Annotated in this window: 54 protein-coding genes (2 of these 54 running past the window's edge); 31 read left to right on the top strand and 23 right to left on the bottom strand. The window is 65.3% G+C overall.

Annotated features, from left to right (window positions below; all coding sequences use genetic code 11):
- From J4E04_RS18735 to J4E04_RS18710, 6 genes are all read right to left on the bottom strand, one after another.
- Window positions 1-86, bottom strand: partial view of a hypothetical protein gene (locus J4E04_RS18735; RefSeq protein ID WP_490149298.1) — the 5' end (the start) only. The gene continues 181 nt to the left of window position 1, outside the view; only the first 86 of its 267 coding nucleotides appear in the window; it begins with the start codon at window positions 84-86; its stop codon lies off the left edge, out of view.
- On the bottom strand, window positions 83-613 hold the full coding sequence (locus tag J4E04_RS18730) for a hypothetical protein (RefSeq protein WP_490149297.1): 531 nt from the start codon (window positions 611-613) through the stop codon (window positions 83-85). The genes J4E04_RS18735 and J4E04_RS18730 overlap by 4 nt, the downstream gene beginning before the upstream one ends.
- Window positions 610-1,374 carry a hypothetical protein gene (locus tag J4E04_RS18725; protein ID WP_490149296.1) on the bottom strand — a complete coding sequence of 255 codons (765 nt, stop codon included), beginning with the start codon at window positions 1,372-1,374 and terminating at the stop codon, window positions 610-612. Before J4E04_RS18725 ends, J4E04_RS18730 begins: the two co-directional genes overlap by 4 nt.
- Window positions 1,371-2,417, bottom strand: a complete 1,047-nt coding sequence (locus J4E04_RS18720) for a DUF8176 domain-containing protein (protein WP_490149295.1) — start codon at window positions 2,415-2,417, stop codon at window positions 1,371-1,373. The genes J4E04_RS18725 and J4E04_RS18720 overlap by 4 nt, the downstream gene beginning before the upstream one ends.
- A 149-nt stretch (window positions 2,418-2,566) precedes the next feature.
- Complete coding sequence (locus tag J4E04_RS18715) at window positions 2,567-3,784, bottom strand: insoluble domain protein (RefSeq protein ID WP_490149294.1); 1,218 nt, start codon at window positions 3,782-3,784, stop codon at window positions 2,567-2,569.
- 69 nt (window positions 3,785-3,853) lie between these two features.
- On the bottom strand, window positions 3,854-5,434 hold the full coding sequence (locus tag J4E04_RS18710) for a cutinase family protein (RefSeq protein WP_490149293.1): 1,581 nt from the start codon (window positions 5,432-5,434) through the stop codon (window positions 3,854-3,856).
- 1,621 nt (window positions 5,435-7,055) lie between these two features.
- Here J4E04_RS18710 and J4E04_RS18705 point away from each other — a divergent pair.
- From J4E04_RS18705 to J4E04_RS18685, 5 genes are all read left to right on the top strand, one after another.
- Window positions 7,056-7,406 carry a hypothetical protein gene (locus J4E04_RS18705; protein WP_490149292.1) on the top strand — a complete coding sequence of 117 codons (351 nt, stop codon included), beginning with the start codon at window positions 7,056-7,058 and terminating at the stop codon, window positions 7,404-7,406.
- A 194-nt stretch (window positions 7,407-7,600) separates the two neighbouring features.
- The gene (locus tag J4E04_RS18700) at window positions 7,601-7,819 is read left to right on the top strand and encodes a hypothetical protein (RefSeq protein WP_156380630.1); all 219 of its coding nucleotides are present in this window, start codon (window positions 7,601-7,603) and stop codon (window positions 7,817-7,819) included.
- A gap of 31 nt (window positions 7,820-7,850) precedes the next feature.
- Window positions 7,851-8,333 carry a hypothetical protein gene (locus J4E04_RS18695; protein ID WP_490149291.1) on the top strand — a complete coding sequence of 161 codons (483 nt, stop codon included), beginning with the start codon at window positions 7,851-7,853 and terminating at the stop codon, window positions 8,331-8,333.
- Between the two features lie 14 nt (window positions 8,334-8,347).
- Complete coding sequence (locus tag J4E04_RS18690; protein ID WP_490150576.1) at window positions 8,348-9,466, top strand: DUF6545 domain-containing protein; 1,119 nt, start codon at window positions 8,348-8,350, stop codon at window positions 9,464-9,466.
- Complete coding sequence (locus J4E04_RS18685; RefSeq protein ID WP_490149290.1) at window positions 9,463-10,875, top strand: cytochrome P450; 1,413 nt, start codon at window positions 9,463-9,465, stop codon at window positions 10,873-10,875. The genes J4E04_RS18690 and J4E04_RS18685 overlap by 4 nt, the downstream gene beginning before the upstream one ends.
- A gap of 512 nt (window positions 10,876-11,387) precedes the next feature.
- Here J4E04_RS18685 and J4E04_RS18680 read toward each other — a convergent pair.
- The 3 genes from J4E04_RS18680 to J4E04_RS18670 all read right to left on the bottom strand — a co-directional run bounded on the left by J4E04_RS18680 (window position 11,388) and on the right by J4E04_RS18670 (window position 15,602).
- Entirely contained in the window at window positions 11,388-13,607 is a 2,220-nt protein-coding gene (locus J4E04_RS18680; RefSeq protein WP_490149289.1) for a putative bifunctional diguanylate cyclase/phosphodiesterase, read from the bottom strand.
- 154 nt (window positions 13,608-13,761) lie between these two features.
- A complete protein-coding gene (locus J4E04_RS18675) occupies window positions 13,762-14,952 on the bottom strand; it encodes a PrsW family intramembrane metalloprotease (RefSeq protein WP_490149288.1) in 1,191 nt (396 codons plus the stop codon).
- Window positions 14,949-15,602 (bottom strand): hypothetical protein, encoded by a 654-nt coding sequence (locus J4E04_RS18670; RefSeq protein WP_490149287.1) that lies wholly within the window; start codon window positions 15,600-15,602, stop codon window positions 14,949-14,951. Before J4E04_RS18670 ends, J4E04_RS18675 begins: the two co-directional genes overlap by 4 nt.
- Window positions 15,603-15,835: 233 nt before the next feature.
- Between J4E04_RS18670 and J4E04_RS18665 the strand changes: the two genes are divergently transcribed.
- Entirely contained in the window at window positions 15,836-16,054 is a 219-nt protein-coding gene (locus J4E04_RS18665) for an ACT domain-containing protein (RefSeq protein ID WP_490149286.1), read from the top strand.
- A gap of 50 nt (window positions 16,055-16,104) precedes the next feature.
- Here the strand turns inward: J4E04_RS18665 and J4E04_RS18660 are convergent, their stop codons facing one another.
- From J4E04_RS18660 to J4E04_RS18650, 3 genes are read right to left on the bottom strand one after another with little or no spacing between them, the layout of a single operon-like run.
- Window positions 16,105-17,316, bottom strand: a complete 1,212-nt coding sequence (locus J4E04_RS18660) for a PrsW family intramembrane metalloprotease (protein ID WP_490149285.1) — start codon at window positions 17,314-17,316, stop codon at window positions 16,105-16,107.
- Entirely contained in the window at window positions 17,313-17,945 is a 633-nt protein-coding gene (locus J4E04_RS18655; protein WP_490149284.1) for a hypothetical protein, read from the bottom strand. The genes J4E04_RS18660 and J4E04_RS18655 overlap by 4 nt, the downstream gene beginning before the upstream one ends.
- Window positions 17,942-18,085, bottom strand: coding sequence for a hypothetical protein (locus J4E04_RS18650; RefSeq protein WP_490149283.1), 144 nt, complete (start codon window positions 18,083-18,085; stop codon window positions 17,942-17,944). The genes J4E04_RS18655 and J4E04_RS18650 overlap by 4 nt, the downstream gene beginning before the upstream one ends.
- A gap of 315 nt (window positions 18,086-18,400) precedes the next feature.
- Here J4E04_RS18650 and J4E04_RS18645 point away from each other — a divergent pair, with 315 nt between their 5' ends.
- On the top strand, window positions 18,401-19,150 hold the full coding sequence (locus J4E04_RS18645) for a GntR family transcriptional regulator (protein WP_328813481.1): 750 nt from the start codon (window positions 18,401-18,403) through the stop codon (window positions 19,148-19,150).
- Between the two features lie 15 nt (window positions 19,151-19,165).
- Here J4E04_RS18645 and J4E04_RS18640 read toward each other — a convergent pair whose 3' ends face one another.
- From J4E04_RS18640 to J4E04_RS18625, 4 genes are all read right to left on the bottom strand, one after another.
- Window positions 19,166-20,479: an MFS transporter gene (locus tag J4E04_RS18640; protein ID WP_490149282.1), complete on the bottom strand. Its 1,314-nt coding sequence runs from the start codon at window positions 20,477-20,479 to the stop codon at window positions 19,166-19,168.
- 203 nt (window positions 20,480-20,682) lie between these two features.
- The gene (locus J4E04_RS18635; protein ID WP_490149281.1) at window positions 20,683-21,384 is read right to left on the bottom strand and encodes a phosphonatase-like hydrolase; all 702 of its coding nucleotides are present in this window, start codon (window positions 21,382-21,384) and stop codon (window positions 20,683-20,685) included.
- The gene (locus J4E04_RS18630) at window positions 21,381-22,535 is read right to left on the bottom strand and encodes a TIGR03364 family FAD-dependent oxidoreductase (protein ID WP_490149280.1); all 1,155 of its coding nucleotides are present in this window, start codon (window positions 22,533-22,535) and stop codon (window positions 21,381-21,383) included. Before J4E04_RS18630 ends, J4E04_RS18635 begins: the two co-directional genes overlap by 4 nt.
- Before the next feature lie 111 nt (window positions 22,536-22,646).
- Window positions 22,647-23,360, bottom strand: coding sequence for a GntR family transcriptional regulator (locus J4E04_RS18625; RefSeq protein WP_490149279.1), 714 nt, complete (start codon window positions 23,358-23,360; stop codon window positions 22,647-22,649).
- 108 nt (window positions 23,361-23,468) lie between these two features.
- Between J4E04_RS18625 and J4E04_RS18620 the strand changes: the two genes are divergently transcribed.
- From J4E04_RS18620 to J4E04_RS18595, 6 genes are all read left to right on the top strand, one after another.
- Window positions 23,469-24,173, top strand: coding sequence for a phosphonatase-like hydrolase (locus tag J4E04_RS18620; RefSeq protein WP_490149278.1), 705 nt, complete (start codon window positions 23,469-23,471; stop codon window positions 24,171-24,173).
- A 40-nt stretch (window positions 24,174-24,213) separates the two neighbouring features.
- Window positions 24,214-25,182 carry a phosphate/phosphite/phosphonate ABC transporter substrate-binding protein gene (locus tag J4E04_RS18615; RefSeq protein WP_490149277.1) on the top strand — a complete coding sequence of 323 codons (969 nt, stop codon included), beginning with the start codon at window positions 24,214-24,216 and terminating at the stop codon, window positions 25,180-25,182.
- 11 nt (window positions 25,183-25,193) lie between these two features.
- Complete coding sequence (phnC, locus tag J4E04_RS18610; protein ID WP_328810439.1) at window positions 25,194-25,988, top strand: phosphonate ABC transporter ATP-binding protein; 795 nt, start codon at window positions 25,194-25,196, stop codon at window positions 25,986-25,988.
- The gene (gene phnE, locus J4E04_RS18605; RefSeq protein ID WP_490149276.1) at window positions 25,985-27,568 is read left to right on the top strand and encodes a phosphonate ABC transporter, permease protein PhnE; all 1,584 of its coding nucleotides are present in this window, start codon (window positions 25,985-25,987) and stop codon (window positions 27,566-27,568) included. Before phnC ends, phnE begins: the two co-directional genes overlap by 4 nt.
- Entirely contained in the window at window positions 27,544-28,593 is a 1,050-nt protein-coding gene (locus tag J4E04_RS18600; protein WP_490149275.1) for a zinc-binding dehydrogenase, read from the top strand. The genes phnE and J4E04_RS18600 overlap by 25 nt, the downstream gene beginning before the upstream one ends.
- Before the next feature lie 939 nt (window positions 28,594-29,532).
- Window positions 29,533-30,234 carry a GAF and ANTAR domain-containing protein gene (locus J4E04_RS18595; RefSeq protein WP_490149274.1) on the top strand — a complete coding sequence of 234 codons (702 nt, stop codon included), beginning with the start codon at window positions 29,533-29,535 and terminating at the stop codon, window positions 30,232-30,234.
- Between the two features lie 259 nt (window positions 30,235-30,493).
- Here the strand turns inward: J4E04_RS18595 and J4E04_RS18590 are convergent, their stop codons facing one another.
- From J4E04_RS18590 to J4E04_RS18570, 5 genes are all read right to left on the bottom strand, one after another.
- A complete protein-coding gene (locus J4E04_RS18590) occupies window positions 30,494-31,741 on the bottom strand; it encodes an alpha-amylase family protein (RefSeq protein WP_490149273.1) in 1,248 nt (415 codons plus the stop codon).
- Between the two features lie 179 nt (window positions 31,742-31,920).
- Window positions 31,921-33,408, bottom strand: a complete 1,488-nt coding sequence (locus J4E04_RS18585; protein ID WP_490149272.1) for an MFS transporter — start codon at window positions 33,406-33,408, stop codon at window positions 31,921-31,923.
- Between the two features lie 111 nt (window positions 33,409-33,519).
- Window positions 33,520-34,473 (bottom strand): aldo/keto reductase, encoded by a 954-nt coding sequence (locus tag J4E04_RS18580; RefSeq protein WP_490150575.1) that lies wholly within the window; start codon window positions 34,471-34,473, stop codon window positions 33,520-33,522.
- Between the two features lie 2 nt (window positions 34,474-34,475).
- Complete coding sequence (locus tag J4E04_RS18575) at window positions 34,476-35,153, bottom strand: DedA family protein (RefSeq protein WP_490149271.1); 678 nt, start codon at window positions 35,151-35,153, stop codon at window positions 34,476-34,478.
- 22 nt (window positions 35,154-35,175) lie between these two features.
- Window positions 35,176-36,354, bottom strand: a complete 1,179-nt coding sequence (locus J4E04_RS18570) for an aldo/keto reductase (RefSeq protein WP_490149270.1) — start codon at window positions 36,352-36,354, stop codon at window positions 35,176-35,178.
- 269 nt (window positions 36,355-36,623) lie between these two features.
- Here J4E04_RS18570 and J4E04_RS18565 point away from each other — a divergent pair, with 269 nt between their 5' ends.
- From J4E04_RS18565 to J4E04_RS18555, 3 genes are read left to right on the top strand one after another with little or no spacing between them, the layout of a single operon-like run.
- Window positions 36,624-37,409: an SDR family oxidoreductase gene (locus tag J4E04_RS18565; RefSeq protein ID WP_490149269.1), complete on the top strand. Its 786-nt coding sequence runs from the start codon at window positions 36,624-36,626 to the stop codon at window positions 37,407-37,409.
- 30 nt (window positions 37,410-37,439) lie between these two features.
- A complete protein-coding gene (locus J4E04_RS18560; protein WP_490149268.1) occupies window positions 37,440-38,273 on the top strand; it encodes an oxidoreductase in 834 nt (277 codons plus the stop codon).
- On the top strand, window positions 38,270-39,088 hold the full coding sequence (locus J4E04_RS18555) for an oxidoreductase (RefSeq protein ID WP_490149267.1): 819 nt from the start codon (window positions 38,270-38,272) through the stop codon (window positions 39,086-39,088). Before J4E04_RS18560 ends, J4E04_RS18555 begins: the two co-directional genes overlap by 4 nt.
- Window positions 39,089-39,109: 21 nt before the next feature.
- On the opposite strand, the gene J4E04_RS18550 is transcribed toward J4E04_RS18555, so the two are convergent.
- Window positions 39,110-39,931, bottom strand: a complete 822-nt coding sequence (locus J4E04_RS18550) for an N-acyl homoserine lactonase family protein (RefSeq protein ID WP_490149266.1) — start codon at window positions 39,929-39,931, stop codon at window positions 39,110-39,112.
- A gap of 195 nt (window positions 39,932-40,126) precedes the next feature.
- On the opposite strand from J4E04_RS18550, the gene J4E04_RS18545 reads away from it, so the two are divergent.
- From J4E04_RS18545 to J4E04_RS18475, 15 genes are all read left to right on the top strand, one after another.
- On the top strand, window positions 40,127-41,164 hold the full coding sequence (locus J4E04_RS18545; RefSeq protein WP_490149265.1) for an ABC transporter substrate-binding protein: 1,038 nt from the start codon (window positions 40,127-40,129) through the stop codon (window positions 41,162-41,164).
- A gap of 49 nt (window positions 41,165-41,213) precedes the next feature.
- Complete coding sequence (locus J4E04_RS18540) at window positions 41,214-42,221, top strand: ABC transporter substrate-binding protein (RefSeq protein ID WP_490149264.1); 1,008 nt, start codon at window positions 41,214-41,216, stop codon at window positions 42,219-42,221.
- A complete protein-coding gene (locus tag J4E04_RS18535; protein ID WP_490149263.1) occupies window positions 42,202-43,023 on the top strand; it encodes an ABC transporter ATP-binding protein in 822 nt (273 codons plus the stop codon). The genes J4E04_RS18540 and J4E04_RS18535 overlap by 20 nt, the downstream gene beginning before the upstream one ends.
- Window positions 43,020-43,877, top strand: a complete 858-nt coding sequence (locus tag J4E04_RS18530) for an ABC transporter permease (RefSeq protein WP_490149262.1) — start codon at window positions 43,020-43,022, stop codon at window positions 43,875-43,877. Before J4E04_RS18535 ends, J4E04_RS18530 begins: the two co-directional genes overlap by 4 nt.
- Window positions 43,878-43,945: 68 nt before the next feature.
- A complete protein-coding gene (locus J4E04_RS18525) occupies window positions 43,946-44,983 on the top strand; it encodes an ABC transporter substrate-binding protein (RefSeq protein ID WP_490149261.1) in 1,038 nt (345 codons plus the stop codon).
- Between the two features lie 74 nt (window positions 44,984-45,057).
- A complete protein-coding gene (locus J4E04_RS18520) occupies window positions 45,058-45,822 on the top strand; it encodes an alpha/beta fold hydrolase (protein WP_490149260.1) in 765 nt (254 codons plus the stop codon).
- Window positions 45,819-47,210, top strand: coding sequence for an MmgE/PrpD family protein (locus J4E04_RS18515; protein WP_490149259.1), 1,392 nt, complete (start codon window positions 45,819-45,821; stop codon window positions 47,208-47,210). Before J4E04_RS18520 ends, J4E04_RS18515 begins: the two co-directional genes overlap by 4 nt.
- 306 nt (window positions 47,211-47,516) lie before the next feature.
- Window positions 47,517-48,812 carry an MFS transporter gene (locus J4E04_RS18510; protein WP_490150574.1) on the top strand — a complete coding sequence of 432 codons (1,296 nt, stop codon included), beginning with the start codon at window positions 47,517-47,519 and terminating at the stop codon, window positions 48,810-48,812.
- A gap of 67 nt (window positions 48,813-48,879) precedes the next feature.
- On the top strand, window positions 48,880-49,629 hold the full coding sequence (locus tag J4E04_RS18505) for an N-acyl homoserine lactonase family protein (RefSeq protein ID WP_490149258.1): 750 nt from the start codon (window positions 48,880-48,882) through the stop codon (window positions 49,627-49,629).
- A 28-nt stretch (window positions 49,630-49,657) separates the two neighbouring features.
- Window positions 49,658-50,410 (top strand): N-acyl homoserine lactonase family protein, encoded by a 753-nt coding sequence (locus J4E04_RS18500; RefSeq protein ID WP_490149257.1) that lies wholly within the window; start codon window positions 49,658-49,660, stop codon window positions 50,408-50,410.
- The gene (locus tag J4E04_RS18495) at window positions 50,407-51,771 is read left to right on the top strand and encodes an MFS transporter (protein WP_490149256.1); all 1,365 of its coding nucleotides are present in this window, start codon (window positions 50,407-50,409) and stop codon (window positions 51,769-51,771) included. The genes J4E04_RS18500 and J4E04_RS18495 overlap by 4 nt, the downstream gene beginning before the upstream one ends.
- A 70-nt stretch (window positions 51,772-51,841) precedes the next feature.
- A complete protein-coding gene (locus J4E04_RS18490; protein ID WP_490149255.1) occupies window positions 51,842-52,990 on the top strand; it encodes a zinc-binding dehydrogenase in 1,149 nt (382 codons plus the stop codon).
- A complete protein-coding gene (locus J4E04_RS18485; protein ID WP_490149254.1) occupies window positions 52,987-54,405 on the top strand; it encodes an aldehyde dehydrogenase family protein in 1,419 nt (472 codons plus the stop codon). Before J4E04_RS18490 ends, J4E04_RS18485 begins: the two co-directional genes overlap by 4 nt.
- A gap of 117 nt (window positions 54,406-54,522) precedes the next feature.
- Complete coding sequence (locus tag J4E04_RS18480; protein WP_490149253.1) at window positions 54,523-54,981, top strand: MarR family winged helix-turn-helix transcriptional regulator; 459 nt, start codon at window positions 54,523-54,525, stop codon at window positions 54,979-54,981.
- The gene (locus J4E04_RS18475) at window positions 54,978-56,390 is read left to right on the top strand and encodes an MFS transporter (RefSeq protein WP_490149252.1); all 1,413 of its coding nucleotides are present in this window, start codon (window positions 54,978-54,980) and stop codon (window positions 56,388-56,390) included. The genes J4E04_RS18480 and J4E04_RS18475 overlap by 4 nt, the downstream gene beginning before the upstream one ends.
- Here J4E04_RS18475 and J4E04_RS18470 read toward each other — a convergent pair.
- Window positions 56,319-56,733 carry the final stretch of an MFS transporter gene (locus tag J4E04_RS18470; RefSeq protein ID WP_490149251.1) on the bottom strand. It continues 875 nt past the right edge of the window, so only the last 415 of its 1,290 coding nucleotides appear in the window; its start codon lies off the right edge, out of view — the gene reads right to left on this strand; it ends in the stop codon at window positions 56,319-56,321. The genes J4E04_RS18475 and J4E04_RS18470 overlap by 72 nt on opposite strands.

Here is a 56,733-nt window from a genome sequence, read left to right as displayed (position 1 = left end):
TAGATCGCGGCGGTGGTGATCGACGAGGGCAGAGGGAACAGGTGTGGACCGACTGTGTCGGCGGCGAGCATGTCGGCGGTGATCATCGGCCGGCTCCGGTGAAAAGGGTCGGTATGCGGTCGTGGATGGTGTTGGTCAGCTCGATCCCGAGGGTGTGTATGTCGGCGGGAACTCCCGCGGCCGGTGCGGCGGCGTCAGCGTCGAGGGGATGCCACCAAGGGAGCCGATCGGTGTCGGCGGACAACAGTGACCGGTGCCAGTTGACCGACCAGTGGCGCTCGAACGCTGCCGCCACCACCTGACGGTGCTGGCGTATCGGCTTGTCGGTCGTCGGAGCGGCGGCGACGGTCACCAGCCCCAGGAGTTCGGCACCGAGTCCGACGCGTCCGTCCCGGTGGGCGAGGGCGAGGTTCTGAGCCGCCGAGAGGCTCTTGTAGGTGCTTCGGGCGACGAGAACGACGTACGGGGAGGTGTTCTCTCGGTCGTCGCCGTCGGGCCAACGGCCCTCGGCGTCTCCGGTGAACGCGAGGAACCGTTCGATGGTGCTGACTCCGCATTCGCGAGTCGCTCCGAGCAACCACACTGCTGGGGACACGGCCTGTCGGGTGGTCATGCGTTCTCCTGTCGTCGCTGCTGCTCGGTGGTGTGTGCGGGGACGGCGGTGAGGGCTGCGGCCGCGATCTGCGCGTACGCCGCCAGCGACGTCGGCGCGAGAGCGCGGTGGTCGAACAGTCCTGGTGCTGCGGCGGCGGGGTCGAACGGCACTTCGATCACCGCGCCGACGGCGCGGCGCAGTCCGTCGATGACGGGGGCGAGGTCGAGTACCGGGTCGGGGAGGGTGTGGGTGAGCACGATGACGGTGCGGGCCAGTTCACTGCGCCCGTGGACGGCGTCGATGCGTCCGAGGGCATCGCGGAGTCGGGTCAGTGGTTCGGCCCGCACGACTGAACACAGCACCACAGCGGAGCTGCGGCGCACACCGAGGAAGCGAGAGGTGTCGACGGCAGTGCCGGCGTCGAAAACTCGTGCGGCTCCGCGCGAGGCGATCAGTAAGTCGATGAGTGCAGGGTCGGTCCGGTCCGGTGCGGCGCCGAGGATCACCGCGCCGGTGGTGGTGTCCGCGGCCGGTGCGGGCAGCCCGGCGACGAGCGCGGGGGCGCTCAAGGGTGCGGCGGCGGCGCGTGTGAACAGGTTTCCACCGTCGGTGACGGCGTCGACGGCGACGATGCGGAATATCGGCGTTGCTAAGGCTGCGGCGATGCCGAGGGCGGTGCTCGTGGCACCGGCGCCGCCGTGTCCAGACCCGACCAGTACGGACAGTGCGGCGGGGTCGGTGGTGGCCGTACCCGGGCGCAGTGGGACGACGGTGCTCATCGGATCTCCTCGATGGACGAGATGGCGTAACTCTGATCGGTGCGGGCGATGGTGATGCGGGAGGCGATGGCCGATTCGGACCCGATCGGGGTGCGCAGGGTGAGGGCGACGGCGAAGACGTCCGGGACGTCTGCGGGGGTGACCGTGACGCAGTGCTCGGTACCGTCCGGGGTCTGGTCGATTGCGTCCTGGATGCGGTCCGGTGGTGCCGGGGACACCATCAGTGCTGCGACCGCGGTTCCGGAGCGCTGCACGTAGTAGGCGTGCTCGAACGCGGCGATGACTCCGGCCGCAGAAGAGCGGTCCCCGGCCGCGCTGGTGGTCACCGCGTCGGCGGTGGCCTGTTCGGTGCACCACCGCACCTCCGCGGCGGTAGCGGTATCCGGCGTGACGGCGGTGCTGGACGTGCCAGTTGTGTCGTTCTGCTCGGTCGTGTCCGGCGTTGCCAACGATGGCCCGTTGTCGTCGCCGAAGGTGAGTGCGGCGGCGGCGCCTGCGGCAGAGAGCAGAACGACCGCGGCGGCCGCGGCGACCGCGATGGAGCCGCGGCGGCGGCGGGCCGCTGCGCTGCCCGTACGGATGCCGGCCGGGGTCACCGGCTCGGGCTCGGGCGCAGCGTCGAGGTGGGTGAAGTCGATGGCAGGGTCCGCCGGTGGTGCTGTGTTGCGGGTCCGTCGGAATCTGCGGGGGGGAGCGGTCGGGACGAGAAGGTCGGCCGGGATGTGCGTGCGGACCCACTGCGGAGGCGGGCCGCCGTCGAGGATCGACATCGGCTGCGGCGCCGACGTGCCCGCGAGTGTGTCGTCGCTCGCGACGGTGGACGCGGTGTCGGCGTCGAACTCGTGCTCGTCGGTGTCGTCGACGAACCCGTCGGCGCCGGTGAGGAAGTCGTCTTCACCGTTCGGCCAGGCGGAAAGGTCGGGGAGAGAGCCGTCCGTGACGGAGGGGGCGACCGGATTGGGCGCCGGGATGGTGCGGTCGAAGCTCTCCTGCGGATCGGGGAACAGGGAGGTCGAGCCGGGGTGGTGATCGTCGGTCGCCATTCGTCGGGGTGTCCCTTCCGTGCTGTGCGGCGTGGTGGTGGGGTTGAGCGGCGGTGAGGGTGCCGGTACTCCCGCCCGGCCGGATGCGGCCGGCCGGACAGGAAGTGCGACGGTCTCCCTCACCGCCGCGATTCGGTGGATGGTTCAGGTCAGGCAGGGACAGTCGGTGCGAACGCGGCGGCGATGGCATCGCCGATCACATCCGCGGACGGAGCGAACTCGGAGGCGGCGAAGTTCTCGGCCGCCTGGTCTACGGCGGCGATCACCTGGTCGCCGCCCAGCTGAGCGGCGACGAACGCACGGGCGTCGTCGGCGGGGGTCGACGGCTCGGTCCACAACGCGACCGTCTCGGCCCCGCCAGGGATGTTCTCTGCGGCGGCAATGATCTGTTCGGCCTGGTCGGTGATGACCGGCTGGTCGCACTCGGGGATCTCGACCTTCGTCGGTTCACCGAGGTCACCTGCGCCGTAGGCGGTTCCGGCGACGAACCCGGCCGCGCCGCCGCCGAGCGCGCCGAGTGCGCCACCGGCGAGCCCGGCCCCTGCGGCGCCGAGTGCAGCGCCCCCTGCGGTGCCGACGACTCCGCTGGTGATCGGGGCGATACCGGGTGCGATCGGGATGAGGGTGCCGGCTGCGGCGCCGCCGATTCCTCCGATGGTCCCGCCGAGGAGTGAACCGGCGACCGCTGAGGGCACTCCGACCGCGAACGCTCCGGCTCCTGCGCCTGCCGCGGTGAGGGCGAGCTGTGAGGCGGCCAGGCGCTGGGCTCGGTCGGTGGGTACGCCGATCGAGCGCCAGAAGTCGGTCACCTGTGCCTCGATGACGGCGGTGGAGTTGTTGGTGCGGTCACGGACGTTGTCGGACATCCAGTTCGGCTGGTCGTCGTAGAAGTCGCCGACCTTGACGATCTTCGCGGGGGCTGCGGTCGGCGCGGTCGGTTCGACCGGTACCGGGCCGTGAAGCTGCGTGATGTCGAGAGGAGCAGGCGACGACGGCGTCGGCGCGGGCGAGGAGTCGGTGGTGGTTCCGGATGTTGTCGGGGCGGGAATGTCTTCCTGCTCGTAGTAGGCGTCCCAATTCCGCCACTGCGTGTTCTCGTACTGCGCTGGGGGCGGTGTCCAGTACACACGTTCGGCGGGGGGCTGCGGCGCAGGTGCCGGAGTGGTGAGTTCGCCCTGAGTGGTCGGTGCATTGGAGGTGAGCGGGCCTTGCGTTGCGGGCGGGGCGGTGGTGACTCCGCCCTGGGTGGTCGGGGCGTCACCGGCTGCGGAGGCAGCCCCGTGGCAGAAGACGGCCATCGCCGATGCGGCCGTGACGGTCGCGGCGACCCTGGCCAGAGAACGGGTGGGGATTTTGTGCTTACCCATGAGGTGGGTGTCCTTTCCGATGCGGTTGTGGTGGTTCAAAGCGGAGATGTGCGATGTCGTGTGCGGGTGCTACTGCGCCGATCCGGCAGTGGTCGTCGATGTGGTGGGACTGATGGATATGGAGCTGTCGGTGCTCGTTGCCGGAATCGTCGAGCTGGTGGGGCGTGGCGCGAACGACGTGGCGGTGACGGGGCTGGTGGTGCTGCCCACGTTGTCCGTGTCGGTGGTCGCGAGGTCGGCGGCCGCCGCGGCGAGCCAGTCCGAGACAAACCGGGTTGCGGAATCTCCGCTGGCGGTGACGACTGCGGACGCGTACGCCCCATGTGCGGCGGAGGTCCCGGCGTAGGAGGTCAGTGCGGCGAGGTCGAAGAGGTCTTTGTTGGCAATGACCTCGTTCTTGACGACGTCGAAGCTCTGCTGCACCACGCGGCGAGTGGTGGCAGGCGGGACCAGGTCGATGACCGCCTTCGCTGTCTTGGCAGCGATGACGCCGAACGCCGCAGCAGGATTGGCCAGCCCGACGGCAGAGACCTCGGCGATTGTCTGCGGGGTGATGACTTTCTTGGCCACCGAGATAACGGAGTTCATGGCGACCAGACCGACCTTGGTGAGCGCAGCGATCGCTTCCCGCCCGGTCGGCGGTGTCGCCCGCGGGTCGGACGCTTCGGCGAGCCGCTCGGACAGCGTCTTTTTCGGAGTAATCGACAAGTTCTCGAGGGAATTCTTCGGAACCGAGACATCCTCGTTCATTACGTCGACCGCCACGCCGAACGATGTCGATGCGAGCGCGAGGCCGATGGACTGCACAGCGGCAAACGGGTCTCCGCCCATGTCGGCCTGCCCGGCGACGTTCACCACGGCGCGGGCGATAGGGGCGTTCACCGGGGCATCGCACGCTAGATCACCTGACTGACACAGCGATGCGACTCGGCCTGTGAGCGCACCGTAGTTCGGGGCGAGGTCCGCGACCGGGCCGATGCCGGCCCCGGCCGGGGCGGCGGCAGACACCGACGGAAGCTGTTCGACATGAGCGCCGCTTGTCCCGGGCGGCGGCGTCGGATCATCGGAGCTGCTGCCGGGGAACACTGCCGATCCGGCAGAACGGGTGGGCGAACCGAACAACGCTGCGACCGCCACCTTCTCGGCCGGGATTGTGCCGAAGCCCTTGCCAACCGCTTCGAGGAAGTTCGACGCCGCGTGCGCGCCCTGGCTGTAGCCGACGACGCCAATTTTTGTTGCTGGGCAGTCGGCTGTGATGCGGGCAGCGGCCGCTTCAAGGTTCGCAGCCGCTTCCTCCACCGACGCCGCATAGGGCTGCTTTCCGCCCGGCACCGCACCACCGAAACCGGCCGGGTACGGCACGTACGCGCGATCGAGGGACGCACCGAACACCCTCGCCGCGTCCAGGGCGGGTCCGAGGACTGTGCCTAGCATCCCGGTGTCCGCTTTCACCGGCGCGTCCGAAGACGACTGACCGGTGCCCTGAACTGCCAGCGTGAACAATGCAGGGCAATCGGTGACGAGCTGGTCCAGCCAGCTCGCCGGAATTGGTTGAGCCGGGGCGACTGTCGTTGTTGCAGTCGCGATCACCGGCACCGCCACCAACGCAGCGAGAAATTTTCGGATTCGCGATCCTCTGATCTCGGACAATATTTGCAGCTCCTTTGGATACTCGGTTCCCGCTCAGGCCCTGTCCGGGATCGTCGGGTGCGAATAGGGGGTGCGCTGCCGCCGCGCAGAGATGTGCGCTCAAGCCGCGCGTCAATACATTCAGGCGGCGAGCACTTAGGAAGCGCGCGCTTGAATCGCAAGCAGTGCGCGTGGGCGATGATCGGACGGCCATGCTGCGAGCACGGATCCGTCGTCACCGATGCACACGTGGTCGGCGGCCGCGGAGTGGATCGGGCGCGTGCACACCAGGAAGTCGTTGATGCCCGACTGTTGGCTGAGTGCGTCGCAGAGCGGTGTGTCAGCGGAGCGATGACGTCCGGATCGACGTGGCGACGTCATGATGCGAACCTCCGAGTCGATTGCGGTTTCGCTGTGACCGCATACGCTCGTAACTGTCTGCGGACCTACGAAAGCCTCGGTAAGTAGTTCGTTCGTGGGTTGGTGAACCCCCAGGTGCGGCTGTGATTGGCGTCGTGGACGCACCTGGGGCATCGAAAGTGCAACGGGGACCTGCCCGTTGTCGGCAGTGAGCGACCGTCAGGAGCGGGCGGCTCCTGCGCACGAGTGAGTTCGTGACGTGGGCATGGCGGGTCCCCGGCTCATCAACGCTCTGTAGCGGCTGAGGAAGCAACGGTCGAAGCACACAGGTCGGCATACCGAAATCCGGGCCGTGAATCGGGCCCAGTGCAACACCCGCGGGCGCATCGACAGACCGCGGGAACTTCGTCCGAAGGCGAAGGCAAAAGCAACCCGTCAGACTTTGACGCACGTGACTCACCCTCCTTCCTGTTCGACGCATACCGAGCGGTTGTGCGATGCCTTGCCTAGTTGATCCGTGGTACAGACACATCGAGGCATGGGAATGCCCGCCCGTTCCGATGATCGAACTCGGGATGACACGGTGGCGTGCCGATGAGTTCGGCTGTTCTGATCGCGGCTCTCATCTCGCCGCGAAGTCCGGCTCGCACAGGGTGAGCGGTCTCGGTGCTACCCACCGCGCGACGACGAGTCCGTCGTCCGACCAGGATTCGTGCTCGCGGTCGAGGTGTTCGACCAACGAGCAGCGGAAGCGGTCGCCCGTGACCACGTCGACGACAGTCTCAGCACACCCAGGCCCGGTCGCTCTATCGCTGTCTGATGCCATGTCGCTTACCCCCGTCGTCGTTGCAGATTAAAGATAGCAATAAAAACGCAAAGAAAGCTAGATAAGCGAGTATTTCCCAAAGATCGACGAGCTGTTGTGAGATCTCCAGGCAGCCGAGTTGGTCTTGGCTTTTCTTGCCGGTCCAGGTTCGGACCCCTTACTGTTTCGAGCGTGGACGGTTATGGACGTTTGGCCGAGTACGCGTGGAAACGCCGTACGCAGCTGGGTCTGTCGCGTCCGCAGGTCCGCGAGCGGGGCGGGCCATCGGTGCCGACTCTCAAGGACATCGAGGAGGGGAGTGGGCGGACCGTGTCAGCCGGGACACTCGGCAAGCTGGACACCGGTCTCGAATGGCAGCCAGGGAGCGCCGCCGATGTCCTCCGAGGTGGCGAACCGCGGAGCAAGTCGTCGACCGACAGGGACGCCGTTCTGGGCCCCGACACGGTGGTCGTGTCCGTGCGAGTCGTTCTCGACCTGTTGTCCATCTCCCGAGAACTGGACGCGATGGCGCGCGACCGCCCGGATCTCGTCGAACTGAGTGCTCTGTCGCGACGTATGGGAGTTGCCCTGCGTCCAATCTACGGCGAGTACGTCACGCGCTTGTTCGAGGAGAACAGGCGTCAGAACGGTTCGCTGTCGCCGATCTACGCGATGTTCGGGCAACTACTCGACGAGCCGAATGAGTCCACCGACGAGGTGGAGCGCGAGGAGCGTCAGTACAGACGCTGGCTCGCCGGTCGTGACGTCGATGTGCCGGCGGAGACAGTGGCCCGGTTCGAAATGCGTTTGAACAGGGGGCAGAAATGACGGGAACTGCGGCGCAGGAGGCGGTGCCAGTCAACGCTCGACTAGACCTGCTCTTCAAGATCTGGCGCACTGAGGACGGCTCTGAACGGAGCCCTGAGTCTGTGGCATCGGACGTCAGTGTTGCCCTGGGCAGGCAGGTTGCCGCACGAGACATCTCCGCTCTCCGTGAGGGGACACGTACTGCCACACGAGACATGCTCGAGGCGATTGCGACCGTGTTCCCGTCGAGCAGCAGTTACTTGCTCGACGATTCGGCAGCGCCGAGCATCCATAGTCAGCTCAGTTTGATCGAAGAGGTGCTCCATGGAGGGATCACCGGCATGAGGCTCCGAACAGGTGATGAACGTATGCGCATCGAGCATCTCACGGATCTCTTGGGCGACCTGCGCCGCGCGCGCGAGGCCGGTCCGTAGTAGCTACTGGTTCACGATTCCTGGGGGGGAAATGACATTTTCAGCACATGATGTGATCGGGGCAGCCCGCGCCATAGAACTCTTGGTTCCAAGTCCGTGGGACAGAACGGCCTTCCTCGAAAGCCTGTCAGCCCACAGAGGTCGGCCGATTGCGCTGGTCCCCGTCGACGCGGTGACGCTGCAGGGCTTGCCATGCGGACTGTGGCTGCAGTTCGACGATCACGACGAAATCGTCTGTCACGCGGACTCATCGAGTTACCACGTCGACCAGACGATCATGCACGAAGTCGGACACATGGTGCTGGGTCACGGGGGCTCGACAGGTGCAGACGCCACGCTCCGCGAGCTCTGCCCCGACGTCGACTTCGATGCGCTCGAATCGGTCATGAAAAGGTCAAACTTCGATGACGATCAGGAAGGCGAAGCCGAGACCTTCGCTGATCTGCTCATGTCGGCGGCAGTGTCGCGCTACAGGCGTTCCTCCGCGATGCACGACTTTCTGGGTCTGACGTGACGTCTTCGGTGCCGATGCTGGTGTCATACCCACTGCTGCTGTGGAGCGTCGGCATCCTCCTCGCCAGGCTTGTGTTTGCGAGCCGGACTGCCACCTCTCGTCTCGTCAATATTGCTTTGGCGCTGGGTATTTCGTCTGGTCTCGCTCGCGAAGGGGCGATTCAGTCGGCGGTGGCGTCAGCGACCGGCACCGTGATCGACGTGCCGCTGATGCAGCAACTCGGTACCGTGGCGCTACTTCTGGCGCTTGCACCGCTGATCGCTATCGCCCTCCGCTGGCGACGACCTGAGGGACACGCCTCGACGACCACAGTGATGATGCTTGCACTTGCCAGCGGAGCGCTGATGATCGTCGTCGGTTCCTCGGCGCGGGGCTCTGGCGAGTACATCGATGTCCAACAGGGTTGGCGAACGGCGGTGTACTTCGCGCTGTTCTCTGCGTGGGCAGCGTTCATGCCGTATCTCTACCTGCGTGTTTCTGTGGGGGAGTTGCGCCGCGGTCAGCTGCCAACACAAGTGGCGATGGTGTTCTGGCTGTTCGCGATCGTGGCCTTGTGGGGTTTCGAGGAGGCCGTCTCGATCTTGCTGATGGGAGTGTTCGCCGCAATCGGAATCGCTCGGGACTTCGTGGCCTTGCGGGTGACGCTGAACGAGGTCAGCTTCAGCTACTTGCTGGCAGTGGCAACAATGTGCGCGGCGTTACCTCTCTGGCGAGCGGTCACCGAGTCGCTGGGCGTCGACAGCTGGACCCGGTCGGTCCGCTCTCTGACGCCGATGTGGTCCGACCTCGTTCAGACCTGTCCGGAGGTTGTCCTCCGTCACCCGTCTCCGCAGTCGTCGCCCGTGCATCGAGCTCATCGCATGTGCGTGGAGATCAGGGATTCGCTGAGTCTGCTGGGCCGCTACGTTGGAGACCTCCCTGCGGAGGGACCGGTCGACAACAGGTCTGCCGCAGAAGTTTTCTACCTCGCAGCACACAGACGACGCGCCGACGAGCCGGCAGGAGCGTTCATCAAAGTGCCGATCGAGCCGTCGGTCGACTTGAAGCAAGAAGTTCGAGTGCTGGCCGCCATCGGTCGTCACTGGCCGACCGAGCCGAGACTTATCGCAACAACGCAGGGGGAGCACCAATGAACGACAACACCGTGAGACCTGTACGAGCGTCCGACCGCGTGCTGCCGCATCCACCGCGGCGACTTCCGGTGGTCGGCGACATCCTGGACCTCCACGTCACCGAGTCCAGCCAATGGGCGATGCGAGACGCACAGAAGTACGGATCGATCTACGAGCGCAACGTGTTCGGGACCCGCGTGACGTACGTGTCCGGACCGGTCGAGGTTGCGGCGGTCAACGACGAGACGACGTGGGCCAAGTTCCTCGGTGTACCCATGGGCAACCTCCGACAAGTAGCCGGTGACGGGCTGTTCACTGCGTACAACTCGGAACCGTCCTGGGCTACCGCCCACGCGATTCTGGCACCGGCGTTCTCCCAGTCGTCGATGCGCCGATATCACGACACGATGGTGGGCAAGACGGAGCAGCTGCTGTCCTCGTGGACCGCCCGAGGTCCGAAAGCGTGGATCGACGTACCGGTGGATATGAACAAGCTCGCTCTCGGAGTGATCGGCGAGGTGGCCTTCGGCTACGACTTCGGATCCTTCGACGACGCAGCACCGCACGAGTTGGTGGTGCGGATCTCTCGTGCACTGAAGTACATCAACCGGGCCGCCTACTCCCATCCCGCTCTCGAGGCGACGATCTACAGGCGTGATCGCAACCAGCACCGAGACGACATCGACGTGGCACAGCGACTCGTGGATGACATCGTCGCGACGCGGCGCGAGCGAGACGTCCCAGGGAGCGGTGACCTTCTCGATCTGATGCTGAGCACCGCGGACCCGGCGACGGGGGAGCGGTTGTCCGATCAGAACATTCGCAATCAGATACTCACCTTCCTGGTGGCGGGCCAGGAGACGTCAGCCGGTGTGATGGCGTTCGCTCTGCACTTCTTGTCGACCCATCCGGACGTGGTCGAGCGAATCCGGAAGGAGCTCTCAACGGTCTGCCCCGACGGTGATCTCCAGTTCGATCACGTGGGCAAGCTGCGATACCTGCGGCGAGTGGTCGACGAGACGTTGCGCCTGTGGCCGGTGGCGCCCGGTTACTACCGGAAGGCTCGTCGAGACACGATGGTGGGGGAGCACCCCTTCGAGAGAGGGGAGTGGGTGTTCGTGGTGTTGCTACAACTGCACCGCAATGCGGCGTGGGGTGCCGATCCCGAGCGATTCGACCCGGACCGCTTCGAGCGCAGTCGCGTTCCGGCCAACCTCGCTGATCTGTACAAGCCGTTCGGGACCGGACTGCGCGGCTGTATCGGCCGGCAGTTTGCCTACCACGAGGTGCTCGTTGCACTCGCACTCATAGTCGGGCGAGTCGACTTAATCGAGGACCCCGACTACTCACTAAGGGTAAACGAGACAGTCACTCTGAAGCCTCAAGACTTGTCCCTGCAGGTCCGTAAACGGTCCGATTTCGTTTCGTAACCCACTGCAGGGTCCTGTCGACAAAGAAGTGCAGCGCTACTGACTTCGTAAGCGAGCGGTCTTCGGTTCAATCCCGAAAGGAGGCTCTCGATATGCCTCTGACCTGCATAAATGCTTCGAAATAGGTCGATCAGACCTCTCGTTTCACGACTTCCCCCCGGTACGTCCATGCAGGTCCGCCACGGTCCAGGGCCATCCGGCCACCTGCGAGAACTGCCGAATCTCGGCTCGATGTCACGAGTTGTCACAACTCGTTCGTAACTCGTTCGATGGACGCGGGTGGACGTCAGTGGCCGTGGGTGGACTTCAGCGCAGGAATGGCCACTACCGTCGCGGACTTGCAAGGACTTCTGTGGACGGACACCACTCGCTTCACGTCGATCGCCGGCGGCATGGACGTGTTCATACCTTCATCGACGGGATGAGCCGTTCGTTCTCGACAGCCTCGTGATGGGGGCCGGGCCGCCCGACGAAGGCCAGGGCCGACGCCTGCCCAGAGGTGTGTTGTGGCGTCAGATCGCGGTAGCGGACCGCGCGGTGTCGAGGTGGGGAGCACCGAGCAGGTACCCCTGGGCGAGGGGCACTCCGAGGTGGCGCAGCATGTCGAGCTGCCCGGGCCGTTCGACACCTTCTGCGATGACCACGGCGCCCAGGCTGTCGGCCATCTGCACCAGAGAGCTGATGACGGTGGTCATCCTGGGCAGTCGATCGAGTGCGTCGACGAGTGTCGGTGCGAGTTTGACGATGTCGACGTCGAGCGCAGCCAGAGTCGACAGGCTGGTGTCGGTGCTGCCGAAGTCGTCGAGCGCGATCCGCACGCCGAGAGCATGCATCTTCGCGATGCCGCGGCGGACGTCGTCGTGGTGCGCTGCGATGGCGTTCTCGGCGATCTCGAGAACCAGTTCGTCGGATCTGAGCAGGCCGGTGTCGAACACGGATCTCAGTGACGCTTCGAGGTGCGCGGTGTCGAGTTCGATCGGGAGGACGTTGACGTGGATGGTGCCGGGATGCGGAGAGTCGTCGTCGCCGGGGGAGGTGCGCCGCGCAGTGTGCTGCAGGACGGCGGAGGTGAGTTCCGGGAGCATGCCTCCCCGGCTCGCGGCGGCGACGACCGACAGTGGGTCGGCGACTGCGCTTCCGCGTGAGAGGCGTAGCAGCGCTTCGGTTCCCCGGATCCGTCCGGTGGCAGTTTCGACGATGGGTTGCAGAGCGATACCGAGCGTGCTGCGTTCGATCGCGGTGGTGAGCGCCGCACGCAGGTGTGTGTCGTCGAGGTCGACCAGGGCCATCCCGGAGTCGAACTCGACGATGGTGCGTTTCCCGGATCGTTTGGCTCGCAGCATCGCGGTGTCCCCTCGGGCGAGCATCTCCTCCGATGTCGTGGGAGGGTCCGATGGCCCGTGCGTGACGACGCCGATGCTGCCGGAGACGGTGACGGTGTGGCCGTCGTGGGTGAAGGGTTCGTCGAGGAGTTCGATCACTCGTGTGGCGACGATGCTCGCGGCTTCGTCGACGTCGTCGAGCAGGACGACGAACTCGTCGCCGCCCAGGCGTGCGATCGTGTCGGCCCGGCGGATGCCGTTCCGTAGGCGCGCGGCGAAGTCGACGAGCACCTGGTCACCGATTCGGTGTCCGAGTGTGTCGTTGATGATCTTGTAGTCGTCGAGATCGATGAACAGAAGCGACACCGTGGCCGTGGATTGCTCGCGTGCCTCGGTCAGGTGATCGAGCCTCTCTCGCAGGTGAGCCCGATTGGCCAGCGAGGTCAGTGCGTCGTGGTGCGCCCGGTGGCGCATCTGTCGCTCGGTGTCCTCGATGGTTCGGCGGAGCTGGGTGTTCTGCCACAGAACGGCGTACTGGCGAGCGGAGAGCATCAGAATCACCACCAGGACGACGAGGAGTTCGGCAGACTGCGCGGTGCCCCGGTGCACGGTGACCACCGACATGACGACGGCGGCAGCGGCGGGGATGTACGGGACGATGGATGTCGGATACAGCACTGCCCGTGCCCGTCGGGATCGGTCGGCTGATCGAAAGACGAGGAGCGGAGCCAGGGTCGTGCACAGGTTGCCGAGCATGTTGAAGGCGAAGCCGGACGTGGATGTGGAACCGTCGGACTGCCATTGCGCGTACCAGATCCCGCCGGCTGCCAACAGGACGAGACCCAGCACGATGACGGTCAGCGGGAGCTGATCGCGGTACTTGGCACGACCCAGCGCAACGATGCCGAGCGTCAGCTGCAGGGCACCGACGAGAGGGAAGTACAACCCGGCGACGCTGCGCAGTTCGTCTGCGCCGTCCAGGTTCTCGACCAGTGGACGCAGCCAGAGGTGCCAGGTGATCAGGCCGACGGACAGGCTGACCATCAAGGCGTCGAGGACGTTGCGCGCGGTGAATGCCGCCCCGTGCCGGGGATAGAGCACCAGCGCGACGACGGTGATCGTGTTGGAGACGACGACGGGGATCTCGACCCAGGAGGGGAACGTGTAGGCGCCTGCGGCCGAGGTGATGATGAACAGCAGCTGCCCGACGGGCCAGATCGCCATCGACGCTGTCATGAGGGACCAGAACCGGCGGTCGATACCTCGGGTCCGGGTTGCTGCCAGGGAACAGGTGTACGCACCGACAACCGGTGTCAGGAGATACGACCACTCGAACTCACCGCGAAAGAAGTGGTCACCAGGGGTGAGGGCCAACGCCACGCCGATGGCGGTGATCCCGACGGCGATCACCGCCGCCGCCCACATCCTCGACGTGGGCGGCGGCGGTACATCGCGCAGAGTTGTTCCCCGTGGCGACGTGTCCCCCGTGCGCGGGATCATCTCGGGCTGCGCACCTGGCGGTCGCAGAAGCCGAGAACCGTCCGCGCGTGAGAAGGGCGTTGCGTCACGGCGCGGTCGACGGGTGCGTGTCGGAGTGCAGCGCGCCGCCGCGGATGCGGGTGATCTCCTCGCGTGCGGCGATCACGTCGGGGGTGTCGTGTCCCTTGTCGGCGGCGAGGTCGGCCAGGAGATCGAGAGCCGCAGCGAGGATGTGCCCGCGTCGACGCCGGTCGGCACGGTCGGTTCCGGCCTTGACGTAGTGGCGTCGTTGGCGCCATCCACCGGCGGCGGTGATCTCCTCGTCGGTGAGGACCCCGGACTCGACTTCGGGCGCGAGGACTTCACGGACGAACTGTGCCTCGCGTGGGTGCGCCCACACGAACGCGATCCACAGCGCGGTGAAGGCGAACACGAAGTCGCCGATCAGGAGCACGCCCGCCAGGACCTGGCTGCCACCGGACAGGGCGACCATCGAATCCCAGATTCCGTGCACCACGACCGGTGCGAGCATCAGTGCCAGGCCTCGAACGATGCGTCTCGGTTGCGCTTGTGTGCCGATCAGGTAGATCACCCCGGCGCTGAACAGGGCAGTGAAGAGGGGGTGGGAGACGATGTCGGAGAAGATCCGGGTACCGATGGATTCGATCAGTCCGTCGGTCTGGTGTGCTCCGAACCCTTCGGTGGCTCCGGCGATGGAGTACAGCAGATCCTCACTGGTCTGGAACCCCAGGCCGAGGAACGCGCCCAGCAGCAGACCGTCGACAGGGGTACGCACCAGACGCGGTGCCAGGGCGAGGAGGACGACGATCCCGACTCCCTTGGCGGTCTCCTCCACGAACGGGGCGGTCAGTCCCGCATGCCAGTCCTGCGCGAAGACCTGACCGAAGAACTTCGCGTACAGCGATCCCATGGCGCCGTTGGCGGTGAGGGCGATGGCCAAGGGGGCGGCGGTGGCGCCCCAGACGAAGGCTGTGATCACCAGAGCCAGTGGCTGGCGTTCGTAGCGGTCGATGTGCCGGAACCACCACGTCCACACCGCAACGCTGACGGCGCCGACGACGCCGGCGATGAGCAGCGCGCGACCGAAGTAACCGGCGAACGGGGAGAATTCCTGCCACCCCTTCACAAGCCCTGCGGCGCAGAGCCACAGGTAGATCCAGAACACGATGTTGCGGGGCTGCACGAAATGGAACTTCTCGCCCCACGCGGTCGTCTCGAGGGCACGGCTGCGGGCGCTGACGGTGTCGGTGCTCACTGGGCTGCTCGATTCTCGGCGGTGATGCTGGCAATCATGGCGGTGATCTCGGGAGAGCGGTCGGTGATCTGCGCCGGCGGACCGGACACCTCGACGTCGAGACCGGTGCCGTCGACGACGAAAGCGGTGAGCGACCCGGCGGCACTGGGAGTGGTGAAGGTGACCTGCACACCGGTCAGACCGGTGTCGGTGACGAACGGGGTACGCGCTCCGGACAGGCCGAGGACCGAGTTCCCGCTGACGGAGGCGCTGACAGTGTCGACCTGGGTGAGCAGGTCGTCGGGTGTCCCGTCGAAGGAGTCGGCGCGCACGGTCAGGAAGATGTTGCCCCGAGTCAGTTCGATGCTCGGCAGGGAGTCGTCGGTCGCGCGCTCGTCGACTCGGAATCCGCTCGCGATGTTCCATTCGGAGGCCGGTGTCATCGTCACGCTGTCGGTGATCGAGAGCCGATCACCGGAGCGCACGGGGTTCTCCTGCGACACAGCGGAGTCGAGGGCCGGGACGGCGATGACCCAGAGCAGCCAGACGGCGAGGATCACCAGGGCGTGCGGGAACACGCGGGTGTCGAGGCCGAGGAAGCGGTGATCGGCGGGTGGCCGACGGCGATGCGGATGTTCGGGTCTTATCGATGCTTCTGTGTGAGAAACCAACGTGATCTCCGATGTTTGGGTGAGATCACTATTTCAGATGATGAAGCATTGTGTGGGGTCGTCATCGCGATGATGGAGTTCGATCAGGCACCCCACTGCCGCTGCGTCATTCGGTTGAATGACGCACGGCATCTACAGGCATGGCATGTCGACCGGTGATGCCGGATGCTCAGGCCGGGAGGCAGGCGTACGTCGCGGCTTCTCGTGTGGACTTGGGCCGGAGGTCGGGCGGCGTGATCGAGCTGTCACTGCCGTTTCACACCGAGGGGGCGATCGCTTTCGGGACCACGGGGGTCGTCGCCGCGATGACGACCCCGTTGGCGGACATCGGGTGCCCGGTCTTCGTCGTCTCCACCTTCGACGGAGATCTCGTCCTGGTCCCGGCGGGTCGCCGGGACGACGCCGTGATCGCGATGACCGCTGCGGGACATCGGATCTCGGTCAACGGCTGAACGAGACCGACGACGTGCTCGTTGCGGCAGCGGTTTCCCGCTCACCGGTCTTACGGGGTGCGGGCCAGGTCTGCGACGGTACGAAGTCGCCGAACCTCCGACCGGGAGTGCCGCACAGCGTGGGTGTCGGCTCCGTCGTCCCGGGCGACGTCGTGGGCCAGGTCGAGTATCGCGGTGCGCAGGTGGGCGTCCGCGCGGCGCGCTGCTCGGTTCGGTGCACTCTTGCGGCGAGCCTTGCGTACGTCGGGATCGAGGACTTCGTCGATGTCCGCGTCCGTCAGGAACTGGCGGTCGAGCTCGGGGGCGAGGATGTCGCGAACGAATCGGTGTTCACGTGGTGCCGCGCGGCGGAACGCGATCGTCAGCATGGTTAAGGCGAGGATGACCGAGGCGATCATGACACCGAACATGACGAATCCGTTGCCGGCTCCGAGTCCGACGGCATCGTCCCAGGTGAAATGCAGGAACACTCCAGCGGCCACGAACATCGACCCGAGTCCGATTCTGCGGGGTTGCGCCGCGGTCCCGATGAGGTAGACGGCACCGCTGCAGACGAGGGCGCTGAACAGGGGGTGGGAGACGAAACTGGCGCCGATTCTGGTGAGTGCCATGTGTGCCGCGTTACCGGCGGGGTCGGTCCCGAAGTTCGTCGCCGCGGAATTGACGGCGTAGAGGAAATCTTCGAAGACCCCGAATCCCAGTCCGATGAACGCGCCGACGATGAGACCGTCGTTGGCGGTGCGGATCAGACGCGGTGCCAGACTCATCAGCAGCAGGAACCCGCAGAGCTTCGCGGCCTCCTCGGTGATCGGTGCCGTCGCGCCGGCACCCCAGTTCGCTGCCCATTCCTGGCCGAAGAGCTTGGGGTAGATGCTCAGCATCGCCGTGTTCGCGGTCATAGCGAACCCGAAGGTGCCGGGGATCGCGCCCCACACGATCGCTGCTACCACCAGCGAACCGGGTTGCCTCTCCCAGCGGTCGATGTGGCGCAACCAGAAGAACCAGGCGACACCGCACAGCAGGCACAGGATGGCGGCGGCGGCGTAACCGCCGGCGTAGAAGGAGGCTTCGGGTGCGAAGTAGGCCCATGTCTGGTGCACACCGATGGCAGTGAGCACGATGTACACCCAGAACGACGCGTTGTGCGGTTGCAGGAAGTGGAACCGTTCGCCCCACCCGGACACCTCCACGGCACGGCGCCGGCGTTCGATCGAGTCGGTGTGCGCCGAGTCCGTCGAGGAATCGGTGTCGGTGTCTCTCACGAGTTGTTCCTGTCGGTTGTGCGGATGCTGGCGAGCATGTCCTCGACGTCCGCGGCGGAGGCGATCATCTGAGCGGGCGGGCCGTACACGCGGACCCGAAGGCCGGTGCCGTCGATGACGAACGCGGCGGCCAGTCCGTCACTGATGACACTCGAATATGGCTGCATCACACCGGTTTCCCCACTGGCGGTGGTGAGCGTGGTCACGTCGCCGACAACGCGGAACGTGGGGTCGTTCGCGAGGGTGGTGACCTTGTCCGTCTGCTCGAGCAGTTCTGCCGGGGTCCCGTCGAAGGAACCGGGGAACACGTCCACGGAAACTCCGTCTCCGGTGACGGTCAGTTCACCGGTCTGCTGGATCGTGCTCTCCTCGTCGAGGCGGAAGCCGCTCTCGACGCTCCACCCGGTGATGGGCGTGATGTCGATGGTGTCCGCGAGCGCGAATCGTTCGCCGGCGCGGACGGAGTCGTCCCAGCGAATGAAGGTGTCGATTCGGGGCACCACGACGGTCAGCAGCAGGAACACCCCGGTCACGACCAGTGCGGGTAGCAGCGTGCGCCGATCGAGGCCGAGAACGCGGTGCTCTGCCGGAACACGTGTCCGGTGATGATCCGGAGCGGTCGATGTCATGAATGGCCCTGCGCGGTCACGGTTGTCGGGCGGCCGTGCCGAAGTCGCGAGATCTCCTCGCGCGCCGCAATGACATCGGGGGTGTCCTGTCCCTTGGCGGCGGCGAGGTTGGCCAGGAGATCGGGTAGGTGCTCAGGCATGCTCAGGGTTTCCGTGTGGAGTACCAACGTTATCTCCGATTCGTGGGGTTTCATCACTATTTCAGATGGTGACGCATTCCGTGGGTCGTGATCGGTGGTGGAGTTCGATCGAGCGCATACGGCGGCCGTACCGTCCAGCTGAATGGCATGTCGATACGACGGCGCCGGGGTGTGCTCGTGGTGGCGGGGCGGAAGCCGGCCTTTCCGGTTGTTCGCACACCACCCGCGGTCGGGCGGCGACCGTCGTGCGGGACGTCGCCGAGCTGCGGCTTACGATTGGGGCCGTACCTGTCGAGTGGGGGGATGTGATCGAGCGTGGCCGAGGCGAGGCACGAGTTCGTCGCTCGGCGACTTCGTGCATTGATCGCGAGTGGCGACTATGCGGTGGGGCAGTCTCTTCCGAGCGAGAGTGCGCTCTGCGCCGAGTACGGAGTCTCTCGCGGGCCGGTGCGACAGGCGTTGGCGTCGCTCGCCGCAGAGGGGGCGGTCCACCTTTCTCGAGGTCGTCCGGCCGTGGTGCGCTCCGATCATTCTGCGCAGACCCTGGACACGTTCACTCCGTTCTCTCAGTGGGCACGGCGCACTGGGCGCAGATCGGGGAGCAAGACGCTGGAGGTGTCGCGTCGGCGGGCGTCAGCAGTCGCTGCCCAGACGCTGGGGATCGACATCGACGATTTCGTGGTCGAAGTTGTTCGTGTCCGTTATCTCGACAGCGAACCCACGATGATCGAACGAAGCGTGTTCGTCGATTCCGTGGGTTCGCTGTTGTTCGATTTCGACACCGACTCGGGCTCGATCACCGACTACCTGACCGGCCTCGGTGTGAGGTTCGAGTCGATGTCGCACCTGCTCGATGCTGTCTCGGCCGATGCGGTGGACGCCGACAGCCTCGGCATCGCGGTGGGCAGTCCGTTGCTGCGTGAACGCCGGACCTCCCGAGACGAGAACGGAATCGCGTTCGAATTCGCGGACGATCGCTACCGTTCCGACCAGGTCGTCTTCAGCATCGTCAATTCGCGGACGGTCGATCCGCGCATGATCGCGCCGGACAACCCCGGTTCCTGACAGCGCAGGTGGCCGTCAGTCGGCCGCGGGCATCCGATTCCAGTGCGGGAGGAGCAGAAGCATCGCGAGGAACGCGGCGCCCGCGAAGCCGTAGAACAGCGTCGTCGTGTCGAGGTAGCCGGGCAGTAGTCCACCGAAGATCGCTCCGATCGAACCGCAGCCGTTGATGATTCCCGCTGCGGCCCCTGCATGTTTGGACGTTCCGAAGTCCACGGCGGACACACACGAGATCATGGCGTCCGCTCCGTAGACAGTGAGCCCGATGACAGCGAGCACGGCCACCATGATCCACACGTTGCCGGCGGCGGTGAGAGGAGTGAACAACGCCAGAATCACGGTCAAGGCGACGAGGCTCAGCACGCATGCGGGAATGCGGCGGGCTTTGAATACTTTGTCGGAGATCCGGCCGATCAGGATCGGTGCAGCGACTCCTGCGACTCCGAAGGCGATCGGAACGGTGATGGCGACGAAGTTGTCGGCGTTCTGCAGGCGTTCGGCAACGATGACCGGGCCCCACAGGAGGATCGCGTAGCGCGCCGGTTTGAGGAGAAAATAGGCTGCACCGAGTGTCATGACCATTCTGTCTCTGATCACGACGGAGAATGTCTCGCGCACCGACTGTGTGGGCACGGCGACGGCGGATTCGGATGCGAGCGGGGCGATCTCGGTGTTCGGTCGGTAGTCCTCGATCGCCGGTAGACCGACGTCCGTCGGGCTGTTTCGCTGGAAGATCAGGACGAGGACGAAGATGACCGCCACCACGACGGAACCGGTGGTGAAGGCCGCCCGCCAGCTGTCGAAGATGCTGTAGGCGAACCAGCCCAGAACGGGTGCAGCGACCAGTCCGCCGAAGGCGTAGTTGGTGCTCCACAGACCGAGGACGCGGCCCCGTTCGCTGATGGAGAAGAATTGCGACATGTTCTTCAAGGTGCCGGACCACCCGGTCGACTGTGACAGCCCTTGCACGATCATCAAGGGAAGCAGGAAGACCAGCGCGGGCAGCAGTCCCATGAACAGGGTGGCGACGGCGGAAATGGCCAGGCCGCCGAGGACGACGATTCTGGGGCCGTATCGATCGGAGACCGAGCCCCAGACGAATTGCCCGAGGGCGTAGGCGGCGAGGTAGACGGCGTCGAGGTTGGCGAGCGTGGACTTGGTCAGGGTCGTGGACAGAACGGGATCTTCGAGGATTCCGAGTTTGGCGACCGAGAAGGCTTGTCGTGTGAAATAGAAGCCGGCGTAGGCGACCCAGGTGATCGCGAAGATCTGGAATCGCCAGCGTTCGTAACGGGCGATCTTCTCGGGGGTCGAGGTCAGGGCTTTCGTCATCTTGTGCACCTTGATTCGGACGCGCGAGAGCACTCGCAGCGTCGTGCGAAGAAGAACATCGAGGAAAGTTGTCCTCGCTCGTCGCGCTGAGAACTGCGCGACGAGCGGGAGATCCGCGAGCATGAGGCGTCGATGCGGCTGCCCACTCGGACGACGAGGCGGTGTGGCGAGGGTGGTGCGGGTTCGAGATGTGCCGGGCGGGCTCAGTTCACCGCGTCGATGAGGCTGGGCAGGTCGGCAACGCTGTCGAGGATGTGTGTCGCACCCGCCGCGCGGAGTTGGTCGGCGTCGTGAGCACCCGTCAGGACTCCGACGACCACTCGTGCTCCTGATCGGAGGCCGCTGGTGATGTCGGACGTGGTGTCGCCGACGACGAGCATGGCCTGGACGGACGGGGCGCTCGTGCGGAGCAGCGCGGTCAGCGGCATGTCGGGGAAGGGGCGTCCACGCATCCCGTCGCCGGGGCACAGGACGACGTCGGCGATGTCTCGCCAACCGAGGGCATCGAGGATGGCGTACTGGGTCTCGTGCGCGAACCCGGTGGTCAAGGCTGTCTTGATGCCGTCGGATCGAAGATCGTGCAGCAGGTCCGCTGCACCCGGGATCGCGCTGCAGTGACCGTCGCGAACGAGCTGCCCGTAGCGGTCCTCGAACGCTTTGTTCGCCGACTGAGCCTGCTCTTCGTTGCCTCCGCTGAGGTGTCTGAACACGTCGATCTTGGACTGGCCCATGGTGTCGGTGACGTAGGTGAGCATACGAGCTCTGTCCTGCTCGTCGTGGGAGAGTCCGGCGTGTTCGTCGGCGGCCGCGAAGGACTGTTGCACCAGTCCTCGGTCCTCGACGGTGGTTCCGGCCATGTCGAACACGACGAGGCTGATCGGCTGAGTGTCGGACGTGGTGGTCATGCATCGACTCCTATCTGGGTTGACGCGTTCTGTTCGAGCGCGCGAGTGAGGCTGGATTCGGCCAGCCCCAAGCTGGTGGTCATACCGATTCCGGTGGTGACGGTGACGACGTGGACACCCGAGATCGGTTCGACCAGAAGGAATTCCGAATCGGGTGCTGAGCTGTAGACACCCTGCCAGCGTTCGGTGACCTCGATCCGGTCGACACCGAACATGGCTTTCGCCTCCGTGACGAGGGCCTCGAACCCTGCTTCGCTCTGAAACGGAGATGCCGACGTCTCACGAATGTGGGTGTCCCCGATCAGGATCGTGCCGTCCGGCTGGGGGGTGTACATCTGGTGCAGGTCGAGCCCGAGGTAGTCGGGAAACTCCTCTGCCAACCTAGTGGCGACGTCGACGACGGCGGGAAGCCCCTCGAAACCCGAGTACCGCAGGAGGGACCAGCCGGTGAACAGGGGAGTCGGCAGCGGCGTCGACAGTTCGATGCGGGCTCGCATCATGTGCAGGCGACACCGCAGGAGACCGCCCCGTTCGGCGTACTCGGGGAAGAGTCGGTCGATGTCGTAATTGACGGTGACGAACACGGTGTCGGCGTACAGATCGCCGCGAGTGGTGCGAACGACTCCGGGGTCGAATGACGTTGCTGCCGTGCGCCAATGGAAGTCGACACCGGAGTTCTCGAGCCAACGGGCGATCGACGGTGCGGCGCGGCGCGGGTCCACCTGGAGATCGAGCGGCATGAACAACCCGCCGGTGACACCATCGGCAGAGATGGGGAGTCTGTTCAGGACCTCGTCGCGATCGAGCAGCTGTGCCTGCTCCGGTCCCCGAACTTCGGCGAACTGTCGGAGGACCGCCAGTTCGTCGTCATGCCGGGCCACGCAATGGGTGCCCGACTCGGACGACCAGAAGCCGGCCTTGCGTGAGAGGTCCAACCAGTGCGTGCGTCCGGCTCCGGCGTAGCGCAGCGCCTCGCCCGATTGCGCTGTGATGCAGGCATGTCCGAAATTCTGGACCGATGCGCCGACGACCGCGGTGGCATGGTCGACGACAGCGACTCGGAGACCGCGCTGGTGGGCATGATAGGCGTGCGCGAGACCGATGATGCCTGCGCCGACGATCACGACGTCGTAGTTCGTGTGCTTGTGCATGAACAAACTGTCGACCCTGGACCGCAACTTGTCAATACAGGTTCGTCGAATTTACCTGTTGTATATATACCGGCCCGAGGGGCAGTGCTGTCGCTCGGGAGTTGGTTGGTGTCAGGCGTCCATGACGGCGGTGAAGGTCATCCGGTCGCCGCGGTAGAGCGAGCGCCGTTGTTCGATCGGCACCCCGAGGTCGTCGTAGGAGGTGCGGTTGAGCAGGAACATCGGGGTGCGGGTGTCCACCGTCAGCAGTGCCGCCTCGCGGGCGTCGGGGAGCACTGTCTCGATGGTGTCGACGACCCGTCCGAAGGCGATGCCGCGGACGGCGAGCTCCGAGTAGAGGGAGGAGCGGTGATCGAAGCTGTTCATCAGCCCGGGAACGCGCGCGGCGGGAATCCGGGTCGTCTCGAGACCGACGCGGGTGTCGTCCGTGGTAAAGACGCGTTCGAGTTCCACCACGGGCGCGCCGGGGTCGACGTGGAGCATCTCAGCGAGGGTGTCGTCTGCTCCGTAGGTGCTCCAGCCGACGAGCAGGCGCGTGGCGCTCATGCCCTTCGCTCGTGCGGCTTCGGTGTAGGAGCCGACGGCGAGAGGGAGGACGACCTTGGGAGCTGCCACCACCGTCGCGCGACCTCGACGCTCGATTCTGCCCGCCACCAACAACTCTCGGATGGCCTGGCGCAGTGTCTCTCGCGAGACGTCGTGTGCCTCGGCCAGGTCCCGCTCTGAGGGGAACGGGTCACCGGGTGAGAGCCCGTCGAGCAGGGAATCGAGGCTCCTGCGCACGACCTGATGTTTGAGCATCCGAGGTTCGGTGTCGACGACCATGGCGACACCATAGCAAAAATAGGTCTAGACCAGATGGTCGACGCACGTTCATCAGCTGTTCACGGGCTGACCCTCTTCTGGTCTATACCAACCGGCAGGGTCTGTCCCATGCCGAACTCGCCCGCTCCTTCTCCCACCCGTTCACCCGTCGTCGAACTCGTCGTGCTGGACATGGCCGGCACCACGGTGACCGATGACGGTCTCGTCCTGGCAGCGTTCGACGCCGCCGCGACCGCCGTCGGACTCCAGGACACGGGCACCGAACGTGCCGATGCCCGCCGGTATGTCCTCGACACCATGGGCCAGTCGAAGATCGAGGTCTTCCGAGCCCTCTTCGGCGACGAGGACCGCGCCCGAGCGGCGAACAACGCTTTCGAATCGGCCTACGACGCTCGCATCGACACCGGGGTGCGGGCCGTCGCAGGAGCCGCAGAGACCGTGACAGCTCTACGCGGTGCCGGAATCAAGGTCGTGCTCACCACCGGCTTCTCGCCGGCCACGCAACACCGCATCCTCGACACCCTGCACTGGCACGACCTCGCCGATGCCTACCTCGCACCCGGCGATGCCGGCCGCGGTCGACCGTTCCCCGACCTCGTCCTCACTGCAGCCCTGCGCACCGGGGTCAGCGACATGGCCGCCGTCGCCGTCGTCGGAGACACCTCCAACGACATCGACTCCGGCAGGCGCGCAGGAGCATCCGTCCTCGTCGGTGTACTCACCGGCGCCCACTCGGAGGCGCAGCTGCGCGCCGCCGGACCGACACACGTGCTCGCCAGCGTCGCCGACCTCCCCGCTCTGCTCCTGCCCTGACCCGACTCTCCGGCCCACCTCACCGAACGGACACCACGCCATGCCCACTCTCGCCTCCCGCCGAACCGCAACTGCCGCAGCGCTTCTCTCCGCCACCGCACTCGTTGCTGCGAGCTGCTCGAGTTCCACCGCCGACACGATGACCGACCAGGGGTTCCCGGAAACGATCACGCTCGCGGCGATCCCCGCTGAGAACTCCACGGACCTGCGTGCGAGCTACGACCCCGTCATCGAGCGGTTGCAGCGCGAGACCGGCTCCACCGTCGAGTTCGTCCAGGCCTCCGACTACGCGGGCGTCGTCGAAGGGCTGATCGCCGGCAACGTCGACCTGGCCTTCTTCGGACCTTTCGCCTACGTGGTCGCCGGCATCAATGGCGCCGAGATGACTCCCCTCGGTGCCGTGGTGCAGGACGAGGGCACACCCCCCGGATACCAGTCCTACGGAATCACCCGCGCGGACAACCCCTCTGTCGACTCGCTCGCCGATTTCGCAGGCAAGAAGGTCTGTTTCGTCGACCCCAGCTCCACCTCCGGCTTTCTCTACCCGTCGGCGGGACTGATCGAGGAGGGAGTCATCGCCTCCGGCTCCGAGGCCGACATCTCCGCCGGCGTGACACCGATCTACGCGGGCGGACACGACGCCTCCGCGCTGGCCGTCAAGGCAGGCGACTGCGACGCCGGGTTCGCCTTCGACACCATGGTCGACCGAACGATGATCGACAACGGCGAACTGGCTCCCGGCGAGCTGAAGACGGTGTGGAAGTCGGAGACGATCGCGGGATCACTCTTCGCGGCGAACAACGACCTGGGTACCGATGCCATCGCCAAGCTGGAGGAGGTGTTCAGCGAGGGCATGAATTCCGATGCCTTCGTCGCCGACGGTATCTGCGCTGAAGAGTGCCGCATCACCGACGAGGACGCATGGGGTGTCGTCCCGGCCGACGACAGCGACTACGACGGCGTCCGCCACGTGTGCGAGGTCACCGGCTCCCAGAAGTGCCAGGGCTGACCATGAACGCGATGATCGACCGTAAGGACATCGTCGTCAGTGCACGCGATGTCACCAAGACCTTCGGCACCACCACCGCACTGCACAACGTCAACCTCGACGTCCTCCGCGGCGAGATGCTCGTGCTTCTCGGGCTCTCGGGATCCGGCAAGTCGACGCTGCTGCGATGCATCAACGGACTCCACCCGATCACGTCCGGCGCCATCACCACACTGGGTTCTCGCGTGGACCTGGCGTCCCGCCGATCGGCACGCGAGGTCCGTAAGGACGTCGGTTTCGTCTTCCAGCACTTCAATCTCGTCGGCCGCCTGTCCTGCCTCGAGAACGTCCTCGTCGGAGGCCTGGGACGTCTGACCGTGCCTCGATACGGCGCGGCGACGTACCCCAAGGCGATGCGAGCGGAAGCCCTGCGGTGCCTCGACCGTGTCGGTCTCGCCGACTTCGCCGAGCGCCGAGCGGACACCCTCTCCGGCGGGCAGCAGCAGCGCGTCGCCATCGCGCGCACCCTGATGCAGCGACCGAGCATCGTCCTGGCCGACGAACCCGTCGCCTCACTCGACCCGGAGAACGCAGGCGTGGTCATGGACCTCCTGCAACGCGTGTGCACCGAGGAGAAACTGACCGTGGTGTGCACCCTGCACCAGGTCGACCTCGCACTCGGCTGGGCTCACCGCCTCGTCGGCCTGCGTGACGGAGAGGTCGTTCTCGACCGCCCGGCCGCGGGTCTGATGCGCGAGGACATCATGCCGATCTACCAGCGCATCGCCCCGCCCGGGGACGTCAGGTCGGCGGCGTTCCCGTCATGACCGTCACCGCGACACCGAGAACCGAACCGCCACCGACCCGGCCGCGGCGGCGGTGGCTCCTGCCGTCACTCGCCGCGATCGCGGTCGTTCTCACCGTGCTCTCCGCCGAATACATCGAGTTCGCGCCCGCCGCGCTCATCGACGGACTCGACGACGTACGACGCCTCATCGCGCGCATGCTGCCCCCGCGCCTCGACGACTCCGAACGTATCGTCTCTCTCGCTCTCGACACGCTCCTGATGGCGGTCCTCGGCACCGTCCTGGCCGCCATCGTCTCTGTCCCCCTTGCCTTTCTCGCAGCCCGGAACACCACCCCCCATCCGATCGTGTACACCGCGGCGCGGGCGATCATCACCTTCTGCCGTGCGATGCCCGACCTGTTGTTCGCCGTCCTGTTCGTCCGGGCACTCGGCATCGGCGTGCTGCCGGGCATCCTCGCCCTGGCGTTGCACTCGATCGGCATGCTCGGCAAACTGTTCGCCGACGCCATCGAGGAAGCCGACGACGGTCCTCGCGAAGCACTGCGCGCGACCGGGGTCGGGTACATCCGCGAGATGATTAATGCCGTGGTGCCGCAGGTGGTTCCCGCCTGGATCGGAGCTTTCGTCTACCGCATCGACATCAACCTGCGCATGTCCGTGGTGCTCGGATTCGTCGGCGCCGGCGGAATCGGCTTCGCGCTGCAGGACGCGTTACGCGGGTTGATCTACCCCCGCGCCCTCGGCATCGTTCTCGTCATCCTGGTGATCATCGCCGCGATGGAGCTGGCGGCCATCGCGATCAGACGCATGCTGCTCGTCCCGTCGAAGGCGGGCCCGCGTCGCGACCGAGCGATGAAGATCGGCTCCGGCGCGGTACTGGTGGGGGCGACCATCGCATCGTTCGTCGTCCTCGAGCTCGACCCCCGGTCGCTGCTGACGTGGATCGGACCGTCGATGGACGTGTTCGGCCGCATGATCCCGCCCGACTTCTCCTCGCTCGGTATCGATCTCGTGGATGCCGCCGTGCAGACCGTGGCCATCGGCGTCGTCGCCACCGCCATCGGCGTCGTACTGTCCATCCCCGTCGGTGTCCTCGCCGCCCGCAACGTCACTCCACACCCCGCGGTGTATTGGGCGGCGCGAACGTGGATCCTGCTGGTGCGCGCGGTTCCCGAACTCATTCTCGCCGTCGTGTTCGTCGCGGCGCTCGGACTCGGTCCGGTCGCCGGTACCTGCGCTCTGGCCATCGGGTCGATCGGATTCCTGGGCAAGCTCGTTGCGGACGCCGTCGAGGAGATCGACCCCGGTCCACTCGAGGCGATCTCCTCCGTCGGAGGAGGGTGGTGGAATCGGATCGTGAATGCAGTGATCCCGCAGGCGATCCCGTCGATGATCGGCTCGAGCCTGTACCTCCTCGACGTCAACATCCGCACCTCCACCATCCTCGGCATCGTCGGCGCCGGCGGTATCGGCTTCCTGCTCTTCGAGTCGATCCGCACTCTCAACTTCGATGTCGCGGGTGCGATCGTCCTGGTCATCTTCGTCGTCGTCTACACCGTGGAAAGGATCTCCGGATGGATCAGATCACTCCTCGCCTGACGCGAGCGGCGCTGTGGACACCGGACGGAATCGACGTCCGCACACTCGAGATTCCCGAGCTGGCGCCCGGCGAGGTCCTGGTGCGTGTCGACCTCGCCACCGTGTGTGGAAGCGACCTGCACACGGTGTCCGGGCGACGACCGGCCCCGTGCCCCTCCATCCTCGGGCACGAGGCGGTAGGCCGGATCGTCGCCTTCGGCGACGGGGCACGAGCGATCAGCGCCGACGGTGCCGCGCTGTCGGTGGGTGATCGTGTCGTCTGGTCGGTGACCGTGCCCTGTGGACACTGCGTGCGCTGCACGTCGGGTTTCACCGCCAAGTGCATGCGCGTCCGCAAGGTGGGACACGAGCCGGCGACGGGGGAGTGGGTGCTGAGCGGCTCGTACGCCCAGCACATCGTCCTGCCCCGCGGAACGGCGGTGGTCCCGGTCCCTGAGTCGATGCCCGACGCCGTTGCCGCTCCGGCAGCCTGCGCGACCGCGACGGTCATGGCAGCGCTGGAAGCAGCGGGGAATCTCGTCGGCAAGCGAGTCCTCGTCCTGGGCGCCGGGATGCTCGGCGTCACTGCGGCCGCTGCCTCCGTCGAGCGTGGGTCGGAGACCGTCCGCGTGATCGACCGCGACCCGGTGCGACAGAACATGTCTCGACGCTTCGGAGGGATCGACGACGACGGCGGCGATGCGGACGTGATTGTCGACTTCACCGGGGCAGCGGCGGCCCTGCAGTCCGCACTCGACCGGCTCGACGTCGGCGGCCGGTTCGTTCTGGCCGGATCGGTGACTCCTGGCCCGCCGATCTCCGTCGACCCCGAGGCTGTCGTCCGGAACTGGTGGGCCATCACCGGAGTGCACAACTACGAACCCCGTCACCTCTCACAGGCCGTGGCATTCCTCGACGCGACGGACGGAAGGTACCCGTGGGCCGAGGTGATCGACACTCCTGTCCCGCTGGCGGATATCGCTCGGGTGCTGGTGCCGACGCGCCCCGGCATCCTGCGGTCATCGGTGACTCCGCACGTGCGCTGACGTAGTCCACCACCGCGGTATCTACTCTGTCGGCCATAGGCCGTCGTCACCGATGGTCCCATCGCGGGAGTGCTGTTGTCGAGATGCCGTCACCCACATCGGCGAGATCCAATGGAGTGCAGGTTGATACGAGACCAACTCGGTCGAGATACGCACTCTCGGTGTCACGAGAGTGTCACAAGTCGGGATGGACGGAGGTGGACCGAGGCGGACGCCAGTGGACAAGGGAGCAGTTCAGGACGGGTTTCGTGAGTCCAGGTGGATCCACCTGATCGGGTCGTCGAAGCCTTGTAAGCGAGCGGTCTTCGGTTCAATCCCGAAAGGAGGCTCTCGATATGCCTCTGACCAGCACAAATGCTTCGAAATAGTCTGATCTGACCTCTCGTTTCACGACTTCCCCCTGTACGTCCATGCAGGTCCGCCACGGTCCAGGGCCGTCCGGTCACCTGCGAAAAGCTCCGAAAAAGGTCTCGATGTCACGAGTTGTCACAACTCATTCGTAACTCGTTCGATGGACTCGGGTGGACGTGGGTGGCTGTAGGTGGACCCCAGCGCCGAAGAGTCCACGACAGTCTGCGGACGCCCGCGAACTTTCGTGGACGGGAACCACTCGCTTCACGTCCGGTTGCTGAGGGCGTGGACGTGTGCGGACGTCAGTGGACGGTGCGTCGTTCGATCGCCGGACCCTCGTCGATCGACGAGCATCGGGCAGGGCCGGGGCTCAGTGGTCCTCGTGAACCATCCGCAACCGGTTCTCTGTCACGTCGGCTTAGCGGGTACAGAGATAGTCTTAACCGTTGTGAGACAGACAGTTCCGCGTCATCTGAGCGATGCAGTCAGAGGTGTTTGTCCCCACCGTCAGCGGGAACCAGAAGTGTTCGGTGCGTGAGACGCTCGGCGTGGTCTGCGCAGTATCGGGCTCACGAGGAGAGACGTCGAATGCGAGACGAGTACGACGGCGGTACGGCTGGCACGTCGTCGGCGGCGTTGCTGGCGGAGATGGCGGTCGACGCGGCGGGTGTCGACGGGGCCGCCGTTGCGGTCATCGCGGGGGACCCGCTGGTCCGGGAGCTGATCCACAGCACCGATTCCGCGGCGACTCGTATCGACGAGTTGCAGTTCACCATCGGGGAGGGTCCGTGTCTGGATGCGTTCCGCATCTGCGAGTCGCACATGGTGCCGGATCTGCTGGACCGCAGCGCGTCGGTGCGGTGGCCGGCGTTCGCGTCGGCGGTGGTGGAGGAGCTCGCGGTGCGCTCGGTTTTCGCGTTCCCGCTGACGGCAGGTGATGCTGCGGTCGGGTCACTGGAGCTCTATCGCACCGAGCCGGGGGAGCTGACAGTCGCGCAGTACACCACCGCTGCGACGATCGCGGCGATGATCGGGCCTGCGCTGGTGGCGGAGGTCGCCGACACGGATTCAACGGGTGAGAACACAGAACCCGAACACGGCGTGACAGCGATGTTCTCGCGCGCCGAGGTCCACACAGCCATCGGGATGCTGGCAGCTCGGCTACGCATCCCGATCGACGATGCGGCGGTCCGGCTGCGTGCGCATGCGTACGCCGAGTCCAAACCCATCACCGGCGTCGCTCAAGACCTCATGCTGCGCACTCTTGATCCAGGAGTACTCGACGACTGACAGCGCATCGCAGCGGAGTTCCGTGGATCCCACTGACCGTCGCTACCACACCCATTTCTGGCGATCTGAGAATGACAGAAGCGTGGTTCGAGGGACTGGTTGCGGCAGCGCCTCCGTGATGTCGGCGGTGGGTGCTGACAGACCTCCATCGCGTCCACGCGAATCCTCGTCTCGCTCGAGTGGTAGGCGCCGCGCGGGTGAGCGGAAGTGGAGAGAGCTATCGGTTGCGCCGGCAACTCCCTTCGAGACGCTGGGTCGATCACGCGGTCTGCGTGATCGACCAACCCGCCGCGCTCGCCAAGACCGTCCCGCCCTCGCGGCTGTGCCCATAGGGAACGGGAGGGAGGTCGATGCGGTTCAGATCGATCAGCAAGGTCAGTTCCTCACCCTGACCACGAGAGGTGAGGGCGATGGTCGTATTACTCAGAGCAGAGACCTCGCTGTGCGATCGGTACAGCCAGGAGTAGCGACGTCGCAGCCCGATCAGTTCTTGGTGCAGGTGATAGGTCGGCAGGCCATCTGGTGCCAGTTGTGAAGGCGAAGTGGGGAATCGGGGGCGTATCGCGTCGTCGCCTCCCATCCGGTCCTCCTTGATGCCGCGGTATGCGTGCTCGTCGCCGTAATAGATGCTCGGCACTCCGGCGAGGAAGAGGAGAAGCGCCGTCGCAATCGCAATGTGTCGGCTGTCGTTCAATGTGCTTGCGATACGCGTGACGTCGTGGTTGCCGACGAACGTGCCCGGGACGAAGGTGTCGAGCATGCTGTTGTTGGTCGACACCGCGTGCGCGAGCTCGTAGAAGTTGCCGTCGTTCAGAGAACTCCAGATCGACTTCCACAATTGGTACTGGGTCACAGAATCGACAGTGGATGCGCTGACGAACCGGGAATAGTCCCCATGTATCACTTCGCCGATGAACCAGCTCTCGGGCGCCCGCTCTCGAACCCGAGGCAGAATCGTCGCGAAGAACTCCGGTGGGATCGCGTACGCGGCGTCGAATCGCCACGCATCGACGCCGCGGTCGATCCAGTAGGTCAGGATGTCGACGACGTGATCGTGAACAGCCGGATTGGTGTGGTCGAGGGTCACAAGTATGTCGTGACCCTCGAAATTCACTGGTTGGCCGCCTTCCCACAGGAACCACCGGCCGTCCTCGGAATCGGGCCCCGCCGCGAGTGCTCCGCGAAACCTGGGATGGTCCCGGCCGACATGGTTGAACACGCCATCGAGCATGACGCTGATTCCGCGCGCATGTGCTTCGCGGATGAGTCGCGCGAGATCGTCTTCATCCCCCAGGCGAGAGTCGACGCGAAAATGGTCGACGGTGTCGTACCCGTGGGTCGACGAGGCGAACACCGGGCCCAGCGACAACCCGTTGCAGCCGAGTTCGATCAGATGATCGAGCCACGTCACGATGTGACCGAATCGGTGCTCGGATGCAGTGATGCTCGACGGTTCCGCGCCGACGAAACCGAGCGGGTACACCTGCCACCACACGACGTGATCCATCAGCCGACCCTACAAACGACACCCGCAGAATTTGCGACACCCACCAGGTGGGTAGGCCGCGACCGGCTGCTAATCGGACGACACATTCGCGCCCGTTGATGGTGGACGGTATGTGCGTTGTCGCCACGGAAACGCGGAAAATGGGTCTCATTGCCTCGGGTCGAGGGGTCTCCGGGCACTTAGCCGACCGGGGCACCATTCGAGTCCCGGCTCAGGGGCTGAGGACCTTTCGTGGATTGGTCGGTCAGCACGCGGGCGCGTGCTCGCTCGGCGGGGACGATCACGGCGAGAACGACGGCGAGCGTGGCAGCGAGGATGACGGTGGCGCCGGCCAGCGCAACTGAGGCGCGTTCGGCGACGGCTGCAGCGCCGATTCTGCCGTCTCCTGCGTGGGCGGAGATGGTGACGAGGATGCCCAGACCGAGCGCCATGCCGAGTTGATGGGCGGTGTTGAGCAGTCCGGACGCGGCGCCGGCATCGGCGGGGGCAACGCCGGCGATGCCGGCGTTCGTCAGCGGCGCGAAGGCAAGGCCCTGGCCGGCCCCGATGAGAAGCATCGGGAGCGCGACGCCCGTGAGGTAGTCGCCCCCGACGGTGATGGTGCTGAGCCATCCCATTCCGAGAAGGGTCAGGGCGACTCCGGCGACGAGCAGCGTCGCGTTCGGGATTCGGGCACCGAGACGGGGGACCGCCAGTGCAACAACGAAGTTGACGATCGTCATGGGAAGGAAGCCGAGCCCGGCCTGAAACGGCGTGAAGCCGAGTCCGTCCTGCAGATACTGAGTAGTGAAGTAGAAGAAACCCATCATCGCACCGAGATGACCCAGCCTGGTGGCGTACGCACCGCTGCGGACACGGCTGGCGAACAGTCGCAACGGCATGATGGGCTGCTCGACACGCGCCTCGTTGACGACGAACCCGGTGATGAGCACAGCGGAGACGATCAAGGGCACGACGACGCGGGAACTGCTCCACCCGTATTCGCCGGACTCGATGATGCCGAACACGGCCGCGCTCACACCCGATGTGACGCTGAGAGCGCCCACGAGGTCGAATCGGCCGCGCTGGCGCGGAGATTCCGTGAGGACGGTGCGCGCAGCGATGATCATCGCCACCGCGATGGGAACGTTGACGAGGAACGCGGCGCGCCAGGAAATCCACTGGGTGAGTGCACCGCCGATCAGCAGACCTGCGCTGGCGCCGATGCCGGCCGTCGCGGAATACCAGGCCACCGCGCGGGCCCGGGCCTTTCCGTCGAAGTAGGCGGTGATCAGCGCGAGCGAGGTCGGTGCGACGATCGCAGCCCCGATGCCCTGGATCGCGCGGCCGGCAATCATCCATGGGCCCGACGGCGCGAATCCGATGAGTAGCGACGCCGTTCCGAAGAGCGCCAGGCCGGCCACGAACAGTCGGCGGCGTCCGACGATGTCGGCGACACGGGAGGCGAGCAGCAGCAGTCCACCGAACACCAGGGTGTACGCGTCCTGCACCCAGGACAGCGCTGTCGGTGACAGATCCAGGTCCGCGCGAATGCTGGGGAGTCCGGTGAAGATGACAGAGTTGTCCAGCAGCACCATGAAGTAGCTGATCAGGACGATCGCGAGGATCGCCGTCGGTGTGGCGGCGGCGACCGGGGATCGGGTCGTTGTGTGGTTCGAGAGCGGCATGACCTCAGTCGACTCTCTCGACGCCGTTCGCGGCAGTGTCCACTGTTCCAGGTACTGACAGGGCCCGGCTCGGGCAACGACCTCCGAGGCCCGCGGGTTCAGGTGCTGCGTCTACTTCCCGACCTTGTCGGACAAGTCGTCGAGGGTGTGGCTCTCCTCGCTCGTGAGCTGAATCGACGACGCAGACATCACTCCCTCGAGTTGATCTACGCGGCTGACACTGGCGATCGGTGCGACGACGCCGGGCCGACCCTGCAACCACGCCAGGGCGATCGTGGCGATGGAAGTGTCGTGAGTGCGCGCGATGTCGTCCAGAGCGGTCACGACATCGAGGGCCGCGTCGCTGAAGTAGCCCTCGGTGAATTGCTCTCTGGGGGTGTTCGCGATGTCTTCCCTGCTCCGGTACTTTCCGGTCAGAAAGCCTGACGCCAACGCGAAGTACGGGAAGACGCCGAGATGGTGGAGTCCGGCGATGTCGCGCAGCTCCGGTTCGTACGAGCGACGGTGCACGAGGTTGTAGTGCGGCTGCAACGCAATCGGCAGATCGAACCCTTCTTCGCGAGCGACGTCGACCCACTCTCGGACGCGCGCGGGCGAGAAGTTGGAGATACCGAGGTAGCGGACTTTGCCGGCCTTGATCAGCTCGTCGAAGGCGGCCAGGGTGTCCGCGAGTGGGGTGTCGTCGTCGGGCCGGTCGCGGTGGGCGTAGTACAGATCGATGTGGTCGGTCTGCAAACGGGCCAACGACGCGTCAGCCGCGGCGCGAATGTTGTCGGGAGCGAGACCGAGGAAGTCCGGGTGCTGACTGACCTTCGTCGCCAGGACGATGTCGTCGCGCCTGCCCCGCGCTGACAACCACGAGCCGATGATGGTCTCGGACTCGCCACCTGAATTGCCCGGTGCGAAAGCAGAATACGAGTCAGCGGTGTCGATCGCATCACCGCCGCCGTCGACGAAGGCATCGAGGATGCGGTGCGATGCGGCTTCGTCAGCGGTCCAACCAAAGGTGTTCGCACCCAGCATCAGTGGAAAGACGTCCAGATCCGAGTCGCCGATTCTTGTCATGCTCATCCCCCGAGTGGAGTAGTAGATGTTTCTTCGATGGTCTTCGTCCCGCAGCCCACGACGGATGGTGACGGTTCACCGACTGTGCCTTTTCTGCGGCGCTGAACGACAGCTGCGACCAGGGCGGCGACGATAGCGGCGCCGACGAACCACGGCGCAATACTCGGTGTGTTCCCGACGAGCGCCCCTGCTGCAATGAGCGCGCCGACCCAGAATGTTGCCGCGCCCGCGTTGAGTACCGCGAACGTGCGGTACGACATACGCGAGCGGGCGGCCATGCGCGGACCAACCGTCCGAGTGCCACCGACCATGTGCGCGAGGACGGTTCCGACGGCGGCATTCGACGTGAAGAGTCGCTGCGCTCGCCGACGCATCGGTTCCACTCGCGTTGTGAGAGAGAGGAAACGCGTCGGTTCGCGATCAGTGGCGCGACGCCGACTCGTCCTGAATCCGTAGTGCGCTCCGAGTGTGGAGGCGAGGACCAGGACGATCATCGAGGGGATCAACGGCAGGCGTCCGCTGCCCACCAGGGCACCGACGAGAAGTACGGTGCTGCTGCCGGGAAGTATCAGGCCGGCGAGCACGCCCGACTCGGCGGTGAGCACGAGCGCAGCGGCGGTGAGCAGCAGAGGTGCGCACACGAGGGCGAGCGCGGACATGCTGCTCGTCAGGGGATCCATCCGAACCCCGTCCTTCCGGACTTCACTGCGTGGTCGCTTCGACACCGGAAAGCGCGAGGACCCCGGACGGCAACCGTGCACCGCTGATGGCGATGCCGGACAACTCGTCGTCGAACTCGCGCCACTCGTTGCTGTCGAGAACAACGTCCTCGGATCCCATGTTGTCGAGCAGATGCGACATACGGGTCGTACTGGGAATCGGAACGACCCAGGGTCTGCGAGCTGTCAACCAGGCCAACGAGATCTGGGCCGGGGTCGCCCCCTTGCGGATTCCCCACTCTTCGAGAAGTTGTATCAGCGGCATGTTGGAAGCGAGGTTGTCCGGGCTGTGGCGCGGAATGGCGGCTCGGAAGTCGCCGGGGCTGAAGCGGGTCCACGGTGTCATCGTCCCCGGGGTGAAACCCGCTCCCAGTGGCGCCCAGCAGACGAAACCGATGCCGAGTTCGTCGCACAGAGGCAGGATGACCTGCTCTGGATCCCTGGCCACCAGGGAGTATTCGTTCTGGATCGCGGTGAGCGGTTGTACGGCATGTGCCCGGCGCACGGTCTCCGGACCAGGCTCCGACATGCCGAAGTGCAACACCTTGCCCTCGGCGATGAGATCGCGCACGGTCCCGGCCACGTCCTCGATGGGAACGGTGGGATCGACACGGTGCTGGTAGAGCAGGTCGATGCGATCGGTGCGCAATCGCTCCAACATGCCGTCCACGACACGACGAATGTGGTCGGGTCGACTGTTGAGTCCTCCGATCTGTCGGCCGGTGTCCGGGTCGATGTCCCACCCGAACTTGGACGCGATGACGACGTCGTCACGGATTGGCGCCAGCGCTTCGCCCACGATTCGCTCCGATTCGAACGGGCCGTATGCCTCGGCGGTGTCGAAGAACGTCACACCGTGATCGGCGGCGCTGCGGACCAGGGTGACCATGTTCGCCCGACTGGACACCGGGCCGTACAGCGCGCCGGTCATGGTTTGGCACCCCAAGCCCACCGTCGATACTTCGAGCGATCCGAGCGTTCGACGACCGGTCACTCGCGTCGCGGTCAGGACGGCGTCGCCGACGTCGGCTGCAGCGGGTCGCGCCGCACTGCTGTCATCGGCGGAGCAACCCGCCATGCCGGCGACTACAGGAGCAGCGGCGAGCCCTGCTGCTCCGATGATGAATCGACGGCGGCTGCGATCGACTGGTGATGAGCTCACGAGTACTCCGATGTCATTGGTCGATTGGTCGTGCTCGGCCGACGCTACGGCGACTATCGGTGTGTCCGGGAGTGACTGTCAGTACCCCTCATCAGGTGAAGACGACCGCATTCTCGTCCAGTGATCTGATGTGGGCTGTGTGACTTCCCCTCGTGTTCACATCATTTCGATGCCCGCCGAAGCAGGTAACAACAGTGCCTCCCGAGCCCCGGACGCCGTCCGTACCGTCGGTGGAGAGGTCGTCGAAAGACCCGGAAGGACTGATCTCCATGAGAAAAGACATGACAACGGTGCTCGTGGTCGGCGCGACCGGAAGCATCGGCAGGCTGGTGGTGGCGGAGGCGCTGCGTGCCGGGTACGAGACCAGAGCGCTGGTGCGGAGAGCGGCTTCCGCGGAGTCGTTCCCGCCGGGAACCCGCGTCGTGGTCGGCGATCTCACGTCTGCGGACGGTGTTCGAGACGCCGTCGCAGGCGTGACCGGTGTCGTGTTCACACACGGGAGCCACGGTGGAGCTCATGAGGCAGAAATCGTCGACTACGGTGCTGTGCGCAATGTCCTGCATGCGGTGGAGTCGCCCGTCCGCATCGCTCTGATGTCGACGGTCGGAGTCACGAAGCGCACGTCCGGTCACGACTGGAAGCGACGCGGTGAACGACTGGTCCGGGCGAGCGGTCTGCCCTACACCGTCGTTCGTCCCGGCTGGTTCGACTACAACGGACCCGCGGAGAACAGGCTGGTGATGGTGCAAGGCGATACCAGGTGGGCGGGAGATCCCACCGACGGTGTCGTCGCACGAGCGGCGATCGCCCACGTGCTCGTCGCGTCACTGACATCCGACTCCGCGAAAAGAAAGACGCTCGAGCTGGTCGCCGAGACCGGTCCGAAGCAGTCGGATCTCGATCCGATCTTCGCAGCCCTGACGGCCGATCCGAAAGATGCCGTGGACGCCGTTCTCGACCGCGACACCATGCCGCTGGCGGACGAACCCCGGACAGTGCGCCGCGAGTTGGATGCCATCGGTAGCAGGTTCGACGACGACAGCCACGAGAGCTAGGACCGGTAAGCCCTCATGAAGGAGAAGACAGTGACGACCTGGTTCATCACGGGAGCATCGAGCGGTCTGGGCGCTGCGCTGGCGCGCGCAGTCCTGGCGAAGGGCGACAACGCGGTCGTCACAGCGCGCGACGTCGACAATCTGAGCGACCTCGAATCCGGATACCCCGAAACCGTGCTCACGGTGTCGTTGGACGTCACCGACCATGATCAGGTCGTCGCGGCGGTGCGGGAAGCGACCGACCGTTTCGGCTCCGTCGACGTGTTGGTGAACAACGCTGGTCACGGGTATCGCGCTGCCGTGGAAGAGGCGTCGCGGGACGAGGTGGACGAGTTGTTCGCGACGAATTTCTTCGGACCTGTGGATCTGATCAAGCAAGTGCTTCCACAGATGCGCTCGCGGCGGTCGGGCACCATCGTCAACGTGTCGTCGATCGGGGCACCCCGCTCCAATCCGGCCTCCGGCTACTACACGGCGACGAAAGCCGCTCTCGAGGGCATGTCCGATGCTCTCAACCGTGAAGTGGCTCCCCTTGGCATCCGCGTCATGGTGATCGAGCCGGGCGCATTTCGCACCGACTTCTCCGGGCGATCACTGCTGCAATCCCGAACGGTGATCGACGACTACGCGGAGACGGCGGGCAAGCGCCGTAAGGAGAACGACCGCACGCACGGTTCGCAACCGGGAGATCCCGACCGAGCTGCCGAGGTCATCATCTCCACGTTGCAGCAGGACACACTGCCGTTCAGGTTGCTGCTCGGCTCGGACGCCGTGAAGATCGTGCGTCAGGAGTACGACGAACGCACGGCGGAGATCGATCGTTGGGCCACACTGAGCGCCACGACCGATTTCGACGACGCATGAGGACCTGGCTGATCACGGGTGCGTCAGGTGGTCTCGGACGCGCGCTCGCCGAACACGTTCTAGCCTCCGGCGAGCAGGTCGTCGCCACGGCGAGGGACGCCTCGACACTGAGCGAACTCGGAGACCGCTATCCGAGCGCCGTCGTGCTCGCATCCCTGGATGTGACGAACCCGTCGTCGATCACAGACGCCATTGCAGCGGGGGAGGAGCGCTTCGGGGCCATCGACGTTCTGGTGAACAACGCCGGCTACGGATACACCGCCGCCGTCGAGGAGGGCGAGGACTCCTCCGTGGAGACGTTGTTCGCGACCAACTTTCACGGTCCTGTCACAGTGATGAAGGCGCTTCTGCCCTCGATGCGTGCGCGCAGGAGTGGTCTGATCATCAACATCTCGTCGATCGGTGCACGCATCACGTTGCCCGGGGGCGGTTACTACTCGGCAGCGAAGGCGGCGCTCGAAGCAGTGTCCGGTTCTCTCGCCAAGGAGGTCGCGCACCTCGGGGTCCGTGTGATGGTGGTGGAGCCCGGATCGATGAAAACCAATTTTCGCGGTTCGTCGAGCGCCCGGTCCGCCGTGCGTATCGACGACTACGACCGTCCGCTCGGCCGAATGGGCGACGCCGCACTTGGGCCGCAGCGCGGTGACCCCGCGAAGGCTGCCGCGGCCATCGCGCGCGCCGCCGAACACTCCGACCCGCCGAAGCTGCTCGTCCTGGGGTCCGACGCACTCGCCGGGTTCCGTCAGGTGGCCGCTGCTGACGCTGAAGACGTCGACCGATTCGAAATCCTCGGCCTCAGCACCGACGCCTCCTGAGCGCGGCCCGCACCGCCGACTTCAAACAAGTTCTGCAGCAACGTCTCTCGGTCGTGTGAGATCGGCGATGTTCTCCGCGACGTGCTCGAACATGGACATCACCTCCGGATCGTGGCCGGCGATGATCGTTGTCTCCGGCTTCGAGTCGAGCTCGCGTAGGCGGTCATAGGACTCGTACATCCCGGCCAGATCCAGGAAGATCTGGAAAGGGCGATCGTGTCGTAACGAATCGTAGAAGTGCAGAGCATCGGATGCGAGAACGATCTCCGCGCTACCGGCATCGACGTGGGTGACGATCTGCCCCGGGGTGTGCCCCGGCATCACGTTCAGAGTGATGCCCGGAAACAGCTCTGCCGGTGAGGATTCGACGATCTGAAGCCGACCGGACTGCTGCAGTTCGACGACTGCGCGCACCTCGTCCCGTTCGACCTGCCAGCCGATGCACGTTCGCTCGCTGTACGGCCCGGTCCAGAAATCCAGCTCGGCCCGTGCGATGGAGAACGTGGCACGGGGAAACAGTCCGATGTTTCCGATGTGGTCGAAGTGCATGTGGGACAACACCACATGGTCGACATCCTCGGGTCCGACCCCGAGTCGAGCAAGTAGCTCCACGGGATCTGTGTCGATCCGTCGATCTCGAGTGTTCGCTGCCTCCGGCGAATACCCGCAGTCCACCAGCACGGTGCGAACGGAGTTGCGGACGAGCCAGAAGTAGTAGGCGGTGTCGAAGTTCCGGTCGGGTTCCCGATAGAGCTCGTAGCGGTAGAACTTCGCGCTCGCCACGGTCGGTCTCGAGGAGTACCGGAGTGCGTACACCTCGTAAGGATCGTTCGTCGTCAACACACTCGCTCTTTCCTGCGTGGTCGATTACCCCGAGCATGGGCCGGCCCGAAGGCCGAATCCGACGCTCTGGACGTGGTCGCGATCACATGCTAACTTCCGTATGTCCGTAATCACAACCAAGTGATCGTAATTACGAACACTGTCTCAGGCGCTCGCCGCTCCGCGTTCGGCTCACCAAGGAGAAGCACACAGACAATGAGACCCACCAAGCAGCGCCGCCGCGCGGCGGTCATTGCCCTCTCACTGAGCTTGGCGCTCGCCGCCTGCGGGAGTGGCGACGAGCCGACCACGGCGGACGGTGTCACCTCACTGCGCGTGAACACATCGGTACCGACCATCACGATCGCCGGTGCGCTCGCCATGGATGCACAGAACCTCGACGCTGCCCATCAGCTCGACGTGCAGTACGACATGGCCGGAGCGTCCAGCACGCTCAGCATCGAGGCAGTCCTGTCGCGCGACGCGGACCTCGCACTGGCCGGCCCCCCGTCGATCCTCGCCGCGATGCGAGAAGGCGCGCCACTGACCATCCTCGGCTCGACCGCGAACAACCTGCAGGTCCTGGTGATCAGGCAGGACGTCATCGACCGCCTGGGCATCACCCCCGACGCCCCGATCGAGGAGAGGATTCGCGCCCTGCGGGGACTGACGATCGGCACCAACCCGTCAGGTTCGACGTATCAGACGCTTCTTCGGAACGAACTGACTCGCTACGGCATGAACCCGGACGACGACGTCGACTTGATCGGCATCCAGGACTCGAACGCCCTGATCACCGGCATCGCCCAGGGGCAGTTCGACGCCGTCGCGACATCCAGCGGCGTCATCGAGCAGGCGATCGTCAACAGCGTTGCAGTGGTGTGGCTCTCGGGACCGCGCGGTGACATCGAGGCCACAGCGGACGTTCCGGTTCTCGCCATGGTGGGGCGGACTGACTGGGTCACCGAGAACGCCGACACCGTGGACAGATTCCGCGACGCCATGGCCGACTCCCTCGACGCACTCGAGACCGATCGCGATGTCCTCGGGCCGCTTCTGAAGGAGAAGTACTTCCCCGCGACAGATCAAGGGGTCTGGGACCTGGCATGGGGAGAGTCGGCGGGCGGTTACCCCGATGCGCCGACCTTCCCCCGGTCCTCCTACGACTTCTGGGTCGACAACGATCCCGAAGGGGTCGAGGCGTACAGCGATGTCGACTACGAGGATGTGACTTACGATGCTGCGCAGGGCTGATCGCGTGACAGGGACAGCTGCCGGCCCCGGTGCGTCGAGGGTGCGTCGGGTGGCTGCAGTCGCACTGGCCGTGGGCCTGACGCTCAGCGCGTGTGGTGGCGAGGAACGGTCGACCGAAGAGGGCGTCACGCCTGTCGACGTGAAGATGTCCGTGGCGACCTTCACCAACGCCAGTGCGTTGGTGATGGAAGCGCAGGATCTGGACGCCGAGCACGGGTTGGACGTCCAGCTCGATCAGGCCGGTGCCTCCAGCACGCTGAGCATCGAGGCGGTGCTCTCACGGGACGCAGACATCGCGCTCGCCGGCCCACCGTCGGCACTCGCGGCGATCCGTGAGGGTGCACCACTTACGATCCTCGGGTCGATCGCCAACAACCAACAGGTGATGGTGATGCGACCCGACGTCGTCGACCGGCTGGGAGTCGCACCCGATGCGCCTGTCGCGGAACGTATGGAGGCTCTGCGGGGTCTGACGATCGGAACCAATCCTTCCGGCTCGACCTACCAGACCCTCCTACGGAACGAGCTGAGCAGATTCGGGCTGAACCCTGACCAGGACGTCACGATGGTCGGTATCCAGGATCCGAACGCGTTGGTCACGGGTCTGGCCCAGGGCCAGTTCGACGTCATCGCGACTGCCAGTGGGCTCGTCGAACAGGCGATAGTGAACAGCGGTGCGGAGGTGTGGCTGTCCGGTCCGCGAGGCGACGTGGAGGCCACCGCCGACGTTCCCGTCCTCGCCATCGTCGCCCGCACCGATTGGGTGGAACAGAACCCCGACACCGCCGACGATTTCCGCGCTGCGATGGGCGATGCTCTCCAGGCGTTGACTACCGACCGAGACGCCCTCGATCCCATTCTCAAGTCCGGATACTTCCCGGCGCTCGATCAAGGGGTGTGGGACCTGGCGTGGGGTGAGTCCGCCGGGGGTTATCCCGACGCGCCGACCTTTCCACGTTCCTCCTACGACTTCTGGGTCGACAACGACCCCGAAGGCGCCGATTCCTACCAAGACGTCAACTACGAGGATGTGACTTATGGCCCTGCTCAAGACTAGGCACGCACCAGCGCCGGATGCTCGGGACGTCGGCGGTACCGACCTGCTGCGGGTGGAGAAGGTGGCAGTGTCGTTCACAGGAGACACGGACGTCCTCTCGGACACGTCACTTCGGGTCGACACCGGAGAATTCGTCACCCTCCTCGGACCCTCCGGTTGCGGCAAGTCGACCTTGCTCAACATGACTGCGGGGACATTGAAGCCGACTCGTGGAGAGATCTTCTTCGGCGGGCAGAAGATCACCAGCGTCAATCGCCAGGTCGGCTACGTGACGCAGGAGGACACCATGCTTCCGTGGCTTTCTCTGGCTGCCAACATCGGTCTCCCCCTGAAGATGCGCAAGGTCGCCAAGAGCGAGATCAAGGATCGTGTGGACGAGCTCCTGGCGAACTTCGGCCTCGACCATGCCGGTCATCGGTACCCGGCTCAACTGTCGGGCGGAATGAAGAAGCGCGGACTGCTCGCGCGCGCCATGATCTACAAGCCCAGGCTGCTGTTGATGGACGAACCGTTCGCAGCGCTCGACGCGCAGATGCGGGCTCAGCTGCAGACGGATCTGCGAGCAGCGGTGCGCGACACCGGCGTTGCGGTCCTGTTCGTCACCCACGATCTCGAAGAGGCGGCATTGCTGTCCGAACGGGTGGTCGTCATCGGCGGCTCGCCGGGACACATCATCGACGACATTCCGATCGAGCTGGGGCCCGACCGAGACCCCGAGACCCTGCGCTTCGACGAAGGATTCCGAGAAATCGGTCAGGTGCTGCATCGGTCACTTCAGAAAGCGCGAGGAATCACGCCATGAGTATGAACATCGACGAAGTCGTCACCCCGGACCGGGACGACGCGGTCGCCGCAGTGGCCAAGGCGCGTCAGCTGGGCAAGAAGAATCGACAACGGAAGTCGTGGATCCAGACGTCGTCTCGGCTGGGCGCTGTGGTCGCGTTCCTGCTGCTGTGGTCTCTCGTCGCCGGCACCGTCGTCGACACCTTCTACCTTCCCGAACCGACCGAGGTCGCGGGCGAGATCCGGGATTGGATCGTCGACGGCAGTCTCTGGACCAACATCATGGCGACCATGATGCCGGCCGCGCAGGGCTTCCTCATCGGCGGTATCAGCGCTCTGGTGCTGGGTTACCTCTTTGCGATGTCGAAGACCGTCTCGATGGTTCTCGAACCGTTCGTCGCGGCTGCGTACGGAATTCCCGTGGTCGCCCTGGTTCCGCTACTCATCCTCTGGCTCGGCATCGGCAGGTCGCTCGCGGTCGGTGTGTCGGCGATTGTCGTCTTCTTCCTAATCTTCTACAACGTGTACTTCGGCATCAAGGACGTCAAGCAGGAATTCATCGACCAGGTCCGTATCGCGGGCGCATCTCAGTGGGACCTCGTGATGCGTGTGCGCATCCCGTCCGCGTTGGTGTGGGTCGTGGCCAGTCTCAAACTGGCGGTGCCGCATGCACTGGTCGGCGTGGTGGTGGCCGAATTCCTGACGGGCAGTGAGGGACTCGGATACATGCTGTCGTCGAACGCTGCGCAATTCAACGCCGCCGGCACCTTCGCGTCCGTCGTCGTGCTCGCCGCGATCAGTTTCGCCCTCGACCGCATCGTCTTCATGATCTCGCGCCGCGCTCTCATGTGGAAAGAAGCAGCCGAGCACTGACGTCGGCCCGATCGGCACGACCACCTCGTCTCGGCGCAGTCCGCGCACCCACCAGGAAAGAAGCACACATGACACAGATCAGCCAGGTCCGCCGGATCGTGATCCTGTCCGCCGCGGTGTGTCTGGCGGCAGCAGGATGTGGGGAGAGCAGTGAACAGTCGTCGCCCGACGGCACGACACAGATCAACGTCTCCACATCCGTACCCTCCATCACGACCGCGGGGGCACTCGCGATGGATGCGCAGGACATCGGCGCCGAGCACGGCCTCGACATCCAGTTCGACATGGCCGGTGCATCGAGCACGCTGAGTGTCGAAGCAGTGCTCGCCGGGGACGCCGATCTCGCGCTGGCGGGGCCTGCCTCGATTCTGGCGGCCATGCGCGAGGGAGCCCCCCTCACCATTCTGGGCTCCACGTCGAACAATCTGCAGGTCATGCTGATGCGACCGGATGTCGTCGAACGCCTCGGTGTCACGCCCGATGCTCCTGTCGAGGAGCGCATGCAAGCGTTGCGAGGGTTGACCATCGGCACCAATCCGGTGGGATCGACGTATCAGATTCTTCTGCGGCAGGAACTGTCGAGCTTCGGACTCGACCCGGACGACGACGTGAACCTCATCGGGGTTCAGGACGCCAACGCTCTGGTCACCGGAATCGGTCAGGATCAGTTCGACGCCATCGCCACCTCGAGCGGCATCGTCGAGCAGGCCACCGTGAACAGCGGGGCCGAGGTCTGGTTGTCCGGCCCGCGCGGCGACGTCGAGGCCACGGCGGACTTGCCCGTCGTCGTCATGGTCGGCCGCACCGACTGGGTCGAGGAGAACACCGACACCGTCGACAAGTTCCGGGACGCCATGGACCAATCGCTGGAGTCGCTGAGAACCGACCGCGACACCCTCGGTCCGCTTCTGCAACAGAACTATTTCTCTGCGATGGACCCGGGGGTATGGGACCTCGTCTGGGCCGAGTCGGCCGGCGGGGTACCCGAATCGACCATCTTCCCCCGGTCGTCGTACGACTTCTGGGTGGAGAACGACCCCGAAGGAGTGCAGGCGTACGACGACGTCGCGTACGAGGACGTCGTGTACGGCGCCGCACAGGGGTGACCACCGACTCAGCAGACATCGAGCGCGCCTCCCGACGCGGTGCGCCCGCAATCACGAAAGGTAGACACAAGAAGTTGAGTACATCGATCACGAAGCCGACATTCGTTCTGGTCCACGGAGGTCGCCACGGCGGTTGGTCCTGGAAACGCGTCGCCGACGGCCTCAGGGCCCGAGGGCACGAGGTGCACACGCCGACACTCACCGGACTCGGCGACCGCGCGCATCTGGCAACACCGGAGGTCGGACTCGACACCCACGTTCAGGACTTGGTCGCGCTCTTCGAATACGAGGACCTCTCCGACGTCGTATTGGTCATGCACAGTTACGGCGGCATGGTCGGGTCGGGAGCAATGGAGAAGATCGGCGCCCGTGTGAAGTCCGTCGTCTTTCTCGATGCCGTCATGCCCAGGTCGGGGGAGTCGGTCCTCGATCTGCAACCTGCCGGTAGAGAGGAACGCATCCGCGGAACTGTGGAGAGGGAGGGCGACGGCTGGCTCGTCCCGGCATCGGATGCCTCGTACTGGGGGATCACCGATCCCGACGACCTCGCCTGGGTCAACCCGCGAATCACGGCGCAACCGTTCAAGACCTACACCGACAAGCTCGGACAGGTCACGCGGATATGGGAGACACCGACGGTGTTCATTCTCTGCCAGAACGCCGCAGGGGAAGCGCACATCGATGCGACGCGGCCCCTCGAACGCAGCCGGGCGGAGGACCCGCACTTCGAGCTGTGGACCCTGGTGGCGAGCCACGACTCGATGGTCACGCACACCGAGCCGGTCACACGGATGCTGGTCGAAGCGGCCGATCGCACTGTCAGTGCCGTTGCTCGGTGACCGGTACGACGACACCGGACTCCGGCGGATACCGGATGGTCGATCACCTGACCGGTGAGCGATGCGACGACCTTCCAGCATCCGTCGTCGAGCATACGAAGATGCTCGTCCTCGACCAACTCGGATGTGCCTACGTCGGTGCGGAGTTGCCCTCGGGCCGCTTGGCGCTGCGCTATGCCGAGTCCCTCGGTTCCTCCCGCGAGTCGAGCATCGTGCGCTCGAAACACACGATGTCAGCGGTGTCCGCCGCCTACGTCAACGGCACCGCCGGGCATGCCGCTGAACTCGATTGCGCGCACGCGACTTTCGACTATCGGGCCACCGGGCACCCGGCGACGGTCATCGTTCCCGCAGCCGTCGCGGTGGCCGAACGCCAGAGCGCGTCCGGTGCGCGTCTCGTCAGCGCGGTCGCGGCCGGTTTCGAGGCCGGCGCCCGGTCGATCTCGACTGTCGGGGGTCTGTCGTGGATGCGGTCCCGACACGGCCTGTACGGCGGATGCCTGCACTCCATCGGCGCGGCGGTCGCGTCCGCGAAACTGCTCGGCCTCGGAACCGACTCCACCATGCACGCGGTGGCTCTCGCGGTGGGGCAGGCCGTCAGTCCGACCGCGTTCTTCGGCGAACGCCGGCACATCAGCAAGTCCATCACCAAGGGTGGTCAGCCCGCGACCGCCGGTGTCGCAGGGGCGCTGCAAGCCGCTGCCGGACTGGAAGGGATCGACGACATCTTCGGGTCACCCGGGGGGATAATCGATACATGGGGTGAACCCGGGCGGGAATCCCGGCTCACCGACGGGCTCGGTGACGACTATGCGGTACTCGGCGCGAACTTCAAGTTCTACGCGGCCGGCTATCCCATCCACTCCGCGGTCGAAGCTGCGCTTGGGCTGATTCGCGACAGCGCACTGGTCGCGGACGACGTGACCTCTGTGTGTGTCGGCATGCCTGCGTTCGCCGCCAGTGTGGTCGATTCTCGGAACATGCCGACCATCTGCATGCAGGACATGCTGTCCGTCGCGATCGTGGCCGGTCGGCTCGGCTTCGCCGAAGCGCACTCGGCTGCCTTGCTCGAGGACCCGCGAGTGGCTCGGCTCCGTGATCTGGTGACAGTCGTCGTCGACGACCAACTCGAACGCGATCAGCCGCACGGAAGAGGCGCGCGGGTGACCCTGCGTACCCGCTCCATCGAGGTGTCGCGTCTCGTCGAGCACCCTCGCGGCCACAGGTTCCGCGAGCAGAACATCACGTGGGATCTGTTGCGGGACAAATGGGAACCGATGCTCGAACCCCGTATGGGAGCCCGAGCGTTCGATGAACTGGTGTCGACGGCGCGGGCCCTCGAGGACGTGGACGACGTTCGAAGCCTCACCGGCATCATGGGCGAGTAACAACCGATATACAGCTGTCACAGCAGGGCTTCTCGCGCAGTGGGGCCGGTCGGAACGTCGCGTTCCGATCGGCCCCATTGTGCTGTGTCGACACTGTTGACCATCGGTGTGATGCGCGCTACATTGCGATAGTTCTTATTTCAGATACATCGTACGCATATGCGATCACTGCGCGGGTTTGCACAGTCCCGGCCAGTCACCCCCAAGGAGTTTCCGTTGACGGAGTTTTCCTCGCCATCGCGAGCGGTTCGTGACCTCGAGGTGTCACCGGCACCGGTCGAGGTGGAGGCACCCAAGAAGAACAAGATGTCGCGGGTGGCCTTCGCCAGCTTCATGGGCACGGTCATCGAGTTCTACGACTTCGGAATCTTCGGCACCGCAGCGGCTCTGGTGTTCGCGAACGCGTTCTTCCCGGCGTTGGGAACGTACGCAGGAACGATCGTGTCGTTCGCGACCCTCGGCGTCGCTTTCGTGGCCCGGCCGTTCGGCAGCGTTCTGTTCGGCCATTTCGGAGACCGCCTGGGTCGCAAGAAGACCTTGATCGCAACGATGATGCTGATGGGTGTCTCGACCGTCGTCATCGGTCTACTTCCGACCGCAGCGACCGCAGGAATCGTCGCTCCCATCGTGCTCATCGTCCTACGTATCGCCCAGGGGTTCGCTGCAGGCGGCGAGTGGGCCGGCGCAGCACTCTTCACGTCCGAGAACGCCCCCAGTGATCGCCGCGGCTTCTGGTCGATGTTCACCAATCTCGGCGGCGCTGTCGCCAACATCCTCGCGTTGTCGACGTTCTTCCTCACCGGACTGCTGATGAGCAACGAGACCTTCCTGGCCTGGGGCTGGCGAGTGCCCTTCATCCTCAGCATCGCCCTTCTCGCGGTGGGCCTCTGGGTGCGGCTGAAACTGGAGGAGAGCCCGGTCTTCGTCGACGAGATGGAGAAGCAAGGTCGAAGCAGTCTCCCGTTCAAGGACGCCGTGACGAACCAGTGGCGCGAGATTCTTCTGGGCGCCGGCGCGTTCGTCTCGTCCTTCGCCTTCGGATACATCGGCATCGCTTACCTGATCAACTACGGGACGGCCACACTGGATCTGAACCGGTCCGGGGTACTTGCGGCGGGCATCTTCGGCAACGTTGTGAACGGCGCCGCCATGATTTCCGGGGCGATACTGTCCGATCGTTTCGGTCGACGTCCGGTCCTGATCGTGGTCAATCTCATCGCCGTACCGTGGGCGTTGATCCTGTTCCCTCTGTTGGACACCGGCTCGTCGAGTGCCTTCTGGTTGGCCATCACCGTCACCTTCTTCATCGCGGGCCACGGCTGGGGCGTGTGCGGATCGTTCCTGTCGGAACTGTTCCGGACCCGCTACCGGGCCACCGCCGCCGGTCTCGCCTACAGCCTCGCGGCCATTCTGGGCGGCGCGGTACCGCCCCTGGTCGCGGCGACACTCATCAGCACGTACGGCGGCACGGTGTTCGGACTGTTCCTGGCGACGTATGCCGTCATCGCTCTGGTGTGCACCCTTGTCCTGCGCGAGACGCGCAGCCGCGCACTCGACGACGTGCCACCGGGTGTCGGAATCAACCGGACCGCGAGACCCTGACCCACACGACGGAACACCGAACGGAGCGGCGAACACCGCTCTCGACGACCGAACAGCAGAGGACACAATGTCTTTGACCATCCGAGCCTTCTGTGTCGGGCGCGTCTTCGGACTGCCGAAGCCGTCCTTCACCTACCTCCGCGGATACGGCCAGACGCAGGATCTACCCCTCATCATGTACGTCATCGAAGGCGGTGACTCGCCCATCGTCGTCGACACCGGCGCCGACCTCGGACGTGCGTGGGACGACCACAGGATCACGATGGAACAGACCCCGGACGAGGAGCCGGCAGAGGTTCTGCGCGCAGCAGGTGTCGACGTCGGAGATGTCGAGACCGTCGTCAACACTCACCTGCACTGGGACCACAGCTCGAACAACCACCTGTTTCCCAATGCCCGCGTCATGGTTCAGCAGGCCGAGTTGGATTACGCACGGAACCCCCTTCAATGGCACTGCAGACACTTCGAGATCTCGGCGGATACCGAGCCGTCGTGGAAGCGCGCCGAACAGCACATCACCACGGTTGACGGCGACACGGAGATCGCTCCCGGAGTCACCCTGATCGCGCTACCAGGCCACACTCCGGGATCACAGGGCGTTCTCGTCGAAACCGACTCGACGCGCTATCTGATTGCCGGCGACTGCATCTACCTGTACGAGAACTGGGAAGGCGACGCCGACGCGGACCACATTCCCGTCGGCTTGTTCACCGACCTCGTCGCGTACGACGCAAGCCTTCGCAAGATCGAGAAACTCGACTGCGACGTCATCCCGAGCCACGACTTCGCCGTCGTGGAACGGTCGATCTTCGCGTGATCACCGTCAGACCAGGAGACACGGATTCATGAACGCACCAGGATGGACCATCGAGGCCGTCGAACTCGGACTGCTGCCCGACATCCCCGTCGAACACATCTACTACCAGGACACCTCCGGCCGCACACAAGACATGCCGCTCATCATGTACGTCCTGCGATCGGGTGGACGAACGGTGATCGTGGACACCGGGGGCCCCGCGGACGAGGAGATCATCCTGCGGATGACCCCGTTCGGCTACGAGGTTCCCGAAGCGAATCGCATACACAACGCGCTGGATCGGGTCGACGTGAACCCGGCCGAGGTGGATCTGGTGATCAACACCCATCTGCACTGGGACCACTGCTCGAACAACGACGTGTTCGAGAATGCCGACATCATCGTGCAAGAACAAGAATTGGCGTACGCACACGAGCCGTGTGCGGCACACATGCCGGCGTACGGCTTCCACGCCGACAATCCGCCGATCTTCTCGCTCGCAGAGGACCGCATTCGTACCGTCGACGGGGCCCACGAGATCGCCCCCGGACTCGGTGTCGTGCCTCTACCGGGCCACTCACCCGGTTCTCAGGGGGTTCGCGTCGACACCGCGGCCGGCACGTTCGTGATCACCGGTGATTGCGTCGACACCTACCGCAACTTCGATGAATCGTTGCCGTCGGGCCGGTTCTCCGATCTCGACGCCTACCGCGCCAGCTTGGCGTTCCTGAAGAAGTCAGGGTGGACGCCACTACCCAGCCATGACCCCGAGGTCCTCCGGAAGGGCCGGTTCGGACGATGACAACGCCCGACCGCATCACATCCGTCTCGACACCCACCGCCCCACCTGCGCGGTCCGATCGACAGATGCGCAAGATCGCCCTGGCCGGGTTCACCGGCACCGTCATCGAGTTCTACGACCTGACCTTGTACGCGGTGACCGCGTCCCTGGTGTTCGCGAACGTGTTCTTCCCGGCTCTCGGAACTGCAGCCGGAACCGTCGCTGCCTTCGGCACGCTCGGTGTCGCATTCGTGGCTCGGCCCGTCGGTGCGTTGATTTTCGGGCACTTCGGTGACCGCCTCGGCCGCAAACGCATGTTGGTCACGACCCTGCTGCTCATGGGCGGCGCAACTGTCGTGGTCGGCGCGATGCCGACAGCCGACCAGATCGGCGTCGCGGCACCGATTCTCATCGTGCTCATGCGCATCGTCCAGGGCATTGCCGCAGGCGGTGAACTAGCCGGCGCGGCGCTGTTCAGCACCGAGAGCGCCCCTATCGCTAAGCGGGGCTTCTGGACGATGTTCACCTCGCTGGGCGGCGGGTTCTCCATCGTCCTTGCGAATGCGACCCTGCTGATCGTCGCGGTCAGCATGACCGACGAACAGTTCGCGTCCTTCGGGTGGCGTATCCCGTTCCTCGCGAGTTCGATTCTGATCGTCGTCGGCTTGTACATCCGTCTGAAGATCGAGGAAAGCCCGGTGTTCGAGGCTGAGGTCCGAGCGGAGACGACTCCCGGATGCGGACGAACCACGGTGCCGTTCTTCATGGCGTGGCGTCATCAGCCCCGCCACATGGTTCTGGTGGCCGGCATCTCCATCATGCAGGCGGCTCTCACGTATCTGGGAGCGACCTATTTCGCCAATGTCGGTACGACACAACTCGGTCTGACCAGAAGTATCGTTCTTGCAGCCGGACTGGTGGGCGGCTTGTTCTGGGCCGCAGGCGTGGTGGTGGGAGCCACCACCTCCGACCGGGTGGGTCGAAAACCCGTCATCGTCGCGGCCACCGGAGCTGCGACACTCTGGGCGCTGGTGGTGTTCACCGTTCTGGAATCGGCGTCCGGCAGCATCTACCTCGTCCTTCTCTGCGTCACCATGTTCCTGGCCGGCCTCGAGATCGGCGCACTCAACGTCATGTTGACCGAGTTGTTCCGCACCGAGTACCGATACTCGGCTTCCGCCTTCTCCTACAACATCGGCCTCGTCCTCGGCGGTGCCGTACCGCCGCTCCTCGGTGGCGTCATCACACGATCGTTCGGTGCGTTCACCTTCGGTGTATTCGTGGCGGTTCTCTGCCTCGCCAGTCTCGTCAGCGCACTCGCCCTTCCCGAGACGCGGCAACGAGATCTGTCCGATTCCTCACCGTTCGCACGCCGACCGTAGACACACAGACGACGAAATCGTGAACCCTCCGACTCTCTGATCGCGAGATCCCAACCCACGAAAGGCATTTATGCCGAAGTACGACATCCCCGAGTTCAGCCGGGCGGCGGTCATCACAGACTTCCTCGGTGACCTCGAAGTGCGAGACGTGCCGATTCCGACCCTCGAGCCGGGCGCAGCACTGGTCCGCATCGAGGCGGCAACGGTGTGCGGCAGTGACGTTCACGTGTGGGACGGCTCGCTGAGTGCCGGCGGTATCCGTCCCATCGTTCCTCCCGTGATCCCCGGCCACGAGATGACCGGCCGTGTCGTCGCGCTCGGAGAGGGACCGGTTCCCCTCGTCGGCGGCGGCGACGTGGCGGTCGGAGACCGCATCGTTTTCGGACCAGGACGGTGCGGTTCGTGCTACTTCTGCGCCGTCGCGAACCAACCCAGCCTGTGCGCGAATCGCAAGCACTACGGCGACAACTGCGATCAGTATCCCTATCTGGTGGGGTCCTTCTCCGAGTACACCTACGTGTATCCCTCGTCGCGGAAGGTGCTCGTTCCGGACGACGTGAAGTCCGAGTGGGCGTCGGCCGGAAGCTGCGCTCTCCGAACAGTGTTCAACGCCTACGAACGGTTGGGGCGTATTCAGCCGTGGCAGACCGTCGTCATCCAGGGTGCGGGCCCGCTGGGGTTGTTCGCCACTGCGCTCGCCACTCGCTCCGGTGCCGGGCGCATCATCGTGGTCGGCGCGCCGGATTCTCGGCTCGACCTTGCCACGTCCTGGGGTGCTCACGACGTCGTGTCGGTCGAGAGAGCGTCGACGCCGCAGGAGCGGGTCGAGGCAGTGCGCGACCTGACCGGAGGCCACGGTGCGGAGATCGTTCAAGAATGGTCGGGTGGGCGCACCGCCTTCACCGAAGGCCTCGACATGGTGCGCCGCGGTGGCCGGTTTCTGATCGGCGGTCAGGTAGGTCCCCACCTCGCGGAGATCCAGCCGTCCAAGATCATGCGCAACCACCTCGACATCATCGGGTCCATGTCGGCCTCGGAATCGCACTACTGGCAGGCGATGAAGTTCCTGTCGTCGGCACAAGATCAATTCGACTTCGATCGCATGCTCACCGGCCGATACGGACTGCATCAGGTAACGGACGCACTCCGCGCCATGCAGGACCTCAGCGCGATCAAACCCGTCATCGACCCGACCATCACGGAGAGTGGAACACAATGATTCGTCACGAGCAGTTCTATGCCGACGGCAAGTGGGTCGACTCGACGGCCACCGACGTCATCGACGTCGTCGATCCGGCGACCGAGGAGCTCATCGGGCAGGTCGCGCGAGGAACAGCCGACGACGTCGACATCGCTGCCGCTGCTGCCGTCGATGCGTTCGACACCTGGTCGACGACGTCGGTCTCCGACCGGGTGGACGTACTCCGCTCTCTCGCAGACATCATCGAGCGCAACGGCGACGAGGTGACCGAGTCGATCGTGGCCGAGATCGGCCAGCCACGGTCCTGGGCGCAGAAGGCGTCGACGCGGACAACGATCGCAGACCTGCGCAATTTCGCCGATGCACTACCCACGGTGGCGTGGGAGGAGAAGGTGGGTACCGCCACGGTCCGTCGTCTCCCCGTCGGTGTCGTCGGGGCGATCACAGCCTGGAACGGCCCCATCAGATCGGTCTGTCTGAAGGCGGGCGCGGCGATCGCAGCCGGGTGCACCGTGGTTCTCAAGTCGAGCGAGGTCGCACCGCTGACACCGTTCCTGCTCGCGCGATACACCGAGGAGGCCGGCCTTCCCCCCGGAGTGTTCAACATCGTGACGGGCACCGGACCCGAGGTGGGTGAGGCCATCACGCTGCATCCCGACATCGACATGGTGTCCCTGACCGGCTCCGTACGTGCGGGCAGCCGCGTCATGGAACTGGCCTCGAAGTCGGTCAAAAGGCTCGCACTCGAACTGGGCGGCAAGTCCGCCAACATCATCCTTTCCGACGCGGACTTGGAGAAGGCGATCGCCGGCGGCATCGAGGATGCGTTCCGTAATTCCGGTCAGGCCTGTGGTGCGTTGACGCGGATCCTGGTTCCACGCGACCGTGTCGAGGACGCCGAGCGAGTGGCCGCGCAGAAGGCGGAGTCGTTCGTGGTGGGGAACCCCAGAGATCCCGCGACGCAACTCGGACCGCTCGCCAACCGCGCGCAGTACGACCGGGTGCGAAGCCACATCGGTCGCGCGATCGACGAGGGCGTGCGGTTGGTCACCGGCGGACTCGATCGACCCGACGGAGTCGGCGACACCGGTTTCTACGTTCGACCCACCGTCTTCACCGGCACGAATTCGGACCGCATCGCACGCGAGGAAGTGTTCGGTCCGGTCGTGGTCATCATCCCGTTCGACGACGAGGCCGACGCGATTCGCATCGCCAACGACTCGGTGTACGGGCTCGCCGGCGGGGTCTGGGCCGGTGACCCGGAGAAGGCGCGTGCCGTTGCGGCTCGTATCAGGACCGGGCGTGTCCGCATCAACGGTGCGCCGATCGACATGCGCGCACCGCACGGCGGTCTCAAACTGTCCGGCGTCGGGCGGGAGATGGGCCGTCACGGGATCGAGGACTACCTGGAGTACCAGTCGATCCACGGCTGACTCCCGTATCGGGTCACCTGGTCGGCTGCGGTGCATCTCCCCTCAGGGCTTGCGGACACGGTGTCGGACGCGCGGTAAGATAGACAGCATTGCTGGCTATCAGGAAAGGGGTGCGGCATGGACAGTCGTGTCGACCAACTGCGAGAAGACATCGTCATGTTCAACCGCGTCATCCGAAGCAAAGGTGGTGGTCACCTCCTGACTCCCACGCAGCTGCAGGCTCTGGCGCACCTGGATCGGGTGGGTCCGATCAGCGCTCGAACGCTGGCGGACCTCGAACGCGTCACCCCGCAGACGGTTGCGCGCACCGTGGCCTTCCTGGAGGGGAACGGCCTGGTGTCTCGTGAGGTGGATCCCGACGATGCTCGCGCACAGCTCATCTCGATAACCTCGTCGGGTCGGAACAAGCTCGAAGCCGACCGCGACAGGCGACGCGAGTGGCTCATCGGCGTGATGGACCGCGACTGTACCGACGTGGAGAAGGAGCTGTTGTTCCTCGCCGGCGCGCTTCTCCGGAGGATTTCGGGATCGGCGAGCGACTCGGCGGGCGTCGAAAGCCCCCTGGTGTCAGCGTGACGGCCACCGTCGCCCCGGATGCGCACACAGATGCGATCCCGGCGCGCGTCCGGTTCGCGGCAGCGTCCGGTACGGTTCTCCAACCGCTGAACTCGTCGATGATCGCGGTGGCGATAGTAGGCATAGCTGCGCAGTTCGGGTCGGCCTCCGGGGTGTCGTGGATTATCTCGGCGATGTACATCACCACGGCGGTGTGTGCACCGATGGCGGGCAGGCTCGGTGTGCTGTTGGGGGCCCGGCGGGTGTTCGTCGGTGGTCTGGTGTTGGTCGCTCTGGGATCTCTGGCGGGCATGTTCGCGCCCAGCGTGCCCGCCCTGATCGCTTCCTACGTCGTTCTGGCGATGGGGATCTCGGTGCACATGCCCAATGCGATGACCATGGTCCGCGTCTACGCCGAGCGGTATCGCCGTCAATCACGCACCGCGCTGACCACGCTCGTGATGTGTGGCCAGTCCGTCGCGGCTCTGGGCCCGACTCTGGGTGGTCTGCTGGTGGGCCTGTTCGGGTGGCAGTCCATCCTGTGGGTCAACCTGCCCGTCGCGGCACTCAGTGCGATCGCGGTCCTGCGTGCGGACCTCGGGGCGTCACCGGTCGAGCGTCTGACCGCGCGCGGAACGCTCCATGCACTCGACGTCCTCGGTATCACCCTCTTCCTGCTGTCGATCACGTCGACGATGCTGTGGCTGGTGTCGTTGCGCGCACGGCCGACGTGGTGGCTGCTCCCCGTGGCGGTGGTTTTCCTCGTGCTTTTCGTCCTGTGGGAGCGGCGGGCGTCCGAACCGTTCATCGACGTCCGTGCGCTTGCCGGCAACCGTGCACTCAGCGCCACCCTGGGGCGGACGCTCGTCACGTATTCGTGCTTCTATCTCATCTTCTTCGGGATCCCGCAGTGGTTGCAGTATGCGCGGGGGATGAGTGCGATCGAGGCAGGCCTGACCATGCTGCCCGTGGCCGGGATGAGTGTGTTCGCCACGGTCGTCGGTGCGCGCACCTATCGGCGCTACGGGCCGAAGGCCACGTTGCTGATCGGCACGTCCGCCCTGTGCGTCGGGGGTGTGTTGATCGCGCTGGTGGAGAGCAGCACCGCGCCGTTGGTGGTCCTGGCCCTGGTGGCTCTCGTGCTGGGTATCCCCAACGGCTTCAACAACATCGGCAATCAGAGCCTGGTGAACTCGGTGACCACTGTCGCGGAGGTCGGTACGGCGATCGGCATGTATCGCACCGCCGCGTTCATCGGCGCCAACCTCGCGGTGGTCACGCTGCAGATCACCGCCGGGGACGTGGTGGACGATGCCGGTCTGCATCGCACGGGATGGTTCATCGCCGTCGTCGCTGCGCTACTGCTCGTCGGGATCGGCTTCTCGCGCAACATGCGCAAGGCCCCCGCGGCGGGAATCGCCGCGGCCTGAGCGTGGTCGACCCCGGCCGAGTCCGGCCAGAACTGCGATTGCCGAGGCCACGATCACGACCGCGACGTAGCCAATTCCGATGTCGGGCAACGTGAATGCGTCCGTCAGCCGCCCGGCGACGAGTCCGGGAACGGCCCCTCCGGTGTAGGAGATGAGGTACAGGGTGGACAGTGTTCCCGCACGGTCGGCTGCCGGAAGGCCGGCCAGCACGCCGCGCATGCCACCACTGTTCGCGGCGCCCTGCGCAAGACCGGCGACGGCGCTCGCGATCAGGAAGGGCACGATGGCGGCGGAGTGCAGCGCGAGGACCGCGACTATCGCCCCGGCGATGAACAATACGAGG

The organism is Rhodococcus sp. NFXS4 (assembly GCF_058139645.1).
The sequence above is the reverse complement of the archived record's forward strand: the minus strand, read 5'-3'. Positions and strand labels throughout refer to the sequence as shown.

Excerpts from the sequence above, each read along its gene's own strand:
- J4E04_RS18730 (WP_490149297.1), bottom strand. The coding sequence starts at position 613 with ATGACCACCCGACAGGCCGTGTCCCCAGCAGTGTGGTTGCTCGGAGCG.
- J4E04_RS18725 (WP_490149296.1), bottom strand. The coding sequence starts at position 1,374 with ATGAGCACCGTCGTCCCACTGCGCCCGGGTACGGCCACCACCGACCCC.
- J4E04_RS18720 (WP_490149295.1), bottom strand. The coding sequence starts at position 2,417 with ATGGCGACCGACGATCACCACCCCGGCTCGACCTCCCTGTTCCCCGAT.
- J4E04_RS18715 (WP_490149294.1), bottom strand. The coding sequence starts at position 3,784 with ATGGGTAAGCACAAAATCCCCACCCGTTCTCTGGCCAGGGTCGCCGCG.
- J4E04_RS18700 (WP_156380630.1), top strand. The coding sequence starts at position 7,601 with ATGCTCGAGGCGATTGCGACCGTGTTCCCGTCGAGCAGCAGTTACTTG.
- J4E04_RS18695 (WP_490149291.1), top strand. The coding sequence starts at position 7,851 with ATGACATTTTCAGCACATGATGTGATCGGGGCAGCCCGCGCCATAGAA.
- J4E04_RS18690 (WP_490150576.1), top strand. The coding sequence starts at position 8,348 with ATGCTGGTGTCATACCCACTGCTGCTGTGGAGCGTCGGCATCCTCCTC.
- J4E04_RS18685 (WP_490149290.1), top strand. The coding sequence starts at position 9,463 with ATGAACGACAACACCGTGAGACCTGTACGAGCGTCCGACCGCGTGCTG.
- J4E04_RS18655 (WP_490149284.1), bottom strand. The coding sequence starts at position 17,945 with ATGACATCGACCGCTCCGGATCATCACCGGACACGTGTTCCGGCAGAG.
- J4E04_RS18650 (WP_490149283.1), bottom strand. The coding sequence starts at position 18,085 with ATGCCTGAGCACCTACCCGATCTCCTGGCCAACCTCGCCGCCGCCAAG.
- J4E04_RS18640 (WP_490149282.1), bottom strand. The coding sequence starts at position 20,479 with ATGACGAAAGCCCTGACCTCGACCCCCGAGAAGATCGCCCGTTACGAA.
- J4E04_RS18635 (WP_490149281.1), bottom strand. The coding sequence starts at position 21,384 with ATGACCACCACGTCCGACACTCAGCCGATCAGCCTCGTCGTGTTCGAC.
- J4E04_RS18630 (WP_490149280.1), bottom strand. The coding sequence starts at position 22,535 with ATGCACAAGCACACGAACTACGACGTCGTGATCGTCGGCGCAGGCATC.
- J4E04_RS18625 (WP_490149279.1), bottom strand. The coding sequence starts at position 23,360 with ATGGTCGTCGACACCGAACCTCGGATGCTCAAACATCAGGTCGTGCGC.
- J4E04_RS18620 (WP_490149278.1), top strand. The coding sequence starts at position 23,469 with ATGCCGAACTCGCCCGCTCCTTCTCCCACCCGTTCACCCGTCGTCGAA.
- J4E04_RS18615 (WP_490149277.1), top strand. The coding sequence starts at position 24,214 with ATGCCCACTCTCGCCTCCCGCCGAACCGCAACTGCCGCAGCGCTTCTC.
- phnC (WP_328810439.1), top strand. The coding sequence starts at position 25,194 with ATGATCGACCGTAAGGACATCGTCGTCAGTGCACGCGATGTCACCAAG.
- phnE (WP_490149276.1), top strand. The coding sequence starts at position 25,985 with ATGACCGTCACCGCGACACCGAGAACCGAACCGCCACCGACCCGGCCG.
- J4E04_RS18600 (WP_490149275.1), top strand. The coding sequence starts at position 27,544 with ATGGATCAGATCACTCCTCGCCTGACGCGAGCGGCGCTGTGGACACCG.
- J4E04_RS18595 (WP_490149274.1), top strand. The coding sequence starts at position 29,533 with ATGCGAGACGAGTACGACGGCGGTACGGCTGGCACGTCGTCGGCGGCG.
- J4E04_RS18590 (WP_490149273.1), bottom strand. The coding sequence starts at position 31,741 with ATGGATCACGTCGTGTGGTGGCAGGTGTACCCGCTCGGTTTCGTCGGC.
- J4E04_RS18585 (WP_490149272.1), bottom strand. The coding sequence starts at position 33,408 with ATGCCGCTCTCGAACCACACAACGACCCGATCCCCGGTCGCCGCCGCC.
- J4E04_RS18580 (WP_490150575.1), bottom strand. The coding sequence starts at position 34,473 with ATGACAAGAATCGGCGACTCGGATCTGGACGTCTTTCCACTGATGCTG.
- J4E04_RS18575 (WP_490149271.1), bottom strand. The coding sequence starts at position 35,153 with ATGGATCCCCTGACGAGCAGCATGTCCGCGCTCGCCCTCGTGTGCGCA.
- J4E04_RS18565 (WP_490149269.1), top strand. The coding sequence starts at position 36,624 with ATGAGAAAAGACATGACAACGGTGCTCGTGGTCGGCGCGACCGGAAGC.
- J4E04_RS18555 (WP_490149267.1), top strand. The coding sequence starts at position 38,270 with ATGAGGACCTGGCTGATCACGGGTGCGTCAGGTGGTCTCGGACGCGCG.
- J4E04_RS18545 (WP_490149265.1), top strand. The coding sequence starts at position 40,127 with ATGAGACCCACCAAGCAGCGCCGCCGCGCGGCGGTCATTGCCCTCTCA.
- J4E04_RS18535 (WP_490149263.1), top strand. The coding sequence starts at position 42,202 with ATGGCCCTGCTCAAGACTAGGCACGCACCAGCGCCGGATGCTCGGGAC.
- J4E04_RS18530 (WP_490149262.1), top strand. The coding sequence starts at position 43,020 with ATGAGTATGAACATCGACGAAGTCGTCACCCCGGACCGGGACGACGCG.
- J4E04_RS18525 (WP_490149261.1), top strand. The coding sequence starts at position 43,946 with ATGACACAGATCAGCCAGGTCCGCCGGATCGTGATCCTGTCCGCCGCG.
- J4E04_RS18510 (WP_490150574.1), top strand. The coding sequence starts at position 47,517 with ATGTCGCGGGTGGCCTTCGCCAGCTTCATGGGCACGGTCATCGAGTTC.
- J4E04_RS18505 (WP_490149258.1), top strand. The coding sequence starts at position 48,880 with ATGTCTTTGACCATCCGAGCCTTCTGTGTCGGGCGCGTCTTCGGACTG.
- J4E04_RS18500 (WP_490149257.1), top strand. The coding sequence starts at position 49,658 with ATGAACGCACCAGGATGGACCATCGAGGCCGTCGAACTCGGACTGCTG.
- J4E04_RS18495 (WP_490149256.1), top strand. The coding sequence starts at position 50,407 with ATGACAACGCCCGACCGCATCACATCCGTCTCGACACCCACCGCCCCA.
- J4E04_RS18490 (WP_490149255.1), top strand. The coding sequence starts at position 51,842 with ATGCCGAAGTACGACATCCCCGAGTTCAGCCGGGCGGCGGTCATCACA.
- J4E04_RS18485 (WP_490149254.1), top strand. The coding sequence starts at position 52,987 with ATGATTCGTCACGAGCAGTTCTATGCCGACGGCAAGTGGGTCGACTCG.
- J4E04_RS18480 (WP_490149253.1), top strand. The coding sequence starts at position 54,523 with ATGGACAGTCGTGTCGACCAACTGCGAGAAGACATCGTCATGTTCAAC.